General features: G+C 58.2%; 50 protein-coding genes and 2 pseudogenes (2 of these 52 running past the window's edge). 35 read left to right on the top strand and 17 right to left on the bottom strand.

Translation table 11 applies throughout. The annotated features are described in order from the left end of the window. From AC3IUF_RS13695 to AC3IUF_RS13660, 8 genes are all read left to right on the top strand, one after another. Positions 1 to 51 carry the end of an ABC transporter substrate-binding protein gene (locus AC3IUF_RS13695; protein ID WP_007914967.1) on the top strand. Its footprint begins 1,260 nt before the window's first position, so 51 of the gene's 1,311 nt are visible here — the last part of the coding sequence; the start codon falls outside the window, past its left edge; it ends in the stop codon at positions 49 to 51. 173 nt (positions 52 to 224) lie between these two features. After that, positions 225 to 1,151, top strand: a complete 927-nt coding sequence (locus tag AC3IUF_RS13690; RefSeq protein ID WP_007914969.1) for a carbohydrate ABC transporter permease — start codon at positions 225 to 227, stop codon at positions 1,149 to 1,151. A gap of 8 nt (positions 1,152 to 1,159) precedes the next feature. After that, positions 1,160 to 1,990: a carbohydrate ABC transporter permease gene (locus AC3IUF_RS13685; RefSeq protein ID WP_034154211.1), complete on the top strand. Its 831-nt coding sequence runs from the start codon at positions 1,160 to 1,162 to the stop codon at positions 1,988 to 1,990. Between the two features lie 126 nt (positions 1,991 to 2,116). Then, positions 2,117 to 3,220 carry an ABC transporter ATP-binding protein gene (locus AC3IUF_RS13680; protein WP_489281319.1) on the top strand — a complete coding sequence of 368 codons (1,104 nt, stop codon included), beginning with the start codon at positions 2,117 to 2,119 and terminating at the stop codon, positions 3,218 to 3,220. A gap of 15 nt (positions 3,221 to 3,235) precedes the next feature. Further along, positions 3,236 to 4,708, top strand: a complete 1,473-nt coding sequence (locus AC3IUF_RS13675; protein WP_489281317.1) for a mannitol dehydrogenase family protein — start codon at positions 3,236 to 3,238, stop codon at positions 4,706 to 4,708. Between the two features lie 290 nt (positions 4,709 to 4,998). Continuing rightward, a complete protein-coding gene (gene xylB, locus AC3IUF_RS13670; protein WP_489281315.1) occupies positions 4,999 to 6,495 on the top strand; it encodes a xylulokinase in 1,497 nt (498 codons plus the stop codon). 13 nt (positions 6,496 to 6,508) lie between these two features. Beyond that, entirely contained in the window at positions 6,509 to 7,447 is a 939-nt protein-coding gene (locus AC3IUF_RS13665; RefSeq protein WP_489281313.1) for a carbohydrate kinase family protein, read from the top strand. A gap of 45 nt (positions 7,448 to 7,492) precedes the next feature. Next, positions 7,493 to 8,113 carry a transglycosylase SLT domain-containing protein gene (locus AC3IUF_RS13660; protein ID WP_007912129.1) on the top strand — a complete coding sequence of 207 codons (621 nt, stop codon included), beginning with the start codon at positions 7,493 to 7,495 and terminating at the stop codon, positions 8,111 to 8,113. Positions 8,114 to 8,224: 111 nt separating this feature from the next. Here AC3IUF_RS13660 and AC3IUF_RS13655 read toward each other — a convergent pair whose 3' ends face one another. Further along, positions 8,225 to 9,526, bottom strand: a complete 1,302-nt coding sequence (locus AC3IUF_RS13655; protein ID WP_007912132.1) for an OprD family porin — start codon at positions 9,524 to 9,526, stop codon at positions 8,225 to 8,227. A gap of 374 nt (positions 9,527 to 9,900) precedes the next feature. Between AC3IUF_RS13655 and AC3IUF_RS13650 the strand changes: the two genes are divergently transcribed. The 5 genes from AC3IUF_RS13650 to AC3IUF_RS13630 all read left to right on the top strand — a co-directional run bounded on the left by AC3IUF_RS13650 (position 9,901) and on the right by AC3IUF_RS13630 (position 16,836). Beyond that, complete coding sequence (locus AC3IUF_RS13650; RefSeq protein ID WP_489281310.1) at positions 9,901 to 11,955, top strand: type VI secretion system Vgr family protein; 2,055 nt, start codon at positions 9,901 to 9,903, stop codon at positions 11,953 to 11,955. Continuing rightward, entirely contained in the window at positions 11,952 to 12,524 is a 573-nt protein-coding gene (locus AC3IUF_RS13645; RefSeq protein ID WP_123375134.1) for a DUF4123 domain-containing protein, read from the top strand. The genes AC3IUF_RS13650 and AC3IUF_RS13645 overlap by 4 nt, the downstream gene beginning before the upstream one ends. After that, the gene (locus tag AC3IUF_RS13640) at positions 12,524 to 15,238 is read left to right on the top strand and encodes a toxin VasX (protein ID WP_489281308.1); all 2,715 of its coding nucleotides are present in this window, start codon (positions 12,524 to 12,526) and stop codon (positions 15,236 to 15,238) included. Before AC3IUF_RS13645 ends, AC3IUF_RS13640 begins: the two co-directional genes overlap by 1 nt. Then, a complete protein-coding gene (locus AC3IUF_RS13635) occupies positions 15,229 to 16,185 on the top strand; it encodes a hypothetical protein (protein WP_489281307.1) in 957 nt (318 codons plus the stop codon). The genes AC3IUF_RS13640 and AC3IUF_RS13635 overlap by 10 nt, the downstream gene beginning before the upstream one ends. A gap of 324 nt (positions 16,186 to 16,509) precedes the next feature. After that, positions 16,510 to 16,836: a DUF3304 domain-containing protein gene (locus tag AC3IUF_RS13630; RefSeq protein WP_489281640.1), complete on the top strand. Its 327-nt coding sequence runs from the start codon at positions 16,510 to 16,512 to the stop codon at positions 16,834 to 16,836. A 90-nt stretch (positions 16,837 to 16,926) separates the two neighbouring features. Here the strand turns inward: AC3IUF_RS13630 and AC3IUF_RS13625 are convergent, their stop codons facing one another. Then, a complete protein-coding gene (locus AC3IUF_RS13625; protein ID WP_489281305.1) occupies positions 16,927 to 17,223 on the bottom strand; it encodes a hypothetical protein in 297 nt (98 codons plus the stop codon). A gap of 78 nt (positions 17,224 to 17,301) precedes the next feature. Further along, positions 17,302 to 17,700: a hypothetical protein gene (locus tag AC3IUF_RS13620; protein WP_489281303.1), complete on the bottom strand. Its 399-nt coding sequence runs from the start codon at positions 17,698 to 17,700 to the stop codon at positions 17,302 to 17,304. A 14-nt stretch (positions 17,701 to 17,714) separates the two neighbouring features. Here AC3IUF_RS13620 and AC3IUF_RS13615 point away from each other — a divergent pair, with 14 nt between their 5' ends. Next, complete coding sequence (locus tag AC3IUF_RS13615; RefSeq protein ID WP_489281302.1) at positions 17,715 to 17,984, top strand: DUF2790 domain-containing protein; 270 nt, start codon at positions 17,715 to 17,717, stop codon at positions 17,982 to 17,984. Positions 17,985 to 18,073: 89 nt separating this feature from the next. After that, on the top strand, positions 18,074 to 18,472 hold the full coding sequence (locus tag AC3IUF_RS13610) for a hypothetical protein (RefSeq protein WP_007912156.1): 399 nt from the start codon (positions 18,074 to 18,076) through the stop codon (positions 18,470 to 18,472). Here the strand turns inward: AC3IUF_RS13610 and AC3IUF_RS13605 are convergent. Then, positions 18,469 to 18,738 carry a DUF1652 domain-containing protein gene (locus tag AC3IUF_RS13605; RefSeq protein WP_007912157.1) on the bottom strand — a complete coding sequence of 90 codons (270 nt, stop codon included), beginning with the start codon at positions 18,736 to 18,738 and terminating at the stop codon, positions 18,469 to 18,471. The two genes, AC3IUF_RS13610 and AC3IUF_RS13605, sit on opposite strands and share 4 nt — an antisense overlap. Before the next feature lie 367 nt (positions 18,739 to 19,105). Between AC3IUF_RS13605 and eco the strand changes: the two genes are divergently transcribed. Beyond that, on the top strand, positions 19,106 to 19,591 hold the full coding sequence (gene eco, locus AC3IUF_RS13600) for a serine protease inhibitor ecotin (RefSeq protein ID WP_007912158.1): 486 nt from the start codon (positions 19,106 to 19,108) through the stop codon (positions 19,589 to 19,591). Positions 19,592 to 19,612: 21 nt separating this feature from the next. Then, positions 19,613 to 19,918 carry an NIPSNAP family protein gene (locus AC3IUF_RS13595; protein ID WP_064362707.1) on the top strand — a complete coding sequence of 102 codons (306 nt, stop codon included), beginning with the start codon at positions 19,613 to 19,615 and terminating at the stop codon, positions 19,916 to 19,918. 24 nt (positions 19,919 to 19,942) lie between these two features. Here the strand turns inward: AC3IUF_RS13595 and ilvA are convergent. After that, a pseudogene (gene ilvA, locus AC3IUF_RS13590) lies at positions 19,943 to 20,938 on the bottom strand (threonine ammonia-lyase, biosynthetic); the annotation flags it as partial. A 249-nt stretch (positions 20,939 to 21,187) separates the two neighbouring features. Here ilvA and AC3IUF_RS13585 point away from each other — a divergent pair. Continuing rightward, positions 21,188 to 21,526 (top strand): DUF2834 domain-containing protein, encoded by a 339-nt coding sequence (locus AC3IUF_RS13585; RefSeq protein ID WP_489281299.1) that lies wholly within the window; start codon positions 21,188 to 21,190, stop codon positions 21,524 to 21,526. 125 nt (positions 21,527 to 21,651) lie between these two features. On the opposite strand, the gene AC3IUF_RS13580 is transcribed toward AC3IUF_RS13585, so the two are convergent. Further along, a complete protein-coding gene (locus AC3IUF_RS13580; RefSeq protein WP_489281297.1) occupies positions 21,652 to 22,425 on the bottom strand; it encodes a class I SAM-dependent methyltransferase in 774 nt (257 codons plus the stop codon). A gap of 159 nt (positions 22,426 to 22,584) precedes the next feature. Here AC3IUF_RS13580 and AC3IUF_RS13575 point away from each other — a divergent pair, with 159 nt between their 5' ends. From AC3IUF_RS13575 to AC3IUF_RS13565, 3 genes are all read left to right on the top strand, one after another. Continuing rightward, on the top strand, positions 22,585 to 23,115 hold the full coding sequence (locus AC3IUF_RS13575) for a tetratricopeptide repeat protein (RefSeq protein WP_489281295.1): 531 nt from the start codon (positions 22,585 to 22,587) through the stop codon (positions 23,113 to 23,115). Between the two features lie 63 nt (positions 23,116 to 23,178). After that, the gene (locus AC3IUF_RS13570; RefSeq protein WP_414915229.1) at positions 23,179 to 23,664 is read left to right on the top strand and encodes a sigma-70 family RNA polymerase sigma factor; all 486 of its coding nucleotides are present in this window, start codon (positions 23,179 to 23,181) and stop codon (positions 23,662 to 23,664) included. After that, complete coding sequence (locus tag AC3IUF_RS13565; RefSeq protein WP_414915162.1) at positions 23,661 to 24,419, top strand: anti-sigma factor family protein; 759 nt, start codon at positions 23,661 to 23,663, stop codon at positions 24,417 to 24,419. The genes AC3IUF_RS13570 and AC3IUF_RS13565 overlap by 4 nt, the downstream gene beginning before the upstream one ends. A 44-nt stretch (positions 24,420 to 24,463) precedes the next feature. Here the strand turns inward: AC3IUF_RS13565 and AC3IUF_RS13560 are convergent, their stop codons facing one another. Next, positions 24,464 to 26,731 carry a hypothetical protein gene (locus tag AC3IUF_RS13560; RefSeq protein WP_489281293.1) on the bottom strand — a complete coding sequence of 756 codons (2,268 nt, stop codon included), beginning with the start codon at positions 26,729 to 26,731 and terminating at the stop codon, positions 24,464 to 24,466. Between the two features lie 298 nt (positions 26,732 to 27,029). Between AC3IUF_RS13560 and pncA the strand changes: the two genes are divergently transcribed. Next, the gene (pncA, locus tag AC3IUF_RS13555; RefSeq protein ID WP_489281291.1) at positions 27,030 to 27,656 is read left to right on the top strand and encodes a bifunctional nicotinamidase/pyrazinamidase; all 627 of its coding nucleotides are present in this window, start codon (positions 27,030 to 27,032) and stop codon (positions 27,654 to 27,656) included. A 128-nt stretch (positions 27,657 to 27,784) separates the two neighbouring features. On the opposite strand, the gene AC3IUF_RS13550 is transcribed toward pncA, so the two are convergent. Beyond that, positions 27,785 to 29,086, bottom strand: a complete 1,302-nt coding sequence (locus AC3IUF_RS13550; RefSeq protein ID WP_489281289.1) for an ATP-binding protein — start codon at positions 29,084 to 29,086, stop codon at positions 27,785 to 27,787. A 4-nt stretch (positions 29,087 to 29,090) separates the two neighbouring features. Beyond that, entirely contained in the window at positions 29,091 to 29,792 is a 702-nt protein-coding gene (locus AC3IUF_RS13545) for a response regulator (protein ID WP_007912171.1), read from the bottom strand. Between the two features lie 265 nt (positions 29,793 to 30,057). On the opposite strand from AC3IUF_RS13545, the gene AC3IUF_RS13540 reads away from it, so the two are divergent. From AC3IUF_RS13540 to AC3IUF_RS13505, 8 genes are all read left to right on the top strand, one after another. Further along, positions 30,058 to 31,215 (top strand): efflux RND transporter periplasmic adaptor subunit, encoded by a 1,158-nt coding sequence (locus tag AC3IUF_RS13540; protein ID WP_489281287.1) that lies wholly within the window; start codon positions 30,058 to 30,060, stop codon positions 31,213 to 31,215. Positions 31,216 to 31,230: 15 nt separating this feature from the next. After that, positions 31,231 to 34,329, top strand: coding sequence for an efflux RND transporter permease subunit (locus AC3IUF_RS13535; RefSeq protein ID WP_007912175.1), 3,099 nt, complete (start codon positions 31,231 to 31,233; stop codon positions 34,327 to 34,329). Between the two features lie 141 nt (positions 34,330 to 34,470). Then, the gene (locus tag AC3IUF_RS13530) at positions 34,471 to 35,112 is read left to right on the top strand and encodes a DUF1345 domain-containing protein (protein ID WP_007912177.1); all 642 of its coding nucleotides are present in this window, start codon (positions 34,471 to 34,473) and stop codon (positions 35,110 to 35,112) included. A gap of 141 nt (positions 35,113 to 35,253) precedes the next feature. Next, complete coding sequence (locus AC3IUF_RS13525) at positions 35,254 to 36,282, top strand: LacI family DNA-binding transcriptional regulator (RefSeq protein ID WP_489281284.1); 1,029 nt, start codon at positions 35,254 to 35,256, stop codon at positions 36,280 to 36,282. A gap of 174 nt (positions 36,283 to 36,456) precedes the next feature. After that, positions 36,457 to 37,239, top strand: a complete 783-nt coding sequence (locus tag AC3IUF_RS13520) for a sugar phosphate isomerase/epimerase family protein (RefSeq protein ID WP_007912182.1) — start codon at positions 36,457 to 36,459, stop codon at positions 37,237 to 37,239. Next, positions 37,232 to 38,275: a sugar kinase gene (locus AC3IUF_RS13515; protein ID WP_489281282.1), complete on the top strand. Its 1,044-nt coding sequence runs from the start codon at positions 37,232 to 37,234 to the stop codon at positions 38,273 to 38,275. The genes AC3IUF_RS13520 and AC3IUF_RS13515 overlap by 8 nt, the downstream gene beginning before the upstream one ends. A gap of 59 nt (positions 38,276 to 38,334) precedes the next feature. Continuing rightward, positions 38,335 to 39,633: an MFS transporter gene (locus AC3IUF_RS13510; protein ID WP_447785210.1), complete on the top strand. Its 1,299-nt coding sequence runs from the start codon at positions 38,335 to 38,337 to the stop codon at positions 39,631 to 39,633. A gap of 13 nt (positions 39,634 to 39,646) precedes the next feature. Then, complete coding sequence (locus tag AC3IUF_RS13505; protein WP_489281280.1) at positions 39,647 to 40,624, top strand: 2-hydroxyacid dehydrogenase; 978 nt, start codon at positions 39,647 to 39,649, stop codon at positions 40,622 to 40,624. Between the two features lie 143 nt (positions 40,625 to 40,767). Here AC3IUF_RS13505 and AC3IUF_RS13500 read toward each other — a convergent pair whose 3' ends face one another. The 4 genes from AC3IUF_RS13500 to AC3IUF_RS13485 all read right to left on the bottom strand — a co-directional run bounded on the left by AC3IUF_RS13500 (position 40,768) and on the right by AC3IUF_RS13485 (position 46,420). Further along, a complete protein-coding gene (locus AC3IUF_RS13500; protein ID WP_489281278.1) occupies positions 40,768 to 41,955 on the bottom strand; it encodes a pyridoxal phosphate-dependent aminotransferase in 1,188 nt (395 codons plus the stop codon). A gap of 41 nt (positions 41,956 to 41,996) precedes the next feature. Next, positions 41,997 to 43,622, bottom strand: a complete 1,626-nt coding sequence (locus tag AC3IUF_RS13495) for a methyl-accepting chemotaxis protein (protein WP_489281276.1) — start codon at positions 43,620 to 43,622, stop codon at positions 41,997 to 41,999. A 290-nt stretch (positions 43,623 to 43,912) separates the two neighbouring features. Then, on the bottom strand, positions 43,913 to 45,052 hold the full coding sequence (locus AC3IUF_RS13490) for a glycerate kinase (RefSeq protein ID WP_489281274.1): 1,140 nt from the start codon (positions 45,050 to 45,052) through the stop codon (positions 43,913 to 43,915). 246 nt (positions 45,053 to 45,298) lie between these two features. Further along, positions 45,299 to 46,420: a sugar diacid recognition domain-containing protein gene (locus tag AC3IUF_RS13485; protein WP_007912197.1), complete on the bottom strand. Its 1,122-nt coding sequence runs from the start codon at positions 46,418 to 46,420 to the stop codon at positions 45,299 to 45,301. A gap of 171 nt (positions 46,421 to 46,591) precedes the next feature. On the opposite strand from AC3IUF_RS13485, the gene AC3IUF_RS13480 reads away from it, so the two are divergent. Beyond that, positions 46,592 to 47,902 (top strand): MFS transporter, encoded by a 1,311-nt coding sequence (locus AC3IUF_RS13480; RefSeq protein ID WP_007912199.1) that lies wholly within the window; start codon positions 46,592 to 46,594, stop codon positions 47,900 to 47,902. Between the two features lie 259 nt (positions 47,903 to 48,161). Here AC3IUF_RS13480 and AC3IUF_RS13475 read toward each other — a convergent pair whose 3' ends face one another. Next, positions 48,162 to 48,584, bottom strand: a complete 423-nt coding sequence (locus tag AC3IUF_RS13475) for a VOC family protein (RefSeq protein WP_489281271.1) — start codon at positions 48,582 to 48,584, stop codon at positions 48,162 to 48,164. A gap of 98 nt (positions 48,585 to 48,682) precedes the next feature. Between AC3IUF_RS13475 and AC3IUF_RS13470 the strand changes: the two genes are divergently transcribed. After that, the gene (locus AC3IUF_RS13470; protein ID WP_489281269.1) at positions 48,683 to 49,582 is read left to right on the top strand and encodes a LysR family transcriptional regulator; all 900 of its coding nucleotides are present in this window, start codon (positions 48,683 to 48,685) and stop codon (positions 49,580 to 49,582) included. A 78-nt stretch (positions 49,583 to 49,660) separates the two neighbouring features. On the opposite strand, the gene AC3IUF_RS13465 is transcribed toward AC3IUF_RS13470, so the two are convergent. After that, positions 49,661 to 51,616: an Ig-like domain-containing protein gene (locus AC3IUF_RS13465; protein ID WP_489281267.1), complete on the bottom strand. Its 1,956-nt coding sequence runs from the start codon at positions 51,614 to 51,616 to the stop codon at positions 49,661 to 49,663. A 229-nt stretch (positions 51,617 to 51,845) separates the two neighbouring features. On the opposite strand from AC3IUF_RS13465, the pseudogene AC3IUF_RS13460 reads away from it, so the two are divergent. The 3 genes and pseudogenes from AC3IUF_RS13460 to rarD form a co-directional block, all read left to right on the top strand. Then, a pseudogene (locus tag AC3IUF_RS13460) lies at positions 51,846 to 52,247 on the top strand (aldo/keto reductase); the annotation flags it as partial. A 112-nt stretch (positions 52,248 to 52,359) separates the two neighbouring features. Further along, a complete protein-coding gene (locus AC3IUF_RS13455; protein ID WP_489281265.1) occupies positions 52,360 to 54,465 on the top strand; it encodes an acyltransferase family protein in 2,106 nt (701 codons plus the stop codon). A gap of 205 nt (positions 54,466 to 54,670) precedes the next feature. Continuing rightward, positions 54,671 to 55,552 (top strand): EamA family transporter RarD, encoded by an 882-nt coding sequence (gene rarD / locus AC3IUF_RS13450; protein WP_414915178.1) that lies wholly within the window; start codon positions 54,671 to 54,673, stop codon positions 55,550 to 55,552. A 151-nt stretch (positions 55,553 to 55,703) separates the two neighbouring features. Here the strand turns inward: rarD and hppD are convergent, their stop codons facing one another. Next, positions 55,704 to 56,780 (bottom strand): 4-hydroxyphenylpyruvate dioxygenase, encoded by a 1,077-nt coding sequence (gene hppD / locus AC3IUF_RS13445; protein ID WP_007912211.1) that lies wholly within the window; start codon positions 56,778 to 56,780, stop codon positions 55,704 to 55,706. Between the two features lie 245 nt (positions 56,781 to 57,025). Then, positions 57,026 to 57,671, bottom strand: the 3' portion of a protein-coding gene (locus tag AC3IUF_RS13440) for a DMT family transporter (protein ID WP_489281262.1). Its footprint extends 302 nt past the window's final position; the window shows 646 of its 948 coding nt (coding positions 303-948); its start codon lies off the right edge, out of view — the gene reads right to left on this strand; its stop codon occupies positions 57,026 to 57,028.

Raw genomic sequence — 57,671 nt, 5'->3', positions numbered from 1 at the left:
GCGCAGCAAACCACTGAACGCGAGATGAAGCGCGCCGGTTATCCCAAGTAACCGCCTCTAAACCTGTGGGAACTGGCTTGCCAGCGATGAGGCCGGCACATTCGACATTGCTGTCGGCTGACCTATTGCTATCGCTGGCAAGCCAGCTCCCACAGGGTCCGCGCCGATGTCAGGAATGTTGTCTTTCCTGAACATGTTTCTGCACCCAATTGGTTGTGATCACCATGAATACTTCAACTGCCAAAGCCCACATCGACCTGTCGCAGCCTGCGCGCAAAGTCCGCGTACGCAATCCCGGCTGGTTTCTGGTCAGCCCTTCGGTGGCCCTGTTGCTGCTGTGGATGATCGTGCCGCTGGGCATGACCATCTACTTCTCGATGATCCGCTACAACCTGCTCTACCCCGGTGAAAACCAGTTCGTCGGGTTGGAGAACTTCACATACTTCCTGACGGATTCGGGTTTCATGCCCGGTGCGACCAACACCTTGCTGCTGGTCGGCAGCGTGTTGTTGATCAGCGTGGTGCTCGGCGTACTCATCAGTGCGTTGCTTGAAGCGAGTGAATTCCTCGGTCGCGGCATCGTGCGGGTCATGCTGATCTCGCCGTTCTTCATCATGCCCACGGTCGGTGCGCTGATCTGGAAGAACCTGATTTTCCATCCAGTCTCGGGGATCCTCGCTTACCTCTGGAAGTTGTTCGGCGCGCAACCGGTGGACTGGCTCGCCCACTACCCGCTGCTGTCGATCATCATCATTGTTTCGTGGCAATGGCTGCCCTTCGCGATCCTGATTCTGATGACCGCGATGCAGTCCCTCGATCAGGAACAGAAAGAGGCCGCGCGTCTCGACGGCGCCGGGCCGATCGCAATCTTCTGGCACCTGACCCTGCCGCATCTGGCACGGCCGATTGCCGTGGTGGTGATGATCGAAACGATCTTCCTGCTGTCGGTGTTCGCCGAGATTTTCACCACCACCAACGGTGGCCCCGGCTACGCCTCGACCAACCTCGCCTACCTGATCTACAACCAGGCGCTGGTGCAGTTCGACGTCGGCATGGCCTCGGCGGGCGGCTTGATTGCCGTGGTCATCGCCAACATCGCCGCGATCATTCTGGTGCGGATGATCGGCAAAAACCTGACTGACAAAGCCTGAGGCCTGCCATGACTCTTCAACAATCCCGCCGGCTGCAAAGCCTGCTGCTCGGCACCCTGGCCTGGGCCATCGCGATCGTGATTTTCTTCCCGATCTTCTGGATGGTGATGACCAGTTTCAAAACCGAAATCGACGCGTTCGCCACGCCGCCGCAGTTCATCTTCACGCCGACGCTGGAGAACTACCTGCACATCAATGAGCGCAGCGATTACTTCAGTTTCGCCTGGAACTCGGTGGTGATTTCCTTCAGTGCCACGGCCCTGTGCCTGTTGATCGCGGTGCCGGCAGCGTACTCGATGGCCTTCTACGAAACCCAGCGCACCAAAGGCACGTTGCTGTGGATGCTCTCGACCAAAATGCTGCCGCCGGTGGGCGTGCTGATGCCGATCTACCTGCTGGCGAAGAGTTTCGGCCTGCTCGATACGCGCATCGCGCTGATCGTGATCTACACGCTGATCAACCTGCCGATCGTGGTCTGGATGGTTTACACCTACTTCAAGGACATCCCCAAAGACATCCTCGAAGCCGCCCGTCTCGACGGCGCCACGCTGTGGCAGGAAATGGTCCGCGTGCTGTTGCCGATTGCCAAGGGCGGCCTTGCCTCGACCGTGCTGCTGTCGCTGATTCTGTGCTGGAACGAGGCGTTCTGGTCGCTGAACCTGACCTCGTCGAAAGCCGCGCCACTGACCGCGTTGATCGCCTCGTATTCGAGCCCGGAAGGCTTGTTCTGGGCCAAGTTGTCGGCGGTGTCGACCCTGGCGTGTGCGCCGATTCTGATCTTCGGCTGGATCAGCCAGAAACAACTGGTGCGCGGCCTCTCGTTCGGCGCCGTGAAATGAAGATTGAAAAGCAAAAGATCGCAGCCTTCGGCAGCTCCTACATAAAGCATGCCGTCCCCCTGTAGGAGCTGCCGCAGGCTGCGATCTTTTGATCTTAAAAAAACAACATTGCGGAGGCCCATCCTCATGGCCAACCTGAAAATCAAGAATCTGCAAAAAGGCTTCGAAGGTTTCTCCATCATCAAAGGCATTGACCTGGAAGTGAACGACAAGGAATTCGTGGTCTTCGTCGGCCCGTCGGGCTGCGGCAAATCCACCCTGCTGCGGCTGATCGCGGGTCTGGAAGAAGTCAGCGACGGCACCATCGAACTCGATGGTCGCGACATCACCGAAGTCAGCCCGGCCAAGCGCGATCTGGCGATGGTGTTCCAGACCTACGCGCTGTACCCGCACATGACCGTGAAAAAGAACATGTCCTTCGCCCTCGATCTGGCCGGCGTACCGAAAGCCGAAGTCGAGAAGAAGGTCGGTGAAGCAGCGCGCATTCTCGAACTCGGGCCGATGCTTGAGCGCAAGCCGAAACAGCTCTCCGGCGGCCAGCGCCAGCGTGTTGCGATCGGCCGCGCCATCGTGCGCAATCCGAAAATCTTCCTGTTCGATGAACCGCTGTCCAACCTCGACGCCGCGCTGCGCGTGCAGATGCGTCTGGAACTGCTGCGCCTGCACAAAGACCTGCAAGCGACGATGATCTACGTGACCCACGATCAGGTCGAAGCGATGACCATGGCCGACAAAGTCGTGGTGCTCAATGGCGGCAAGATCGAACAGGTCGGCTCGCCGCTGGACCTGTATCACAACCCGGCAAATCTCTTCGTTGCCGGTTTCCTCGGCACGCCGAAAATGGGCTTCCTCAAAGGCAAGATCGCCCGCGTCGACGGCCAGAGCTGCGAAGTCTCGCTGGACGCCGGCACGCGCATCACCCTGCCCTTCAATGCTGCCAACCTCAGTGTCGGCAGCGCCGTGACCCTCGGCATTCGCCCGGAACATCTGGAACTGGCGCAACCCGGTGATTGCAGCCTGCAAGTCACCGCCGACGTCAGCGAACGTCTGGGCAGCGACACTTTCTGCCACGTCACCACCAACGCCGGCGAAGCCCTGACCATGCGCGTGCGCGGTGATCTGGCCAGCCGTTACGGCGAACAACTGAGCCTGCACCTCGACCCGGCGCACTACCACTTATTCGATGCCGAAGGTATCGCGTTGACCCGTCCGCTGCGCGCTGCGGCCTGATTTCGAGAACTCCCGATGAAACTCAACCAACAGAACCTCCATCGTCTGGCCGCCGAAGTGCAACTGCCGGCCTACAACCTTAGCGACACGCGCCAAGGCATCGCCCACATTGGCGTCGGCGGCTTCCACCGCGCGCATCAGGCGTATTACACCGACGCCTTGATGAACACCGGCGAAGCCCTCGACTGGGCCATTTGTGGTGTCGGCCTGCGCGCCGAAGACCGCCGTGCTCGCGATGACCTCAAGGAGCAGGATTACCTGTTCACCCTGTTCGAACTCGGTGACAGCGACGACACCGAAGTCCGCGTGATCGGCGCGATTCGCGACATGCTACTGGCCGAGGACGGCGCTCAGGCGTTGATCGACAAACTCGCCGACCCACAGATTCGCATCGTCTCGCTGACCATCACCGAGGGCGGTTACTGCATCGACGACAGCAACGGCGAGTTCATGGCGCACCTGCCGCAAATTCAGCATGATCTGGCCCACCCAGAGGACCCGAAAACCGTGTTCGGTTTCTTGTGTGCGGCCCTGGAAAAACGTCGGGCGGCGGGCATTCCGGCGTTTACCGTGATGTCCTGCGATAACCTGCCGCACAATGGCGCCGTGACGCGCAAGGCGCTGCTGGCGTTTGCCACCCTGCGTAACAGCAATCTGTGCAGCTGGATCGACGCCAACGTCAGTTTCCCCAACGCCATGGTCGACCGCATCACGCCAATGACCAGCACCACGCATCGCCTGCAACTGGCGGACAAACACGACGTCGACGATGCCTGGCCGGTGGTCTGCGAGCCGTTCGTGCAGTGGGTGCTGGAAGACAAATTCGGCAACGGTCGCCCGGCCTGGGAGAAGGTCGGCGTGCAGTTCACCGACGATGTTTCGCCGTATGAAGAGATGAAGATCAAACTGCTCAACGGCAGCCACCTCGCGCTGACGTATCTGGGCTTTTTGAAGGGTTACCGGTTTGTGCACGAAACCATGAATGACCCGCTGTTCGTGCGTTATATGCGCGCCTACATGGATCTGGACGTGACCCCGCAACTGGCGCCGGTGCCAGGTATTGATCTGACGGATTACAAAAACACATTGGTGGCGCGGTTTTCCAATCAGGCGATTGCCGATCAGCTTGAGCGGGTGTGCTCGGACGGTTCGTCGAAGTTTCCCAAGTTCACCATTCCTACCATCAACCGGTTGATTGCCGATGGGCAGGAGACCAAGCGTGCGGCGTTGGTGGTGGCGGCGTGGGCGTTGTATTTGAAGGGTGTGGATGAGAATGGTGATACCTATTCAATCCCGGATCCGCGCGCGGCGTTTTGTCAGGCGTTGGTGGCGGACGATGCTTTAATTACGCAGCGGTTGTTGGCGGTCGAGGAGATTTTCGGCACGGCGATACCGCGTTCGGCGGAGTTTGTCGCGGCGTTCGAGTGGTGCTGCAACAGCTTGCGCGAAGAAGGTGTGACGCGGACTTTGCAGCGGATTCTGGATTGAAAAGCCCCTCACCCTAGCCCTCTCCCCGAGGGAGAGGGGACTGACCGAGTGGTTTGTGCAAGTTACATCGACCTGAACGTCCGGAGTCGAACTCAGGTATTGAACAGCACCTGATTGAGAGAACCGCAGTCGAACTCAGGTTTTGAACAGCCCCGGTTTGAGAGAACCGGAGTCGAACTCAGCTTTTGAACAGCCCCCCGATCAGCTCCCTTCCCCCTCGCCCCCTTGGGGGAGAGGGCTGGGGTGAGGGGGTAAGCTCTTGATCTTCACCACACCCGAGTGGTTCACACATGACAACACAACAACTGTTCCTAGGCATCGACTGCGGCACACAAGGCACCAAAGCCATCATCCTTGACGCCGTCAGCGGTCAGGTCCTCGGCCAAGGCGCCGCCGCCCACACAATGATCAGCGGCGCCAACGGCCGCCGCGAACAAGACACCCAGCAATGGCTCGAAGCCTTCGCCCTCGCCACTCGCCGCGCATTGTTGGCGGCGAATGTCGATGGCCAGTCGATCCTCGGCATCGGCGTCTCCGGCCAGCAGCACGGTCTGGTCCTGCTCGATGATCAAGGTGAAGTGCTGCGCCCCGCCAAGCTCTGGTGCGACACCGAAACCAGCGCCGAAAACGACCGTCTGCTGGTGCATCTAGGCGGTGAAAAAGGCTCACTGGAACGCCTCGGTGTGGTCATCGCACCGGGCTACACGGTGTCGAAACTGCTCTGGACCAAAGAACAACACCCCGTGGTCTTTTCGCGCATCGCACGCATTCTGTTGCCCCACGACTACCTGAATTTCTGGCTGACCGGTCGCGCCTGCAGCGAATACGGCGATGCCTCGGGCACTGGCTATTTCAACGTGCGCACCCGCCAATGGGACTTGCAACTGCTGCGCGACATCGACGCCAGCGGACGCCTGCAAGCCGCACTGCCTGAGCTGATAGACGCGCATCAATCTGTCGGCACCATCCTCCCGGCGATCGCCGAACACCTCGGCATCAACCCCAATGCGTTGGTATCGAGCGGCGGCGGCGACAACATGATGGGCGCCATCGGCACCGGCAATATTCAGCCCGGCGCGATCACCATGAGCCTCGGCTCTTCCGGCACGGTTTACGCCTATTCCGAAGTACCAAAAGTCAGCCCGGACGCTTCGGTCGCGACGTTCTGCTCTTCCAGCGGCGGTTGGCTGCCGCTGATCTGCACCATGAACCTGACCAACGCCACCGGCGCAATTCGCGAGTTGTTCGACCTCGATCTGCAGCAGTTCAACGACCTCGTCGCCCAAGCGCCCATCGGCGCCGACGGCGTGAGCATGCTGCCGTTCCTCAACGGCGAGCGCGTTCCCGCCCTGCCCCACGCCACCGGCAGCCTGCACGGCTTGACGCTGGATAACCTGACCCAGGCCAACCTGTGCCGCGCCGCTGTCGAAGGCACCACCTTCGGTTTGCGTTACGGGCTGGATTTGCTCCGCCACAATGGTTTACAAAGCCGCAGCATTTGCCTGATCGGCGGCGGTTCGAAAAGCGCGGTTTGGCGGCAGATCGTTGCCGACATCATGAACACCCCGGTGATCTGCACCGAACAAAGCGAAGCCGCGGCACTTGGCGCAGCGATTCAAGCGGCGTGGTGCAAATCCTGGTCGAATGGCCACGAAGACAGCCTCGCCGACCTGTGCCAGCGCTGCGTGAAACTCGATTCAAGCAGCGAAACCCTGCCGATTGCCGCCAACGTTGCGGCGTTTCAGCAGGCCTATGAACGCTATCAACAGCATGTCGCAACCCTATAAAGAGCAAACAATTATGTATTTGGTGTGTGGCGAAGCCCTGTTTGATTTTTTCAGTGAAGACGACGCCAGCGGTCTGGCCTCGAAAGTCAATTTCAAGGCGATTGCCGGCGGCTCGCCGTTCAACGTCGCCGTCGGTTTGCGCCGTCTGGGCGTGGACTCGGCCTTGTTCGGCGGGCTGTCCACTGACTACCTCGGCCGCCGCTTGCAGCAAGTGCTGCAGGATGAAGGTGTGCGCCCGGACTATCTGGTGGATTTCGCCGCGCCGACCACGCTGGCCATGGTCGCCGTCGGTGCCAATGGCTCGCCGCACTACAGCTTTCGCGGTGAAGGCTGTGCCGATCGGCAACTGAGTCTTGCGCATCTGCCAGCGCTGGGGCCGGATGTTCGCGGCTTGCACATTGGCTCATTCTCGCTGGTGGTGCAGCCGATCGGCGACACCTTGCTGACGCTGGTACAGCGCGAGAGCGGCAAACGCCTGATCACCCTCGACCCGAACGTACGCCTCAATCCCGAGCCGAACATCGACCTGTGGCGCGAACGCATCGCGACGCTGGTGCCACTGGCCGATCTGATCAAGGTCAGCGACGAAGACTTGAGCCTGCTCTACCCCGAACAGGATCCGCAACGCGTGATCGAAGGCTGGCTCGAACACCGCTGTCAGATTGTCTTCCTCACCCGTGGCGGCGACGGCGCCAGTGTGTTCAGCCGCCAGCATGGCAACTGGTCGGTGCCGGCGGCCTCGGTGAAAATCGCCGACACCGTTGGCGCGGGTGACACCTTCCAGGCCGCGCTGATCACCTGGCTGACCGAGCACGGTCTGGATTCGGTCGAAGGCGTGCAGCAACTCGCCCGCGAGCAGATCGACGCCATGCTCAAGTTCGCCGTACAAGCCGCCGCACTGACCTGCAGCAAGACCGGCCCGGATCTGCCCTATCGTCACCAATTGAGTTGAACGCGTAGACTGTCGGCCTTTTTGCGCACGACGGGATAACGGCTTTTGAATTACAGGCAGACGCTTGGACTACTGACACTGGCAACGCTACTGAGCGGGTGCGGCACCTCGCCGCCCCGTTCGCCGGAAGACATCTGCGAAATCTTCCGCGAGAAAAGCGACTGGTACGACGCTGCGCAAGTCACGCAAAAACGCTGGGGCGTACCGATTCAGGTGCCCTTCGCGATCATGTATCAGGAATCCGGCTACCGCTACGACGCCAAGACCCCGCGCAAATACCTGCTCTGGGTGATCCCGTGGGGCCGCGTCTCGACCGCCTCGGGTTATGCGCAAGCCAAAGATGAAGTCTGGGCCGACTATCAGAAAAGCACCGGTCGCAGCGGAGCCGATCGCGAAGACTTCGACGATGCCATCGACTTTGTCGGCTGGTACATGGACAAGACCTATTCGATCAACGGCGTGTACAAGTACGACGCCTATAACCAGTACCTCAACTACCACGAAGGCTGGGGCGGCTTCCGCAACAAGACTTACGCGAGCAAAGCCTGGCTAATGCCGACGGCGCGCAAAGTGCAGAACCGCTCGGACGTGTATGCGCGGCAATATGCCGGGTGCAAGGAGGACTTGAATCGGGGGTTCTGGAGCCGGTTCTGGCATTGGTTATAACAGCTTCGGGATCCCGTGTAGGAGCTGCCGAAGGCTGCGATCTTTTGATCTTGTTTTTAACAATCAACGTCAAAAGATCGCAGCCTGCGGCAGCTCCTACAATGGAGGTCTTTACAGGACGGAGAAGCTATAACTCACAATCAACCGGGTCTCATCCACATCCCGGGCAAACTTCTCATAATTGGTGCGATACGTAGCATTCCTCAAACGCAGACTCACATCCTTGAACGTGCCCGTCTGAATCACATACTTCAACTCGCTGTCGCGTTCCCACTCCTTGCCTTCCTGATCACTGCCCAACACCTTGATGTGGTCACCGTTCACATAACGGGTCAGGAAGCTCAAACCATTAATGCCAATGGCCTTGAAGTCATAGTCATAACGCAACTGCCACGAACGTTCCTGCGCGGCGGCGAAGTCGTTGACCTGCACGTAGTTGACCAGATACGGATTGCTGCCATCGAGGTACGGCATCGAGTTGTCGCCGTTCATACGCTGCCAACCGGCGCTGAACGTATGGCCGCTGTGCGCATACGACAACATGCCGCTCAACGCACGGTTATCAATGGAACCGGCCTTGGCATCACCGCTGTCGGCACTCTTCAGCACCCGCAGATCTGCTTTAAGTACACCGCCAGCTAACGGTTGATTACCCAACAGCCCGACAAAGTGCTGACGATAGATGTCTTCCAGTTCAGCGTAGTGATACTGCGCAGTCAGACGATCGTTGATCTTGTAATCGAAGCCGTACATGTCGAAATGGTCGGCGGTGGTGTTGCAGGCGTAGCGCTTGTTCTTGCAGTGCACGCGGATATCTTGCGAATCGGTGGAATCGCGCGCGGTGTACTTGTCCAGGCGCGCGGCCATGAAGGTCAGATCTTTCAGCTCTTTAGAGGTGAGCATGGCGCCGTTGAACATCGTCGGCAACAAACGACCGTCATTGTATTTCAGCAACGGCAGATCCGGCAGTAGCGCGCCGTACTTCAGCACGGTGTCCGAGACTTTGACCTTGGCGGTCAGGCCCATTTTCGCGTACTGGCCTTTCGAGCCGCGTGGATCGTTGCCGCTGGAAGGCAGCAAGCCGCTGTTGCTGCGGTTCGGGCTGGAATCGAGTTGAAAGCCAAGCATGCCCAGCGCATCGATACCAAAACCCACCGTACCTTCGGTGTAGCCCGATTGCAGGTTGAGAATAAAGCCCTGTGCCGACTCTTCACGCTTGGAGGCGCCCTGAGCGTTCGAGGTGCTCCCATCACGGAAATCGCGGTTGAAGTACACCGTGCGCGATTCGATTTTCGCCGTGGTGTCTTCAAAGAATCCGCTGGCCTGAACCTGTGCGGTAAAACCTGCGCACAGCACAAAGGCTCCGAAGCCAAACGACTGGCGCGGGGTGATGAGGGGAAATGGGGGACGCATGAAAAACTCCAACAATGCAGCGTTTGCGCAAGCGCGCAACAAGCCAGAAAAATAGCTCCCGTCCCGGGTCAGATTGAACCAGGAGAAAGTGAACACGCAGGGGTGAGCGGCAATGATGGCAGATGGCTTTGACGTGCTACAGGCGACTTTAGTCTGAATCTGACTGAGGATTCTTCAACCCAGGGTCGTGGGAAAAGTCGCTAACAGCGAACACCAACTCCCGAAAATCCCCCGGTTTCACTGGACGAAACACCCTGACTAAGGGTTTTCCCTATACCGCAAACCTGCCAGACCTACGGCTTTTGTGCCTTGAACGAGGCCGCTTAATCCTCCATCATCCGTCACCTGCTTATTCAACGGACGGAATTCAAGGCATGCTGGACGCCAACGCAACCCACATTACCCTCACGCTTGAAGGCGCCAACGCCGACCTGCAAGTCCTCAGCTTCACCGGTCGCGAAGCCCTCAACCAACCGTTCCGTTTCGACCTCGAACTGGTCAGCGCCCGCCCCGACCTCAAGCTCGAAGAGCTGCTGCACAAGCCCGGCGTCCTGACCTTCGGCGCCACCGGCGAAGGCAAGATCCACGGTCTGGTCTATCGCATCGAGCAAGGCGACTCCGGCAAAACCCTGACCCGTTACAGCCTCAGCCTGGTGCCACAACTGGCCTACCTGCGGCACAACCACGATCAGCAGATTTTCCAGCAACTGACCGTACCGAAGATCATCGCTCAGGTGCTGGAAGATCGCGGCATTCTCGCCGACGCCTACAGCTTCCAGCTCGGCGCCGAATACCCGCAGCGCGAATACTGCGTGCAGTACGACGAATCCGACCTGCACTTCATCCAGCGCCTGTGCGAAGAAGAAGGCATTCACTTCCACTTCCAGCACAGCAGCAGCGGCCACAAACTGGTGTTCGGCGACGACCAGACCGTGTTCCGCAAACTGAAACCGGTGAGCTACCAGCAAGACTCCGGCATGGCCGCCGACAAACCGGTGATCAAACGCTTCAACCTGCGCCTGGAAACCCGCACCACCCGCGTCAGCCGCCGCGACTACGACTTCGAAAAACCAAAGATCCTCCCCGAAGGCGCGGTCAAAACCGAGTTCGCCCCGGACCTCGAGGACTACGACTACCCCGGCCGCTTCACTACTCGAGAGCGCGGCAAGTTCCTCTCCACCCGCGCCCTCGAACGCCATCGCAGCGACTACAAACTCGCCGAAGGCAAAGGTGACGAACCAACCCTCACCAGCGGCCATTTCCTCACCCTCGCCGAACACCCGCGCGCCGAGTGGAACGATCTGTGGCTGCTGCTGGAGGTCTTCCACGAAGGCAAACAACCGCAAGTACTCGGCGAAAACGTCACCAGCGACGTCACCGACAACAAAAGCGATTTCCACCAGGGCTACCGCAACAGCTTCCTCGCCACCCCGTGGGACGCGCACTACCGCCCTGCCCTTGAACACCCGAAACCGAAAGTCCTCGGCAGCCAGACCGCGGTCGTAACCGGCCCGGCAGGAGAAGAGATTCACTGCGACCAATACGGCCGCATCAAGGTGCAATTCCACTGGGACCGCGACGGCCAGTCCAACGACAAAACCACCTGCTGGATGCGCGTCGCCAGCGGCTGGGCCGGCGCGGCGTATGGCGGCATCGCCATCCCGCGCATCGGCATGGAGGTCCTCGTCACCTTCCTCGAAGGCGATCCCGACCAGCCGCTGGTCACCGGTTGCCTGTACCACAAGGAAAACGTCGTCCCCTACGACCTGCCGGCAAACAAAACCCGCAGCACCTTCAAGACCCTGAGCTCACCGGGCGGCAAGGGCTACAACGAATTCCGTATCGAAGACAAAAAAGGCGTCGAGCAGATCTACATCCACGCCCAACGCGACTGGGACGAAAACATCGAGCACGATCAGAAGATTCGCGTCGGCAACGAACGACATGACACCGTTGAAGCCAACACGCTGAGCGAGTTCAAGGTTGAAGAGCACCGAATTACGCATCTGGATCGCATCAGCGAGATGCGTGCGGATGATCACCTGACGGTTGCGGTGACGCAGCATGTGAAGGTGGGGACTGCGCAGTTTGTTGAGGCTGGGACAGAGATTCACTACCACGCCGGCGACAAGGTTGTGGTTGAGGGTGGCATGGAACTCACGGCCAAGGCTGGTGGGAGTTTTGTGAAGGTCGATGCTGGAGGCGTGACCATCAGTGGCGCTGAAGTGAAGATCAATACCGGTGGTGCGCCAGGGGTTGGAACGCCTGCTGCGCCGTTACTGCCGGGGATACTAAAAATAGCTGATGCAGACAAACCCGGGTTACCGCTTCTGGCATTGATAAAACAAAATATCTTGTTCCGCCGCACCCGATCCGGGGTATGCGAAGTTTGTGAGGCAGCTAAAGCAGCCAAAGGAGCGAAGCAATGACCACGCTTCCGAATTCTCAAGGATTCCTTTTGATAGATGGCGCAAGGTTTGATGACGCGTTGAAATGGTTGCCTAAAAATTATCCTGGCCATCGCTTCATGCCACTACTGCAAGCCACTCCTTACGCTCCGATAGCTGAAGCAGGCCCTATCTTGCTCGACGCTCTTAGCGACAGCGCAGCTCGGAACGACTGGTTGCAAGGCGATGCAAACTTAAATGACGCTGTATGGCTACAAACTCAGAAGCCAATGGTTGAAATTTTTAAGCTCCTTCAGCGCCGCACCCGGATCTACTCTCCTGACCGCCAAGAATATTGGTTACGGCTGGCCGACGGTCTACCACTGCGTCAGGCATGGCTATCAGGAGCAAGCTGGCCGGCTGGTTTTTGGTTCGGAGTTGAAAGCGTCTGGTTACGTCATGAAGGAAAAGTGCAGCTCGCATGGACCAACAACTTCCCTGATCTAGATAGCGCTCCAGCTGATACCGGCATTGATGCGCAGATTGTGCTCGACTGGCCTTTGTTACAAGCGCTGGCAACAGATACAGACACTCCGCAGGAGGCGGTGTAATGACTGACAAACCGACTATCAAACCCGCTGCGTGTCCGTTGATTACCGCGGTCGTACCGTTGCGTTATGCTATTGGACCTTCTCACGCCATTGATGTCAGCGCGTTCGACTTGCCACCTGTAAATGGAACATTTCCAGAGTTGGGAGATGACAACGATTCCACCCGCGATAAGGCACTGAACTACACAGCGCGATTACTACGTAATGGTTGGTTGTACGTTTGGCAATCATCTCCTGAAAAGCTGATTGAGTTTAGTGTTGAAGCTGCGATGCTGAAGGAGACCTCTCGCGGCGGCAAAGTAATCGACGCATCCTCCAAACCTTACTTGATGTTGCCCGCAGGGACACCCGCGATGATCTCGTGGTCTCCCGCCAAGTGGAACGACAAACAATTCTCCGCAGCGAAAGATCAAGCCAAAGTCCGCACGAGGGTCATGCGAAGCTTCACTCCCGGTGCCGCACCCGCTAGCGGCAAGGCAGCCAGCATCCATGAGCGCATCGGCGATTACATGGAGCCTATTGGTTTCAAATGGAGTTGCGTGCCGGAAACCAAAAACAAACCTAATTGGTCATCAATGTTGGATGACATGAAGCGGTGCGAGCAGCAAGCTTATGTTATTGCTGATGACCCATGGGGGGTTTGGATTGACTTGGCAGGTTTGATTCGAATTCAACACTTAGAATACGAAAAACGTCGTACAACACGCGCGCATGACTGGTCCGTGGCAGGAGTTCTCAAATCACTTTCTGATAATGACCCACAGATTAAAAGTCTTCTGCCCACGATCACGCGATACAACGATTTGAAAACAGCTTGGGCAGAACTAGACAGCGAAGAAGAAGAATACTCCAAGTCTCGCCGCCTCCTTTCGATTCTATGGAACGATTGGATGACGACATTTCAACGAAAGGGCCCCTCTACGCTGGATACGGCAGCAGGCCATTTTGATATTGAAGAGCGAATCGCTCGCGGCGATCTCGAAGCGCATTTTGCAGCTGCCTGCCTGGGGCCGTCTAGTTGCAGTCTTAGTGCTAAAGCTCTCGCAAACGCACTCGACCCGGACAAACAGGAAGCTGGTCAGCCTTGGCTCCTTTGGGCACTGCTAGGGCTCGGAAAGCGTATGGCTCCAGCAGATATCAAATCACTGATCGACCTCGGTGACGGCATTAAAGATAACGCCGGGCCTCTTAGCAAGGAAGCTGCGAAAATAGGTCGAGCACTCACGTTGGCTGCAATAATAAATCAAACTGCAGATAAATTGACTGCGTTGAGTCCAGAAAAAGCAAGGGAGGCACTCTTTTTAGCATTGTCTCCAGCTATCGCCCCAAACTTACACATAAGCGCTAACGAAGTAGATAATGTCAGCAAAGTATTTGTAGGCGCCGCGCTGGGACGCAGTGGCCAGCGTTTGTTAGTCACGGAGGTGAGCAATCGCCAAATAGGGGAATGGCTAACTGACGCAATGGATAGCGATTCTACAGCTGCCAAACAAAGTCAGATGGCAAGTTCACCAAGCTCCGCATTAAAAGAGTTACCTTTCTTTTCTCTATCGCCAGCATCGGCAGTGGCAAAACCAGCGGAAAAACTAGGCTCCATCTCCCACCTGGTAAGTTCGGATAGAGACCCAAAAATACTATTGAGTATTAGCAAGACCGCACTGAAAACAGCCCCAATAAAGTGCCTTGTGACCCTAACTGCCGCACTTAATTTTGGCTGGGCTGTAAAAGACTTCATCAGTACACCTAGTGCTAAATCTGGACTAAACGCAATTGGCGGCGGGACGGGCGTAATTTCAGCGGCTAATGCTGTAACACAAAAAGTCGCCGAATTGAATTGGGAAGCCGTTTTAAAGGAGGCCGCGCCAAACTCGAACAACTCCCGCCTCCTCCTTACTGAGGCTGTCGGCCAAGCGGCAAAAACAACGCTCCTTCAAGCTATAGTTTCAGCATTTGACATCGCCGTTTATGGCATAGAAGCATTTGAAGCATTTAACTCTACTGATTATGATACTGCAGCCATCAACGCAGGACTCAGCGTCGCTTCTGCTGCCAACCTTTCCATCTATGTAAAAACATTTAGAGTGCTTAGAGCGGCCCGCGCTGCCGTCATCGCAGGAGATGCTGCGACAATTGGACGCGGGGTTAGTCAAGCACCACATTTAGCATTCAAAGCCTTAGGCGTAACAATACTAATCGTTGGCGGCATAATTGCACGCTTATACACCCAAGACACTCCATTAGAAAAATGGGTCAAAGGAACTAGCTTCGGACTCAACCCAGACAGCTGGGCATCCACTTATAAAGATACAATGATCCAATTATATAAAATACTATTTCCAATAACCTTCGATGCTTATCGATTGAGCGAAATGAACCCGTACAAAGGTATGATTGAAAGTACCTACCTCATCTTGAGAATGCCTGGAAAAACCGCCATCGAAGATTCAACTATAAGATTCGAAGGCGAAGAAGTTTGGGGTGGTATTTTTGGCTTGGGAAGCAAGCGCGAAAAAGTTTCTTGGACTGGCAATAGCTTTGACAAACACGCCGGCACACGAGTCAACACTGAGATAGGAGTTGCAACATATAGACGCGTATATCACGTCGACCGTGAAGGCAGGGCGATTAACAATATATATGGACAGCTCTTTTATTCTCCACTTGAAGGCATGACATTACCGCCGATCGAAATCAAGGAACTGGCATGGTTTTAAGAACAGCAATGAAAAAAATCATGGCGAAATATGGTGATATTCCTACCGCAGTTCTTAGTGACGACGAGTCGACGGGGGAGCAACCACTTGAGCTTTTTATAACTGATGAACACACAGAACACTATCTTTCACTAAAAGCTGGCAGTGATCGAAACCGCGGCTTGCTTAGCGGACTTCTCGGGGGAGTTTCAGCTCTGATTGCACTCATCATTGGCGTTTGGATGGCTTTACTGGGCAAGTGGGACGGAGTGGGCTGGATGTTACTTTTCGGGATACCGTTGTTCATTGTTCCAATCATCATCGAAACAAGACGCTCTTTACCGCTTCCCATAATTTTCAACCGACGAACACAGGAAGTCTATTTCGACAACGAAGGAGAGCTCTATCATACTCCTTGGAAGGGAATAGAGGCTGTAGCTTGCGAGTTCGACATGGTTGGCCTTTATTCTGGGAGCATCCGGAACGCCTCGCTTGAAGTATTAATGAAGCGCTTGGGAGAACCTGAAAACGAAATTATGGTCAGCATTGGTACGCCGGCGGGAAAGTCTTTAGAAATGCAGAAAGGATTCTGGGAATACCTTCGCTCTTATATGAACAACGGCCCATGGTTCGACCACACTGGAGCTCATAGCGAATCGGATGACTTTGTAAAAAGCCAGTTAGACCTAAACTTAAAACAATCTGAATACTTAGGCGCATGGAGAAAAATCATTCGTGAAAAAAAAGAAGCAGGAGATGGAAGCAATTACTTAACTGGCACTGATTTTTTAATGCTACTAAACAATATACTCTTCTACCCATCAAACAAGATTCAAGACTTTGTTTATGAAAGAGCAAAGCGTCGTTCGCGAAACCGTTGGCCCACTGTCGTGACTGAGCGACTGGAAGCGGATGGTCCAACGACAAGATTAATTGATTTAGAGCGCGAGCGTGGTCTCACTGTTTGATTAAATGTTGGAGATCCTCAGCTTGGTAGCGGCATGTGCAGCCTCCTCATAAGCTTACTGCATCCAAGTTAAAACAACCCTCTTGATTCTAATCCAGGAAAAATTGAAGTGTGACTTATCGGTTCGCGATCGGTGAAGTCCTCTCCAGGCATAAAGCCGGAATGTAACCTCTTACCTTGGAATTTTAGTCATTTGATAGATATTGCTGCGGACGTACGTCGAAAACGAACATGGCGAAGAAGGCGAATAGCCCTGGCTGTACTGGCTTTGCTGCTTAGCTACGCCACCCCAAAAATCATTGATCTATTTCGTACGCCCGGCGCCATGCTGACGTCAGAAAACTATACAGATCGTCCAATTTTAAGCTTTTGGATAAATGACTTTTGGGGAGGCAACCTGTTCGCAATGGGTGGCGGAGGGGTTATGTGCTGCCAACGAATTGAAGGAGAAACCGTTCGTGTTTCTTGGATTCTCAGTAGGACTGGCGAACAGTTTCGGCAAGGCGTCCAGAAGGAGAACCATGAGGTAATTTTACCGCTACCTCGCCGAAAACGTGGTGATGTGTATTTGCACGTGCGCTTTTTACCCAAAAATATTGTTGAGTTGAAATGGAGTCCAGACTTGGTCAGCCCGTTTGCTCCTGCTCCTTAGGCAGAGCCTCTTCTCTAACTAGCTGTTGTAAACATCAATCACGGGCAGAAAATGCCTCTGCCCGTGAGTGCTAGACAATTCAAACAGAGATCAAACCGGCGCCTTCCAACTCAACATCTGCTGCTGCGCGACCTGCAGCAAATCATTGCCATCCTGCGTCAGCAGGTACAGCGCATGGGTGATGTGTGGAATGTCTTGCACGTCGGAGTGCTTGAAGCACAGGCAATGCAGGGTTTCGAGCAGGTCGGCGGCGGCGCGGATGCGCTGGACGGCGGCTTCGAGGATGTCTTTCGGGTTGGCCTGGGTGTCGATGAGCAGTGTCGGGGTTTCGGTGACGTTGCTGCTGAGGGGGAGATAGCGGTTTTGTAGCAGTTTGATTATTGGCATATTGATTACTCGATTGTTTCAAAAGTAACCGCCGACACCGTGACCAAACGATGGGAGGCGGACCGTGTACAGGCTTGGTCAACCGAGAACAATCAACTCAGCTCGCCCGAAGGCGTCCTGCACACGGCCGCCACAGCTATGCACTTCACGGTCAAAGAACTCCGCGGTGCAAATGATGGCACATATGCAATCGATTATTCCCGGGTGACCAAACCCGAACCACTGATTTTGCAGCGGCAACCGACAATAACCGCCCTGCTCCAACCGCCGAAAGCAGACAAGGCACCAGCCTTTGTAGGAATTCGCCAAACCTTCCAAAGAAAACCGCCGCACTCCCTGACAGCCGGCGTTCAGCCCCGTTAACCATCTCTTAACGCCGTGGTCAAAAACTCTACTGAACCGCACGCCCTCAGCCATTTTGGCTGTTGCCCAGTGCGGCAGGTTCGGGTGCATCACGCCGAACTCTAGAACCGCCACACGGGAGTCCTTTCATGAACATTCGTCCTTTATTGCTCACCGCCGCCCTCGCCTGCACTGCGTTTGCCGGGCTGGCCCAGGCTAATGACACCTCTGCCACGTCCAAAGCCGTGCCGTATGAGTACGGCATGCCGCTGCATGTGGCCAAAGTGGTGTCGTTGACCGAGCCGCCAACACAAACGTGCAAAGTGGTCACGGCCGACATGAAGTACATCGACAATGCCGGTAAGCCTGAGGAAATCAGCTATCGGAAATTGTCTGACGCGTGCAACTTCCAGAACTGACAGAAACGTCTGATTTGCGGGTTTGCGGTAGGCGTGGGGAGTTTCGGCGGTTATGCTCGGAGCCCTCCTCACTGCCGCAAGGATTCGCCATGCAGTTGTCGTTTCGCACGTTGTCGGGTCTCACTTCTTCGTTGTGTTTTCTGTTGGCGCTGGCCTGGGGCTTTGTCCCGGACATGCTGCTGGCGATCTGGAGCATTGAATATTCCGAAGGGGCCGGATTTGTCGCGCGGCGCAGTGCGGTGCTGTTTGCGGCGTTGGGAGTGATGTTTTATCTGGTGCGCAACGCACCGCCGTCGCTGGGGCGCAATGCGCTGAGCAACGGGTTTATCGTCGGTTGTTTTGGTTTGGCGGTGCTGGGTTTTGCGGAATGGCTAAACGGCCATGCCGGCCCCGGGATTTTGCTCGCGGTGCTGGTCGAGTTCGCGCTGGGCCTTGGTTTTGTGCAGGCCCGGCGCGTGACGGTCGAACTGGGTGAAACGGTGCGTTAGACGACTCTGGAGCGTGGGCTGTAGTGATGTTGCACAGTTTGCTGGTTCAGATCCGATCGCAGCCCGGCGATCAGTTCGTTGATTTCACGACAGCCATTGAGATGGCTGGCGTCGATGCCACTGACCAGCAGATCGACCTGATCGGTCTGATGATCGCCGAAAACCTTGACGGTCATCGACAAGTCCGGCGACAGCGTGCACTGGCAGCGTTTCGGCAGAAAACTGCTTTCAATGATATTGCGTAGTTCCAAGGCAGACAGAAACATGGCGAAACCCTCTCCTTACTGTGAGATGCCAATCAAGTATTCACGCTGACCGTTGCTGCCCCTGCACGGGTGTGTCCCCGCTGTTTCCCTGGTGCGACAAGCGGTGGTACTGCGAAATGCCCATTGGAGTGTAGGCGCCCAAGTCCGGTGCGCCGCACTGAAAAGACGCATAAAGCGTGCCTTTCATCGATTCATTTTCACCCTCATGAAATCAAGCACTTGGCGGCGGTGCCAGCATTTGGCTACTTGCAAATTGCAAGAATGGCCCCTGCCGGCACTGCATTTTGCAACTCGACGCTGGTTTGCAATCACGGCCCATGACGGTAAGAATGCCCGTCATCCACCCTACACCCGCACGGAGGCTTCCATGGGTTCTTTACGCGTTTACGCGACCACCGGTTTGTTCATCGCCAGCCTGTCCACCCTCGCCCACGCCGCCAAGCTTGAAGACGTCGCGCCGTTCCCGAAGGCTGAAGCCGGGTTCACCCGCCAGGTCATTCACTTGCCCAAGCAAGAGCAGGAAGAAAACTTCCAGGTGGAAATTCTCGCCGGCAAAACCCTGGAAGTGGACTGCAATCGCCAGCGTTTGGGCGGCGTTCTCGATGAGAAGAATCTTGAGGGCTGGGGTTATCCGTTCTATCGCCTGGAAAAAGTCATCGGGCCGATGAGCACGATGATGGCCTGCCCACCCGGCAGCCAGAAGAAGCGCGCGTTCGTGCCGGTCGTTGGTGACGGTTTCATGCTGCGTTACAACAGCAAGTTGCCGGTCGTGGTGTATGCGCCGTCTGACGTCGAAGTGCGTTATCGCATCTGGTCGGCGTCGGACAAAGTCGGTACAGCCCTGCAGGAATAACCGGAACAAGGAGTGCTTCGTTTGATTACCTGCCACGTCCGATATGTCATTGATCCCTACCAATTGCCTGAGTTCGAGGCCTACGCCAAAGCCTGGCTCGGCATCGTCGAGCGCTTGGGCGGCACGCATCACGGCTACTTTTTGCCGTCCGAAGGCGCGAGCAACATCGCTTATTGCCTGTTCAGTTTTCCGTCGCTGGCGGATTACGAAAGCTATCGGCACATCGCGATGACCGATCCGGAAAGCACTGCACTGGTGGCCAGCCTGGTCGAGAAGAAGTTCATCGTCAGCTACGAGCGCAGCTTCCTGCGCCCGTTGCTGCCGTAAACCTCATCATGCCGAGACGCCGCACATCGCGGCGCGCTCGGCGACATGGCGCAGGCTGTCGAAGTTGATATTGGCGCCCGAGTCGATCGCCACGAATGTCTGCTCGCGCACCCCGGTTCGCGCTACGTACTGCTTGATCCCGGCCACGGCCAAGGCGCCGGACGGTTCGGTGATCGAGCGGGTATCGTCGTAGATATTCTTGATCGCCGCGCAGAGATCGTCGTTGCTGACGGTGATGACTTCGTCGACGCAAAAGCGGCAAACCTCAAACCCGAACGCGCCAATCTGCGCTACCGCCACGCCATCGGCGAAGGTGCCGACATTGGGCAGCACCACGCGCTGATCCGCCTCCAATGCAGCCTTCAGGCACGCGGAGTGTTCAGATTCGACGCCGATGATCCGCACTTCTGGACGCAGGTATTTGATGTAGGCCGCGATGCCGGCGATCAGACCGCCGCCGCCCACCGGGATAAAAATCGCATCCAGTGTGCCTTGATGCTGGCGGAGGATTTCCATTGCCACGGTGCCCTGCCCGGCGATCACTTCCGGGTCGTCGAACGGAGACACGAAGGTGCGCCCAGTCTGTTGCGCCAGTTGCAGCGCATGGGCCAGCGCGAACGGGAAACTCTCGCCGTGCAGCAATGCTTCAGCGTCACGACTGCGTACACCCAGCACTTTCAATTCCGGCGTTGTCGCTGGCATGACGATGGTCGCTGCAATCCCCAGTTCGCGTGCTGCCAATGCCACGCCTTGCGCGTGATTGCCAGCCGATGCGGTGATTACCCCCCGCGCCCTCTGTTCGTCGCTCAATTGCACCAATTTGTTGTAGGCGCCACGGATCTTGAAGGAGAACGTCGGTTGCAGGTCTTCGCGCTTGAGCAGAATCCGGTTGCCCAGCGCCTCCGACAGCGCCGGCGCCGCTTGCAACGGCGTGCGCACCGCGAGGTCGTACACCGGCGCGGCGAGGATCTTTTTCACGTAGTGCTCAAGCAGGGTTTGCTGATCGGGGCTGTGCGGCATGGTCGTCTCCTGACATTTTTCAAAACCCAAGAGACAGAAAGTAAAAACCCGCCTCTAGGGCGGGTTGGGTGCTGCAGTCGTGAGCTAGCCCGCCAAATGAGGAATGGCGGTAATAATCATTGGCTGGCAACGCGATACAGTCGAAGTCATGGGCTGGAAATTAGCCTGCGCGGTGCTGGCAAGTCAATGGCCAATTTTGCGTGGCGACGTTAGTCTGGCGACTCTCTCATCACACCAAGGAAGGCTTGCATGTTGGCTATCGCCCTGCCCCTCACGGCTTTACTCGCGTTCAGCGCTTACACCGTTTCAGTGATGCTGCAGGCTGAACAGTCGTTGATCGACTTTGGCATCGGCCTGATGTCGCGGCCCGATACCGCGCAGGTGGTGATTGATCTGTATCTGCTGGCGACTCTGGCCGGCGTATGGATGGTCAAGGATGCGCGGTCGCGTGGGCAGTCGGTCTGGTCGGTGGTGCCTTATTTGTTGCTGACGGCGGTTTTTGTCTCGGTTGGGCCGTTGTTGTATCTCGTGATGCGCGGGGTTCGCGAACGGCGGAAGGCGGTGGCAAAATGCAGCCAGATACTATGAACACCTGAAACCCCTGTAGGAGTGAGCCTGCTCGCGATAGCGGAGTGTCATGTCAGCCAAAGATGAGGTGACTGACACTCCGCTATCGCGAGCAGGCTCACTCCTACACTGGAATGTCGTAGCATTCAGCCCTTTTTTACGGCGACGAACGCGGCGGTTTCGTAAGGCACCGTCACCACATCCCTACCACGCAGTTCCGGCTCGGCGGCAATCAACGCGCGAATCTGCTCATCAACCTTCGCCCGCTGCGCCTCCGGCAGCGCGGCGATGAAACTGGTCGAGCGCACGCGGTTGAAAATCACGTCCTCCGGCGAGCCGGTATGGCCATGGTGAAACCGTTCGACCTGCAGAGGCGCGAACGCCGGGTGCGGAAACACTGTGCGCCAGGTGCCGGTGTAATAGCGCGGCGTGTCACCTTCCAGTGCGTTGACGATGGCGTCCAGTTTCGGCACCCAGCTGACCTCGGTGTCGCGCAGATTCCAGATCAACCCCAACTGGCCACCGGGCTTGAGTACCCGGGCGATTTCGGTCAGTGCTTCGGTGCTGGCGAACCAGTGAAACGCTTGCGCGCAAATCACCACATCGACTGAAGCGTCCGGCAACGGCAGATCAGTCGCCGTGCCGTTCACGGCCAGCACATCGGGCCAGGCGTCAGACAGCTTTTCCAACATCTGCGGCACCGGTTCAACCGCGATCACTTGTGCGCCGGTCGCCACCAGCCGCCCGGTGAACTTGCCAGTACCGGCGCCCAGATCGATCACGGTTTTATGCCCATCCAGGCCCAGCGTCGCGGTCAACCATTGACTGACTTGCGGCGGATAGTCCGGCCGCCCTTTGACGTAGGTGTCGGCGGCGGTTTTGTAGCCGGCAGCGGCTGAGTGATGGATTTGGTCGGTCATGGCAACGCTCCTTACGGCAAAACATCGGATCGACGGCAGACGCTCCCGAGCATAGCGCTTGAATTTACGCTGAACTTGAACAGTCACTGATAAAGCGATGAATAAAAATTCACCCTGTGGTGTTCAAAGTGAAACATAACCCCCTGTGGAGCCTTGCCCATGACTATCCGTTCCGTTATGTTCGCCGCCCCGTTGCTGCTGGTCGCGGCGATGGCCAGCCAGTTGGCCTTGGCCAATGGTGATGAAGAAGAAGTGCAGAAGCCCGAATGCCCGAAAGGCCAGGTCTGGGACAGCAAAACGCAGAAGTGTGTGATGCAAGTCAGCAAAGCACTTTCGGATGCCGACCGTACCGATTATGCCTATCGCCTCGCCAAGGTCGGTCGCTACGAAGAGGCCCTAGCGCTGCTCGACACACTGAAGCAACCGAACACTGCCAAGGCCCTCAACTATCGCGGATACGCCACACGCAAACTGGGGCGCACCGACGAAGGCATCGGTTATTACCTGCAATCGGTGAAACTCGATCCGCAGTACGCGCAAGTGCGCGAATACCTCGGCGAGGCCTATGTGATCAAAGGTCGCGTCGATCTGGCGCAGGAACAGTTGCAGCAGATCAAATCGATTTGCGGTATGTCCTGCGAGGAATACCAGGATCTGGCCGAAGCCATCAACGATTCATCGAAAACCTGAGCACATATAAGGGCCGTCATCATCGTCAACGATCAGGCATTCAGAGCAGAACTCGGACAGCATCTGGCGCGACTGTGGCGCTACGGTTTGTTGCTGTCGCGCAATCGGCATTTGGCCGAGGATCTGGTGCAGGCCACGTGTGTGCGGGCGCTGGAGCGCGCTAGTCAATACAACGCCGGCACGCGCATGGATCGCTGGTTATTGAGCATTCTGCATTCGATCTGGCTCAACGAAGTGCGCGCCAGGCGCGTGCGTCAGGGGACGGGACAGGTCGATGCCGATGGCCAACTGGCGTTCGATGGTGAGTACGCCGCGCAGACTCACGTGATGGCCGCGCAAGTGATCCGCCGCGTCGATGCGCTGCCCGAAACCCAGCGCGAAACCGTGTATCTGGCCTATGTCGAGGGTTTGTCCTACCGCGAAGTCGCTGAAATCCTGCAAGTGCCGATCGGCACTGTGATGAGCCGTCTGGCCACCGCCCGCCTCAAACTCGCCGAATACCCGCCGTTGCAGGCAGTGCCGAAATCCACCGAAGGAGACCGTTCATGAACACACCTTCGGATGAGCAACTGGTCGCCTACCTCGATGGCGAACTCGACCGTGAGTACCGCGATCAGCTCGACAATGCCATTGCCGAAGACTCGCTGCTGAGTCTGCGCGTGCAATGGCTGAGCCGCAGTAATCTGCCGTACAAGAACGCCTATGACGAGCTGGCGCAACAGGCGCCGCTGGATCGACTGCAAGCGCGGCTGGATGCCATTCCTTCGCCAGAAAAGCCTGGGCTGAGTCGCCGCTGGTTTATCGGTGGCGCGGCCGCAGCGCTGTTGGCCGGAGGCGGGTTGGCCGACCGGTTATTCCTCGGCTGGCACGCCGCGCAATCGAACAACTGGCGCGCATTGGTGGCCGATTACATGGCGCTGTATGTGCCGCAAACGCTTGATCACCTGCCCACCGACGAAGCCTCCCAACGCGCGCAACTGCGCACGGTTGATGCGCGTCTGGGCCTGAATCTCTCACCCGCCACGTTGAAACTGCCGGGTGCCGAATTCAAACGCGCACAAGTGCTCGAATACGACGGTGTGCCGATCGCACAGATCATGTACCTCGATGCCAGGCATGGGCCTCTGGCGTTATGCGTCACGCGCTCGAACCAGGGTAGCCGAGCGCTTGAGCATGAACGTCGACACGAGATGAACGTAGTGTTCTGGACAGAGCATGAACATGCCTGGATGTTGATCGGACACGTTCCGGCGGCTGCACTTGAGCAGAGCGCAACGCTGTTGAAATCGCGATCCATCGGCTAGTGCCTTGACCGCAAGTTCAAGTTGGCGGAACTGGTCTGACGGCACTAGGCATCCACTTTAAAGGAGTCAAGGGAAAACCAGTCAGGTTTCGGACTATGGAACTCAAGTCGTGCGATCCCCGGTGCATCAAAGGCAACATTGACCGGTGTGCCGTAGGACGAACCTAACGCCTGACGCCCCAAGAGCTCCCCGTTGCTGGTGTAGTAAGCCACGGTGCTGTCCTCATAGTTAACGCTTAAATGAAAAAAACTGATTCGCGAGCAGGCATTCTTCAGTTTTATTTCCACTACCTGCGCGGCCTCGCCAAAGGCGTCGCGGCCGATGCTCAGTACCTGACCATCGATTCGACCGGGAAAGGATTGACCGATGTCGGAACGAGGCATGATCGCGCATTCGCCGTCACCGGATTTGAACGTGATCTGCATAGTGGGCGTTTCCATGATTGCGCCTTGTCGTGCCGTCTGATTCGGCACGCCGGTGAAATCTTCCATTAACGTCGCGGGAGAATTCAGCACGGTGAATGTCGGCGAATTGAACACCACTGCAGTGGTTTCGTCATTGAGCCCGTCATAGGCAACTTTCAACTCCATGCGCACGGACGTACCCGGTTTGAGTTTCCGGAGTTCGCTGCGAGGCAACGCATTATCCAGCCCGCTGTGTTTTTCCGGCGCTGTCACTGGAGCAGCCTCGGCGAGGACAATCGTGTAACTGTCACCGTTGATATCTGTGCCGTGCAAACGAAACCAACGCAATTGCCCCTCCGCCATCAATGGCCATACCGCACATTGCGCCTGCGCACCACCGGTAAAATCACCCAGATCAAGTATCCCGTTGCTCGCCTGAGGGATATCGGGTGTGGGCAGCCGTCGATCCCGATCCTCGATCCGCTTGATCACCACGTCACGGTGCGCGGAGGGTTGAGGGGCCGCACCTCGCAGCAACTCCCATGACAGCTGGATTGTCTTGCCATGACTGGCCGACAGCACTGAAGACTCGATCAGAAAGTTGGCCCGGTGGTTCTTGTTGAAGGCGCTTGGAACAAAGACTGGCGAGCCCGGCCCGGTTATGCCTTGGACCAACAGCCGCGCTTTGTCACCGGGTTGATCCTCCAGGTATTCGACTCGGGCTGTCACACCGTTGGGCAAATCCAGAGGATCGATCAGGTAACCGGAGCCCACCAGTGCAGGTGGTAAAAGGGTCGCAGCGGGCTCGCCGGTGATACTGGTTTTCAGGACATAGGAGCGGTCGAGTTCGACCCCCTGGCTGACGCGCTGATACGAAAACACTGCATGTCCCTTCGCGGCGGCAGCAAACGCAGCGTAAGGCACAGGGATCGAGTAGGAAAACGGTGCATTCTTCACTTTTTCGGTCAGCGTCAAATGTTCCAGTAACGCTCCATCCTTAGCATAGAAGCGCCCCGTCAAACGGATTTCATCGTCTCTGAGCCAACTGCGCGATACATAGATTTGTGCAATTGCCGGTTCGCCAGCCAGTTTTTCCAGTTCGACGCTGCTGGCGTCATCGTCAGGATCATCGGGGTCCTCGCTGAGGATCGGCGGGTCATACCAGGTGCCATTCAGGTTGACGTACAGATACTGGCTGGCCGAGTTCGGACTGTTGACATCCGGACTGTTACCCACACGATCAAATACCGTGTAACGCACTTCAAAGTGCGCACTGTCCCCGGCCGTGCGAAAGGTCGCCTCATCGATGGTCATCTGGATGGGCCGCTGCTGATCCGCCGCTTCCTCACTGACCACATGACTGAAGGTTTTACCATTGCAATACAATACGATGGTGTCGAACGCTCTCATTATCGGGTAGGTAACGCTGATGCTTACGCCTGTACGCGCACGCTCGGCGTCTACACCTTCATCCAGCGCATCCGGAGCCACATCAAACACCAGTTCGGAATGGCCTTCCTCCTCAGGAAAACGGTCCACGTTACCCGGACGCTTGTCGTGATAAATAACCGTCAACGGCGCCGAAGCTTCGAGCTCCACGCCATCTCGCTCTATCCCGTAATCAAGAACATTCAGCGGACTCTTCCATTTGTCCGCAGCCACATAGACGATTACCCGTTGAGAGGCCTCGCCGGTGGCGATGGGTTTCTCCGCAACCCGTTCTCCGTTGAAACGCACGGCATAGACGTCATTGTCCTGCGCGGTAGTGGCGGGTTCGATGAACACCTTCACCCCTTCCGGGTACAGATAAGTCAGTGCCAGAGGCAGCCCTGCATCTGCATTTTCTGGCCCCGGGACCGGCTGACTCATGCCGGCAATTCGCGGTTTTTCAAGGGTCTTGACGTCCATAGTGATCATCCTTCGGGAACAGGGTCCGATACGATCGGAAGCAGGGGTTCTTGTCCTGCGCATGAAACACCCATCGCCCGCGGTTGCCTACTGTCAGATCTGACAGGTGAACCCTGTAAAACCGGTAAAAACGCTACCATTGGTCGGAGTGATCGCAAAAGGCGAACGAAAGCCGGCGCCATTCGCAGCAATCGTAGAGCGGCTTATCCCACGCCTGAATTCGTTGAGCAGTCGTTTTGTGCCAAGAGAAACGTTACTTCCACGCCGAAGAAAGTCATATTCCAGGAGTACTCCCCCGATGGCGATTTCGTCTCGCACTGCCTTACTGGTGATCGACGTTCAAAACGACTTCACACCCGGCGGCCAATTAGCGATACCGGAAGGTGATCTGATCGTGCCGTTGATCAACCGGCTCGCCCGTCAGTTCACCCAGGTCGTCGTTGCACAGGATTGGCACCCCACCGGCCATGCTTCATTCGCCTCCAGTCATCCCGGTCACCAGCCCTACGATGTCATCCAGTTGCCTTATGGCGAGCAGACACTCTGGCCCGACCACTGTGTGCAATCGACAGCAGGGGCCGAGTTTCACCGGGGACTCGACTTGCCTCATGCCCAGTTGATCATTCGCAAGGGCTGCAATCCTGATATCGACAGCTATTCGGCCTTTCTGGAAGCCGATCGCCGAACCACCACTGGGCTGGCCGGCTACCTCAAAGAGCGCGGGATCGATACGGTCTACATGGTGGGGCTGGCATTGGATTTCTGCGTGATGTTTTCGGCGCTGGATGCACGGGCGGCGGGGTTCAATGCCTACGTGGTGCTGGATGCGTGCCGGGCGATCGATCTGAATGGATCACTGGCGGCAGCAATTGAACGGATGCAAAGTGCCGGGGTCGGGTTGATTCAATCCACAGAGCTGGTCTGAACAACGCAATCCCCATGGGGGAGCGAGCCTGCTCGCGAAGGCGTCGGGTCAGTCAACGCATATTTGGCTGACATACCGCCTTCGCGAGCAGGCTCGCTCCCACAGGGATATTTTCAGCGTCATGTAGCTCAGGCGTTATTGGGCAACCACAACCGGAAGCGTGCCCCGCCCAACGGTGAAGACTCTACGGTCAACGTGCCGCCCTGCGCTTCCAATGCGCGACGACTGATCGCCAGGCCCAGGCCAAACCCACCGGTCGCCCGATCACGACTGCGATCCAGTCGATAGAACGGCTCGAAAATCCGCTCCCGCTCGTCATCGGGAATACCGATGCCGTCATCATCGACCCAGATCTCACAGCCCTCGGCATTGACCTGCACACCAATCTGAATGCGCTTTTCGCAATAGCGCATGGCGTTGCGCAGCAGGTTCTGGATCGCCCGCGCGGTCAGGCGTGGGTCGAGGGAGAAGCGTTCGAGCTGGCCGTGCAGCAACACGTCAATGACGATTTCCGGTGATTCCAGCTCTTCATCGACACTGCCCAGAATGCTGTCGATGAACTCATCCAGCGACACCTCGACCTGCTCCGGCAGTTGCGCCGGATTCTGCAAGCGGCTGTAAGAGAGCAACTCCAGCACCAGTTCATCCAGCTCGCGAATGTGCGCGACCAGTCCCAGCAAGCGCTCGCGGCTGGCGGTCGGCAAGTCATCGGACAAAGCCAGCGCCAAGCCGAAATCCAGACGCGTCAGCGGTGTACGCAATTCATGGGACACGGCATTGAGCAGATCGCGTTGCTGATTGAGCAGGTTTTCGATATCGCCGGCCATGGTGTCGAAAACATTGGCGAGGCTGCCGATGTTGGAACTCTGGGCGATCTTCGTGCGCTCACTCAAATGACCCTTGCCGAAGCGTTCGGCGGTGCCTTTGAGGCGTTCCAGATCACGCCAGTGTGGGCGCAACCACATCAGCAGGCAGGCGAGCAGGCTCGCGCCGATCAGCACGTTGATGCTCCAGTACAACAGATTGACGTCCATCGGATCCGGCGGCACGACCATTTGCACGGCGGTGGTGTCATCCAGCGGCGTCACCGCCAGCGTGCGCCAGCCCCAGTCGCCGATACGCACAACGTTTTCGCCACGGCGCAGACGCTCCTGCTCGATGGCGGTGAACTCGGCATCGTCGATGCGCGCCAGGACGATGTGCAGCGGCTGGAAATCCTTGTCCATCGACGCCGCCAGCGCCGGCCACTGCTCATGCGGCACTGCATGAAACTGGCGGGTAATCAGCGATTGCAGGCCGCGCGAATAGTCGAGGTTGTAGGTGACGAAGCGATCGCGGAACGCCATGACCACCAGATCCGGCACCAGATAGATCGCCGCGCTGTACGAGACGATCGTCACCAGATACAGGCGAAACAGGATGCGAAACATCAGCTCAGCATTCCCACTCGGAACGGCTGAACAAATAGCCCTTGCCCCACACGGTCTTGATCTTGCGCGCTTCGCCGGCGTGGTCGTCGAACTTGCGGCGCAGCTTGGAAATCGCCACGTCCACCGAACGGTCAGTGCCGTTGAATTCGATACCGCGCAGGCGTTGCAGGATCTGATCGCGGCTTAACACTTCGCCGGCGTGACGGGCCAGGACCACGAGCAGGTTGTACTCACCGCTGGACAACTCGACCGGTTGATCACGCCAGGTCACGGTGCGCTCGGACAGGTCGATGCACAGATTGCCCATGAGGATGCGGTCATTGGCGGTCAGCGGTTCGCCGAGGCTGCTGCGGCGCAGCAAGGTGCGCACCCGCGCCAGCAGCACGCGCGGTTCGCACGGTTTGGTGACGTAATCGTCGGCGCCCATTTCCAGGCCCAGAACCTGATCGTGGCTGTCGTCGCGGGCGGTGAGCATCAGGATCGGCAATGTCGCTGAATCGGCACGCAGTAAACGGCAGACTTGCAGGCCGTCGAGGCCGGGCAGCATCAGGTCGAGAATCACCAGATCCGGCGGATTGACCCGCGCCCGTTCGCGCACGTGGTCACCACGGCCGATCACGCTGACGGAATAACCGTTGCGCTCCAGGTAGCTGGAAATCAGTTCGGCGAGGGCGGTGTCGTCTTCGACCAGGAGGATGTTGGGCATGGGTGATCCAGAAAGTGCTGTGGCGACTGATAAGGCCCATTCGCGAGCAGGCTCGCTCCCACACTTGGAATGCGATTCCTTGTGGGAGCGAGCCTGCTCGCGAAAGCTATCTATCTGTCGCAATAAATTTCAAGACCTGAAGGATATACGCCCTCGCCCATCCCTGAGCAAAACCCTTACACAATTTCACACAGCGCCTACAAAGCTTCACCGCTAATCTCGGCGTCTGCCCGTAGGATGCGGACATCAATATTGGGGGTTGTACATGTCGAACAAACTGCTGGCCGGGCTCGGCCTGATCGCGATGGCGCTGGCACTGAGCGCCTGTGATTCGTCCTCGAAGGCAGAGGATCAGACGCCACCGGCCACGGTGCGCATCGAGACGATCGAAGCGCATCCCCTGACGCTCAGCAGCGAACTCAGCGGCCGCATCGCCGCGCCGCGAATTGCCGAAGTGCGCGCACGGGTGGCCGGAGTGGTCTTGCAGCGCACCTTCCGCGAAGGCAGCGACGTGAAAAAGGGCGACGTGCTGTTCCGCATCGACCCGGCACCGTTCAAGGCTGACCTCGACAGCGCCGAAGCCGCGCTGCGCAAGGCCGAGGCCAATGCGTTCCAGGCCAAACTGCAAGAGCAGCGCTATGCCCAGTTGATCGACGACCACGCCATTAGCGGCCAGGACTACGACAACGCCCGCGCCAATGCCCGGCAAACCGCCGCTGACGTTGCGGCCAACAAGGCTGCCGTCGAACGCGCAAAACTGAACCTCGGTTACGCCACCGTCACCGCGCCGATTTCCGGGCGTGTCGGTCGTGCACTGGTCACCGAAGGCGCACTGGTCGGGCAGAACGAAACCACACCACTGGCGCTGATCCAGCAGCTCAACCCGATTCACGCCGACCTCACCCAGTCGACCCGTGAACTCAACGAATTGCGCCGCGCGTTCCGCTCCGGGCAGTTGCAGGAAGTCGGCCAGGATCAGGTCAAAGCCACGCTGATTCAGGATGACGGCAGCCTTTATCCGCTGCCGGGCAAATTACTGTTCAGCGACATCACGGTCGACCCGGGCACTGGCCAGATCATCCTGCGCAGCGAATTCCCCAACCCGGACCTGGATTTGCTGCCGGGCAGTTTCATTCGCGTGCCTCTCGAGCAGGCAACCATTCAGAACGGCATCACCGTGCCGCAACGCGCCGTGCAGCGCGACAGCGCCGGGATTGCCCAAGTGCTGACCGTCGATGAGCAAATGCGCGTCGCCGAGCAACCGGTGCAACTGGGCGCGGTGCAGAACAATCGCTGGATCGTCACCGGCGGCCTCAAGCCCGGCGACCGCATCGTCATCGAAGGCCTGCAACATGCCCGTCCCGGCGAAACCGTGCAGATCGACGACACCCCTCTTCCACTTGCCCAGACCTCTGGTCAGTAAGCAGGACGCTTTTCTATGCCGCAGTTCTTTATCGACCGCCCGGTGTTTGCCTGGGTCGTCGCATTGTTCATCCTGTTGGCCGGTGCGCTGGCCATCCCGCAGTTGCCGGTGGCGCAGTATCCCGATGTCGCCCCGCCGCAGATCGAAATCTACGCCGTGTATCCCGGCGCCTCGGCGCAGACCGTCGATGAAAGTGTGGTCAGCCTGATCGAGGAAGAGCTCAACGGCGCCGATCACCTGCTGTACTTCGAATCGCAGAGCAGCCTCGGCAGCGCGACGATCAAAGCCACGTTCCAGCCGGGCACCAACCCGGAGCTGGCGCAGGTCGATGTGCAGAACCGCCTCAAGGTCGTCGAGTCGCGTCTGCCGCAAGCGGTCAATCAACAGGGCTTGCAGGTCGAAAAAGTCTCGTCCGGTTTTCTCCTGCTGATCACCCTGACGTCCAGCGACGGCAAGCTCGATGACGTGGCGCTCAGTGATTATCTGGCGCGCAACGTGATGAACGAGATCAAGCGTCTGGAGGGCGTCGGCAAGGCGCAGTTGTATGGCGCCGAGCGGGCCATGCGCATCTGGATCGATCCGCAGAAGCTGATCGCTTTCAACCTGACGCCGGCTGACGTCAATGAAGCCATCGTCGCGCAAAACGCTCAGGTCTCCGCCGGCAGCATCGGCGACCTGCCCAATCCGTCGAACCAGGAAATCACCGCGACCATTCTGGTAAAGGGTCAGTTGTCGACGCCGCAAGAGTTCGCCGACATCGTGCTGAAAGCCAATCGCGACGGCTCGACCGTGCGCATCGGTGACGTCGCGCGGGTCGAAATTGGCAGCCAGGAATATCAGTTCGGCACGCGCCTCAATGGCAAGCCGTCCACCGCTGTCGGCGTTCAACTGTCGCCGGGCGCCAATGCGCTGAACACTGCAACGCTGGTGCGGGCGAAGATGGATGAGCTGGCGCGCTACTTCCCGGCGGGCGTGGAATACAAGATTCCGTACGACACCTCGCCGTTCGTCAAAGTCTCGATCACCAAAGTGGTTTACACCTTGGGCGAAGCGATGTTGCTGGTGTTCGCGGTGATGTTCCTGTTCCTGCAGAACGTGCGTTACACGCTGATCCCGACACTGGTGGTGCCAGTGGCGTTGATGGGTACATTCGCGACCATGCTCGCGCTGGGCTTCTCGATCAACGTGCTGACCATGTTCGGCATGGTGCTGGCCATCGGCATTCTGGTGGACGACGCGATTGTCGTGGTGGAGAACGTCGAACGGATCATGGCCACCGAGGGCCTGTCGCCCAAGGAAGCCACGCGCAAGGCGATGACGCAGATCACCGGCGCAATCATCGGCATCACCCTGGTGCTGGTCGCGGTGTTTATTCCGATGGCGTTCATGCAAGGTTCGGTCGGGGTGATTTACCAGCAGTTCTCGCTATCGATGGCGACGTCGATTCTGTTCTCGGCGTTCCTCGCCCTGACCCTCACGCCGGCACTGTGCGCGACGCTGCTCAAGCCGATTGCCAAGGGTGAGCATCATGAAAAGTCCGGGTTCTTCGGCTGGTTCAACCGCCGCTTCGAGCGCCTGACCGATCGTTATCAGGGCTGGGTCGGCTATGCGCTGAAACGCAGCGGTCGTTATCTGCTGATCTACGTGGTGCTGCTGATCGGGTTGGGTCTGTGCTTCGCGCGCCTGCCCTCTTCGTTCCTGCCGGTGGAAGATCAGGGTTACACCATCACCGACATTCAACTGCCGCCCGGCGCCACCAAGAATCGTACGGTGGCGGTGGCTGAACAGCTTGAGGCGCATAACGCCGGCGAGCCAGGGATCAGTGACAGTGTGGTGATTCTCGGTTTCAGCTTCTCCGGTAGTGGCCAGAACGCGGCTTTGGCATTCTCGACGCTGAAGGACTGGTCACAGCGTGGCAGTGATGATTCCGCCAGCTCGATTGCCGATCGCGCCAACATCGCGCTGAGTGAAATCAAGGACGCCATGGCGTTCTCGGTACTGCCACCGCCAGTGGATGGCCTCGGCACGTCCAGCGGGTTCGAGTTCCGCTTGCAGGATCGCGGTGGTCTTGGCCATGCGACCTTGATGCAGGCGCGAACTGAACTGCTCGCGGCCGCCGAGAAGAGCAAAGTGCTGATGAACGTGCGTGAAAGCGCACTGGCCGAAGCGCCGCAGGTGCAATTGGTCGTGGATCGTAAACAGGCCAATGCCCTGGGCGTCTCGTTCGCCGACATTGGCAACGTGCTGTCCACTGCCGTCGGTTCCAGCTACATCAACGACTTCCCCAATCAGGGGCGCATGCAGCGCGTCGTCGTGCAAGCCGAAGGTGATCAACGTAGCCAGGTGGCCGATCTGCTGAAAATGCACGTGCGCAACAACGCCGGGCACATGGTGCCGCTGTCGGCGTTCGTACAGGCCAACTGGATTCAGGGCCCGGCGCAGTTGACCCGTTACAACGGCTATCCGGCGATTGCGATTTCCGGTGAACCGTCACCGGGGCACAGTACCGGCGAAGCCATGGCGGAAATCGAACGTCTCGTTGCACAGGGGCCGAAAGGTCTGGGTCAGGAATGGACCGGCCTGTCGTTGCAGGAACGCTTGTCTGGCAATCAGGCGCCGATCCTGCTCGGTCTTTCGCTGCTGGTGGTGTTCCTGTGTCTGGCGGCGCTGTACGAGAGCTGGTCGATTCCGACTTCGGTGTTGCTGGTGGTGCCGCTGGGTGTGCTCGGCGCGGTGCTGGCGGTGACGTTGCGCGGGATGCCCAATGATGTGTTCTTCAAGGTTGGCCTGATCACCATCATCGGTCTGTCGGCGAAGAACGCGATCCTGATCATCGAGTTCGCCAAGAGCCTGTATGACGAAGGTCACGACCTGATCGATGCAACGTTGCAGGCGGCGCGTTTGCGTCTGCGGCCGATCGTGATGACGTCGCTGGCGTTCATTCTTGGCGTGGTGCCATTGGCCATTGCCACCGGCGCCAGCTCGGCGAGCCAACAGGCGATCGGTACTGGCGTGATCGGCGGGATGATTACCGCAACGCTGGCGGTGATCTTCGTGCCGGTCTTCTTCGTCGTGGTCATGAAACTCGTACAACGATTCACCAAACCCCACTGATCCAAACTGTGGGAGCTGCCGCAGGCTGCGATCTTTTGACTTTGCTTTTAGAAGATCAAAAGATCGCAGCCTTCGGCAGTTCCTACAAAAGCAGGGTTGCGTACGCTATGGTGCAGAGACAGTTCACCAACGTGAGTCCCCATGCGCTTCCTCGCCCGCACCCACCCTCGTCTGTCTGCCGCCGCCCTCCTCGGCCTCGCTACCGGTCTGTTGGTCCCCGCCGATTCCATCGTCAGCAAAATCCTCATCGGCTGGAACGCTGGCGTCTGGACTTACCTGATCCTGATGTTCTGGCTGACCGTGCGCGCCAAGGCTCCGGACGTGAAACGCATCGCTGAAGTCGAAGACGAAAACGCCGGGCTGGTGCTGTTCGTGGTGTGCATCGCCGCGCTGGCGAGTTTGGCGACCATCACCTTCGAGCTGGCTGGCAGCAAGGACCTCGAAACCACGCGCAAACTGCTGCACTACGGTTTCACCGCGCTGACGGTGATCGGCTCGTGGCTGCTGATCGGGGTGATTTTCTGCGTGCACTACGCCAGGTTGTATTACACCTGGAATGGCAAAGAGCCGGCGTTGCGCTTCGCCGAGGGGCTGACTACCCCCAACTATTGGGACTTCTTGTACTTCTCCTTCACCATCGGCGTCGCCGTGCAAACTGCAGATGTCGGCGTGGCCACCCGCGATATCCGCAAAATCGTACTGGCGCAATCGTTGATCGGCTTCGTGTTCAACACCGCGATTCTGGGATTTTCGATCAATATCGCCGCGGGTTTGTTCGGCTGACGTGATCCCGCCCGTCGGCGACACAAAGACCGCTGGCGATCATTCACTTGACGGAAGATTTGTTTTTGGTGTTTCCTGAAACCGGTTTCAGCGCTGCATGCAGACGTTGAGCCTATAAATCCAATAACAAGGTTTCAGACCGTGAACGACTTCTCCGCCGCCCAGCGCAGCCGCGTGACCATGCTTGATGTCGCCGAACGCGCTGGCGTGTCCAAAGCCAGCGTCTCGCGCTTCATCGGCGAGGACCGCGCCCTGCTCTCCGATACCATTGCCCTGCGCATCGAGCAGGCAATTGGCGAACTCGGCTACCGCCCCAACCAAATGGCTCGCGGCCTGAAACGTGGGCGTACCCGCCTGATCGGCATGCTGGTGGCCGATATCCGCAACCCTTATTCGATCGCCGTAATGCACGGGGTGGAAACCGCGTGCCGTGCGCACGGCTACAGCCTGGTGGTGTGCAACACCGACCGCGATGACGAGCAGGAACGCCAGCATCTGGCGCTGTTGCGCTCGTACAACATCGAAGGGCTGATCGTGAACACGCTGGGGCATCATCGCGACGAGTTGCACGAGTTGCGCCGCGAGATGCCGCTGGTGCTGGTGGATCGCAAGGTCGACGGGCTCGACAGCGACATGGTCGGACTGAACAACCCGCAAGCTGTGGAAATGGCGCTTACGCATCTGCAGCAACGTGGTTATCGGGATCTGGTGCTGGTGACTGAACCCTTTGACGGCACCAGTTCGCGAATCGAACGGGTCAGCAGTTTTCAGGCGCAGATTGCCCAACGGTCGGCCCTGACCGGGGCGGTGCTGGAAACCGGCGACGCTCTGAACGCGCAACTTCAAACCTTTTTAAACACACCCGGTAATGGTCCGAAAGCGCTGTTTTGCGCCAATGGCGTAGCGGCGCTGGCTGCGACGACTGCGTTACGCCAAATGGGTTGCCGATTGTTCGAGGATGTCGGGCTGATTGCCCTGGATGATCTGGATTGGTATCCGTTGGTGGGCAGCGGGATTACCGCGCTGGCTCAGCCGACGGCAGAGATTGGTGCGCGGGCGTTTGAGTGTCTGCTCAAACGCTTGCGTGGGGATGAGGAGGTGGCACAGGTGGTGGATTTTGCGCCGGTGCTGGTGGAGCGTGGGTCAACCCGTGAGGTTGGCGGTGTCTGAGCTGACGCTATCGCTGGCAAGCCAGCTCCCACAGGTTTAGAGGTGTACCAAGCCTTGTGTACGACCCGAACACTGTGGGAGTTGGCTTGCCAGCGATGAGGCCCAAAAGGACAACACAGAAACACCTGATATTTTTTTGAACAAAAATGAAACCGGTTTCAGAGGTCAATAACAATGAATAAACCCGCCGTTTCCATCAGTCTGTCCAGCTACGGCGCCGAGCTTGTGCGCCAGCGCGGGCAGGATGCTTTCATCGCTGTTCTGGCTGCGGCCGGGGCCAATCGCATCGAGTGGCGCGAAGAGCTGCTGACGCGTGAAGACCCTGCGCAACTGGCTCAGGCCTCCGAGGCGCAGGGCCTGCAAAGCATCTATTCCTCCCCCACCGAACTGTGGCTCGCCGGGCAGGCGCAGCCTAATCCCGAGTTGATCACCGCGCTGCAACAGGCCGAAGCATTCGGCTCAAAGTGGCTCAAGGTTTCTCTCGGCTACTTCACCGACACCAACGATCTGCAAACTTTGGCCGAGCGTTTGAAACGCAGCCCAGTGCAGTTGCTGGTGGAAAACGACCAGACTTTACACGGCGGGCGCATCGAGCCATTTCAGCGTTTCTTCGCTGCCGTCGAGCAGCACAACCTGCCAATCAAAATGACTTTCGACATCGGCAACTGGCAGTGGCAAGACCAGTCCGCCGCCAGCGCCGCCCGCCTGCTCGGCCGATATGTCGGTTATGTGCATTGCAAAGCCGTGGCCCGTCGCGCTGACGGCAAACTGGTCGCGGTGCCGCCCGCCATCAGCGACTTACACCTGTGGGAACAACTGTTGCGGCACATGGCCCAAGGCGTTATGCGCGCCGCCGAATACCCATTGCAGGGCGAAGATCTGGTGCAACTGACCAGCGAGCACGTAGCCGCCCTCGCCCGCCTCGGCCAATCCCGCCTGGAGCCTGCTCATGTCTGAGATCGATATTCTCTCGTTCGGTGAAACCATGGCGATGCTGGTCGCTGAGCAGACCGGTGATCTGGCCGCCGTCGAGCACTTCCACAAGCGCATCGCCGGGGCTGACAGCAATGTCGCCATCGGGCTTTCGCGTCTGGGTTTCAACGTCGCATGGCTGAGCCGCGTCGGTAACGATTCGCTCGGGCGCTTTGTGGTGCAGACCTTGATCAAGGAAGGCCTGGATTGCAGCCATGTCGATGTCGATAAACAACACCCGACCGGTTTCCAGTTCAAGTCCCGCAATGACGATGGCAGCGATCCGCAGGTCGAGTATTTCCGGCGCGGTTCGGCGGCCAGTCATTTGTCGCCGCAGTCGATTACGACCAATCTGCTAAGCGCTCGTCATCTGCATGCCACGGGCATCCCACCGGCGCTCTCAGCCTCGACGCGGGAGATGTCCTTTGAACTGATGACACGCATGCGCAATGCCGGGCGCAGCGTGTCCTTCGACCCCAATCTGCGCCCGAGCCTGTGGGCCAGCGAGCGCGAAATGATCACCGAGATCAACCGCCTCGCCGCCCTCGCCCATTGGGTGCTGCCGGGTTTGAGTGAAGGCCGTTTGCTGACCGGTTTCGAAGACCCGGCGGACATTGCTGCATTTTATCTCGATCAAGGTGCCGAAGCGGTGGCGATCAAACTTGGCCCGCAGGGTGCGTATTACCGAACGCATCTGGATCAGGGTTTTGTCGCGGGTGTGCCGGTGACCAATGTCGTCGACACGGTCGGTGCCGGTGACGGCTTTGCGGTGGGGATGATCAGCGCCCTGCTGGAGCATCAGGGTTTTGCCGAGGCGGCGCAGCGCGCGAACTGGATTGGCAGTCGGGCGGTGCAGAGTCGCGGGGATATGGAGGGCCTTCCGACCCGGGCCGAACTCTTCAGCGAATTTGAGGCCGCCATCGCTGGCAAGCCAGCTCCCACAAGGGTTGGTGGTGGAAATGCAATCTTTGACATACCCGAGATCCCTGTGGGAGCTGGCTTGCCAGCGATGAGGCCCTGACAGGCAACCGATTTATTGAACCTGCTGCGACAAAAACAACAAGCTCAGGAGCAAGACCCATGAAAACCGCAACCCTCGCCACCCGCCGCTGGTGGTACATCATGCCGATCGTGTTCATCACCTACAGCCTGGCGTATCTCGATCGCGCCAACTACGGTTTTGCCGCCGCCTCGGGCATGGCCGAAGACCTGATGATTACCCCGGGCCTGTCATCGCTGCTCGGTGCACTGTTCTTCCTCGGTTACTTTTTTTTCCAGGTGCCCGGTGCGATCTACGCGCAAAAGCACAGCGTGAAGAAACTGATTTTCGTCAGCCTGATTCTCTGGGGCGGTCTCGCCACGTTGACCGGCGTGGTCTCCAATGCCTATTGGCTGATCGTCATCCGCTTCATGCTCGGTGTCGTCGAAGCCGCTGTCATGCCGGCAATGCTGGTGTATCTGTGCCATTGGTTCACCCGTGCCGAACGCTCGCGGGCCAACACTTTTCTGATCCTCGGCAACCCGGTGACCATGCTGTGGATGTCAGTGGTTTCGGGTTATCTGGTGCAGCATTTCAGTTGGCGCTGGATGTTCATCATCGAAGGCCTGCCGGCGGTGCTGTGGGCGTTTATCTGGTGGCGTCTGGCCGATGATCGTCCGGCTCAGGCGAAGTGGCTCAATGATCAGGAAAAGCACGATCTGGAAAGCGCACTCGCTGCCGAACAGGTCGGCATCAAAGCGGTGAAGAACTACGCCGAGGCGTTCCGTTCGCCGAAGGTGATCATTCTCGCGCTGCAGTTTTTCTGCTGGAGCATCGGCGTTTACGGCTTTGTACTGTGGCTGCCGTCGATCCTCAAGGCTGGCGCGCAAATGGACATGATCGAGGCCGGCTGGTTGTCGGCGCTGCCGTACCTGGCGGCGGTGATCGGCATGCTTTTGGTGTCGTGGGGTTCGGACAAGTTGCAGAAGCGCAAACGTTTTGTCTGGCCGCCGCTGCTGATCGCGTCTATTGCGTTCTACGGTTCTTATGCACTGGGCGCTGAACATTTCTGGTGGTCGTACACGCTGCTGGTGATTGCCGGCGCTTGCATGTACGCACCTTACGGGCCGTTCTTTGCCATCGTCCCGGAGATTCTCCCGGCCAACGTTGCCGGTGGCGCGATGGCGCTGATCAACAGCATGGGCGCGCTCGGTTCGTTCGGCGGCTCGTATCTGGTCGGTTATTTGAACAGCTCCACCGGTTCGCCCGGCGCTTCGTACCTGCTGATGAGCGGCGCGCTGCTGCTGTCGGTGGTGCTGACTATTTTTCTCAAGCCCGGCGCCAGTGATCGCGTCGTTGCCAAAGCCGTTGCCACGCGTGCCGTGCCAGCGCATTCCTGAAGAGACTTTTGCCATGAAAAAACAGGTCGTGTTGTACAAGAAACTTTCGCCCGCGCTGATGGCGCGTCTGCAAGAGCAGTGCGAAGTGACGCTGATCGACAGCCTCGACGCCGACGGTGTCATGCAACTGCGCGACGCCCTGCCCCGTGCCCACGGTTTGCTCGGCGCCAGCCTGAAACTTGATGCGGCGTTATTGGATCTGGCGCCGCAGCTGCAAGCCATCGCCAGCGTCTCGGTGGGCGTCGACAACTACGACATCGATTACCTGAACCAACGCCAGATCCTCCTGAGCAACACCCCGGACGTACTTACCGAAACCACCGCCGACACCGGTTTCGCGCTGATCCTCGCGGCTGCCCGGCGTGTGGTGGAACTGGCGAACATGGTGCGCAGCGGCCAATGGAGCCGCAACATCGGTCCGACGCATTTCGGCACCGATGTACATGGCAAGACGCTGGGGATTATCGGCATGGGCCGCATCGGCGAAGCGCTGGCGCAGCGTGGGCATTTCGGTTTCGGCATGCCGGTGATCTACCACAGCCAGTCGCGCAAACCCGCGGTCGAGGCGCGATTTGATGCGCAATACCGCAGCCTCGAAGATCTGCTCCAGCAAGCCGATTTCATTTGCCTGACCTTGCCGTTGACGGCGCAGACCGAAGGCTTGATCGGCGCCGAGCAGTTCGCACTGATGCGCCCGGAAAGCATCTTTATCAATATCTCGCGGGGCAAGGTGGTCGATGAGGCGGCGATGATTGAGGCGCTGCGTCATCAACGGATTCGTGCGGCGGGGCTGGATGTGTTTGAGCGTGAGCCGCTGAACCATGATTCGCCGCTGTTGCAGCTGAATAATGTGGTGGCGACACCGCACATGGGCTCGGCGACGCATGAGACGCGCGAAGCGATGGCGCGCTGTGCGGTGGAGAATCTGTTGGCGGCGTTGAAGGGAGAGAAGCCGGCGAATCTGGTGAATCCATCGGCCTGGCAGGGCTGAGATCTTCAGTGCCTGTTCTGGCCCAATCGCTGGCAAGCCAGCTCCCACAGGGTTCTCGAGCGGACACAAATATCATGTCCACCTCAAATCACTGTGGGAGCTGGCTTGCCAGCGATGGGGCCAGTGCAGGCAACGCAAAACCATCAGGCACTGCGCGCCTGCAACAGCTGCGCCGCACACAACGCAATCCGCGCACAAGCATCCGCCAGTTTCACCCGATCCAGCACCAGCCCAATACGAATATGCCCCGCAGCACTCGGCCCGAACGCCTCACCGGCCAGCACCGACACGCCATAACCCTCCAGCAACCGCTCGGCAAACGCCTGGGCGCCCAGCCCGGTCTGGCGCACATCGACCATCACAAACATGCCGCCATCCGGGCGAATCGGGTACAACCCCGGACAACCGCTCAAACGTTCACACACCAGATCCCGGCGCAGGCGATATTCCTCGCGCATTTGCGTCACTTCCGGCAGGTCTGACTGCAACGCAATCTCTGCGGCTTTCTGCACAAAATCCGGCAACCCGAACAACATGCTCAGCGACAAATTGACTAAATGCTCGGCCAGCGATGTCGGCCCGATCATCCAGCCGATGCGCCAGCCGGTCATGGCGTGGGATTTCGACAGGCTGTTGATTGTCGCCGTGCGCTCGGCCATGCCCGGCAAACTCGCCGGGCTGACGTGCTGACCTTCATAGAGCAGTTCGCTGTAGACCTCGTCGCTGATCAGCCACAAGTCATGCTGCACGCAGAGCGCCGCCAGTTCCTGCCAGATCAGCAGTGACAGGCTCGCGCCGCTGGGATTGTTCGGACTGTTGAGCAGCATGGCGCGGGTTTTCGGCGTGATCCGCGCAGCGACATCGAACGGGTCTACGCGAAAGCCGTTTTCCGGGCGCACCGGCACCGGCACCACTGTCGCGCCGCAAGCGCCAAACACGCCTTCGTAGGTGACGTACATCGGTTCGGCGACAATCACTTCATCGCCTGGATCCAGCAGACATTGCGCCACCGAATACACCGCGCATTGCGCGCCGGGCATAACGATTACGTGGTCGGCTTCGACCGCTTGCCCGCTGCGCTGACGATGCCGTTCGGCAATCAGCTTGCGCAGTGCCAAACGACCGCGTACTTCGGAATAATGGGTATCGCCGGCCAACAAGCTATCGATCGCGCCGTGAACAATTGGCAGAGGTGTATCGAAATCCGGATCGCCGATGCTCAGCAGCAGGATATCGACACCCTCGGCGCGCAACTCCAGCGCTCGGTCGTGAATCTGCCAGGCGGCGGCTCCTTCTCCGGCGATTCGTTGGGTCAAGGCTGAATAGCGCATGTACGTCTCCTGATTGCGCGGTCTCCAGCCTTCACCGTATCTCAAATCACGAAACGCGCCACCATGGCGTTCAAATCCACCGCCAGACGCGACAATTCGTGGGTCGCGGCGCTGGTCTGGTTGGCCCCGGCGGCCGATTGCGTGGCCAGATCGCGGATGTTGACCAGGTTGCGGTCGACCTCGCGCGACACTTGCGCCTGTTCTTCCGAGGCGCTGGCGATGACCAGGTTGCGCTCGTTGATCTGATGGATCGACTGGGTGATCTGCTCCAACGCCACACCGGCGGCGCGGGCCATTTCCAGAGTGGTCTGGGTGCGCTGGTTGCTTTGCTGCATCGACGAAACCGCTTCGCCCGTGCCGTTCTGAATGCCGGCGACCATTTTTTCAATCTCTTGGGTCGACTGCGCCGTGCGATGAGCCAGTGCGCGCACTTCGTCCGCCACCACTGCAAACCCCCGCCCGGCCTCACCGGCGCGGGCCGCTTCGATGGCCGCGTTGAGCGCCAGCAGGTTGGTCTGTTCGGCGATGGCGCGGATCACATCGAGCACTTTGCCGATGTCACGGCCCTGCGCGGCGAGACCTTCGATCATGTGCGCGGTGTTCTGCACGTCGTGGGTCATGGTCTGGATGGCGTCGACGGTTTTCACTACTTGATCGCGGCCTTCGCGGGCGGCGTGGGTCGACTGGTTCGAGGCTTCCGAGGTCGACACGGCGTTGCGCGCAACTTCCTCGACGGCGGCGGTCATCTCGTTGACAGCGGTGGCAGCTTGCTCGATTTCGTTGTTCTGCTGCTGCAGGCCACGGGAGGCTTCTTCAGTCACCGCGCTGAGTTCTTCGGCTGCGGCGCCCAGTTGCGTGGCGGAGCCGGCGATCTGCTCGATGGTTTTGCGCAGGTTGCTCTGCATGGTGGCCAGCGCCTGCAGCAACTGCGTCGCTTCGTCCTTGCCGTCGATTTCGATGACTTTGGTGAGGTTGCCGTCAGCAATGGTTTGCGCGGCCTGCACGGCACGGTTCAGCGGCGTGACGATGCTGCGGGTCAGCAGCCAGGCCAGTAGCACCGTGGCAACGGCTGCGAAAACAGCGACGATAATGATGCCGGTGATGGCGCTGTCATAATATTGGCCGGCCTGAATCGAAGCGGTCTTTGCATCGGCGGCGTTCATCGCTATCAGCTGGTTGAGCTGTTCGCCCATCTGGTCGGTGCCGTCCTTGATCCGCGTGTTGATCAGGGTGCGCATCTCGTCGAGTTTGTCCTGGCGCGACAGCTCCATCATCTGATTCTGCGCTTGCAGGTAGTTGTCCAGCGTGGTCGCGAAGGTCTGGTACAACGCCCGCTCTTCCGGACTTGCCGGTAGTGCGGCGTAACTGGCCTGGGCGGCGCGAACCTTGTCGACCAGAACGCCGATGCGGGTCTGCGCTTCCTGCAACCCGGCCGCTTCGCGGTTGACCAGCACGCGGAACGACAGAATCCGCAGACGCAGAACGTTTTCTGTCACTACGGCAAGTTGCGTCACGCTGGGAAGTTGCGTCGAATCCATCTCGACGGACGCCTGACGGATGATCGACATGCGGTTGACGGCGAACACGCCGAGGACGATCACCAGCAAGGCGATAAAGGCAAAACCGAGGAAGGCACGGGGCGCGATATTCAGGTTACGCAGGGACATAGTTGAGCTCTCGAAAGATAGAAACTACGAGCGTCCATGCGTCATCACTGGCCCGAGGGGGGCGGGTCCAGTCCGGCGTCACTGTTTTAGGAAGTTATGTGCGCGCCTGTTAGCTGTATCGGCCAGGCTTTAGGAAGATTGCGGGTCAAGAGCAACTATTTTTCAGGGTGTTACAGCAATGAAACACAGTTGGTTGTTTTGTGTAGGAGCTGTCGAGTGGAACGAGGCTGCGATCTTTTGACGTTTAAAAGCAGTATCAAAAGATCACAGCCTTCGGCAGCTGATCAGGCTCAGCGTTTGACAGCGAGCTGCCAGACACGGGCGATGTCCGTCGCGCGTTCGCGCAACAGGCGCGGTGCTTCGGCGCAGGCCTGCTCCAGCGTCATCGGGCCGCTGGTCACGGCGAATGCTGCATCGATGCCGTGATCGTAGAGTTCTTGGTAACCCTCGCCCAACGTTCCGGCGATGACGATCACCGGCACGGCGTGCTGTTTGGCAATCCGTGCGACACCGAACGGCGTCTTGCCACGCAAGGTCTGGGCATCGAAGCGCCCTTCCCCGGTGATCACCAGATCGGCACCTTTGACCGCTTCGGAGAGGCCGACGAGTTCGGCAACCACTTCAACCCCGGCTTGAAATTGCGCGCCGAGGAATGCCTTGGCGGCAAACCCCAGACCACCTGCCGCGCCGCTGCCCGGCTCATCACGAACGTCTTTGCCCAACGCTTGTGCGCACAGTTCGGCGAAGTGCCCCAAGGCCTGATCGAGTTGCTGCACTTGCGCCGGTGAGGCACCTTTCTGCGGGCCGAAAATCACGGAAGCTCCGTGCGGACCGCAGAGTGGGTTATTGACGTCCGCTGCGATATCGAAGCGCACGTGCGCCAGTCGCGGGTCAAGTTCGCTCAAATCGACACGCGCCAGTTGCGCCAAGGCCAAGCCGCCGGGTACCAACGTCTGTCCTTGCGCATCGAGCAACTTCACGCCCAACGCTTGCACCGCCCCGGCGCCGCCGTCATTGGTCGCGCTGCCACCAATCGCCAGAATCACCCGTTGCGCGCCGGCATCCAGCGCTGCGCGAATCAGTTCGCCGGTACCGAAAGTGCTGCTGATGCAGGCATCACGCTGCCCCAGCGGTACCAATTGCAAGCCGCTGGCCTCGGCCATTTCAATGATTGCGGTGTGGTTGTGCGGCAACCAGCCCCATGCAGCGTCGACGGCTGTGCCCAAAGGGCCGCGCACGCGGGTGCGGCGCAGCTCGCCTTCGCACGCGGCAAGGATCGATTCGACCGTACCTTCGCCACCGTCAGCCATTGGGCATTTGACCAAGGTCGCGTGCGGCCAGACCTGAGCAAGGCCGAGGGCAATGGCTTCGGCGACGCCTTGGGCACTGAGGCTGTCCTTGAACGAATCGGGGGCGATGACGATCTTCATGCGAATTCTCCGGTTGCAATGCCCCTCATGCTGCCAGTCTGCCTGAGCGTTGACGCCGGTCCGCTGCACAAGTGGCGGGGGCGTTTATTGTTCATTTTCACAAAGACAGGGAAAGTGGCGGTGAATGTTCGGCCGCCATCGCTGGCAAGCCAGCTCCCACAGGGATTGTCGGTGAACACAAATGCAGTGAACACCATCAACCCTTGTGGGAGCTGGCTTACCAGCGATGGCGGCCTCAAAATCACCTCATGCCGACAGATCTGTCTGGGGTAATAGCTGCACCCCAAGATACAGCGCCAACATCCCGTCCAGCCGCAACGGATCAACCCCACTCAGTTCAGCAATCCGCTCCATCCGATAACGCAAACTGTTGCGATGAATCCCCAACGCATCGGCACACGCCTGACTCTGACCATCGTGCTCGCACCAACTGCGCAGCGTCGCCAGCAACTGGCCGTTGCCGTCCTTGGCGATCACCTTGCGCAGCGGCTTGAGCAATTCGTCCAGCGCATCGTCATTGCGATGCCGCCACAACATCACCGGCAAGCGATAGCGGTTCAGCGTCAGCAATCGCGAGTGCGGCAACACTTCCCGGCCATAGGCGAGCAAATCACCAACCCGCCGATAACACCGACGTAACCCGGCCAGTCCATCGGCCTGCCCGCCCACGGCGATGCGCAGAATCTTCCAGCCGAGGCCGTCGAGTTTTTCCAGTAAGCGGTCGTGCTCGACGGTCTGATTCGCCGGGCGACACCACAGCAGCGATGACTTCGCCGAACTCACGCACCAGCTATCGGGATAACGCGACATCAGCCAGGCACTCAACGCCTCGACGGTTTGCCCCGGCCCATGTTCAAGGCCCAGCTCGAACAGATACGGCACCCGCGTCAGTTGCGGTTTAAGCCCGAGCTGCTGCGCTTCATCGACCAGACGCGGCGAGTCACCCGCCTCGCTCAACAGCAGCGCGAGCAAATCATCACAACGCTGGCGCCGCCATTGCTGTTCGGCCTGCTGATTGCGCTGGCCAACGAGCATTTCGGCGGTCATGCGCACCAGTTCCGCATACGTGCGCAGTTGCTCCGGTTCGCCGGTAATGCCGAGCACGCCGATCAAGCGCTGATCGAGTAACAGCGGCAGGTTGATGCCCGGTTGTACGCCCTTCAAATGCACGGCCGTCTGCGCGTCGATCTCGACCACGCGACCGTTGGCCAGCACCAGTTGCGCGCCTTCGTGACGAGTGTTGATGCGCTCCGGTTCGCCGCTGCCGAGGATCAGCCCCTGGCTGTCCATGACGTTGACGTTGTAGGGCAAAATGGCCATGGCCCGGTCGACGATGTCCTGGGCGAGGTCGTGATCGAGTTCGAACATAACGGCGGCAATCCTTAAATTTCGGCACTGGCAGTTGTTCACCCGCACAGGGTCTGGCGGCAAACCCTGTGCTCAGGCACAAAGACAATCCGGCCAAAGGTGGCCGAGACTCTCGGGGCGATCAACGTTACCCTTTGCATCGCAAAAAATCATAATAAAGAGAGAGCCGCTATGTCGCACAGCGCCGCAGCTACCCAGACCATCGATGACGATAAAAACGCCGTCTACAAACGCATCACCCTGCGTTTGATCCCCTTCATTTTCATCTGCTACTTGTTCAACTACCTCGACCGGGTCAACGTTGGATTTGCCAAACTGCAGATGCTCGACGCGCTGAAATTCAGCGAAACCGTGTACGGCCTCGGGGCCGGTATCTTCTTTATCGGCTACGTGTTGTGCGGCGTACCGAGCAATCTGGCGTTGACCAAATTCGGCCCACGGCGCTGGATCGCGGTAATGATGATCACTTGGGGCACGCTGTCGACCTGCCTGTTGTTCGTCACCACCCCGACCGAGTTCTACACGCTGCGCCTGTTCACCGGTGCGGCCGAAGCCGGGTTCTTCCCGGGCGTCGTGTTGTACCTCTCGCAGTGGTTCCCGACCTTCCGCCGTGGCCGGATCATGGCGTTGTTCATGTCGGCGATCCCGGTGTCGGGTTTGCTTGGCAGCCCATTCTCGGGCTGGATTCTCAATCACTTCGCGGCGGGCCAGGGCGGTCTGGCCGGCTGGCAGTGGATGTTTCTGCTGCAAGGCATTCCTACAGTCATTCTCGGCGCCCTCGCCTATTTCCTGCTGAGCGACAGCTTCGCCAACGCCAAATGGCTGAGCCCGCATGAGCGCGCCGTGCTCGAAGCGGATCAGGCGGAAGATTTGGCGAACAAGCCGAAGACTACGTCCGACTCGCTGCTGGCGGTGTTCAAGAACCCGGCGATCTGGGCGTTTGGCCTGATCTATTTCTGCATCCAGAGTGGCGTGTACGCGATCAACTTCTGGCTGCCATCGATCATCAAGAATCTCGGCTTTAGCGATAACCTGGTGATCGGCTGGCTGAGTGCGATTCCGTATCTGCTGGCGGCGGTGTTCATGCTGGTGGTCGGGCGTTCGGCGGACTTGCGCAAGGAGCGTCGCTGGCACTTGGTGGTGCCGATGCTGATGGGCGCGATCGGTCTGGTGATTGCGGTTAACTTCGCGGCTAACCCGGCGATTGCGATTCTCGGTCTGACCATTGCCACCATGGGTGCGCTGACTGGCCTGCCGATGTTCTGGCCGGTGCCGACGGCGATGTTGAGTGCGGGTGCTGCGGCCGGTGGGCTGGCGTTGATCAACTCGATGGGGCAGATGGCCGGGTTCCTCAGTCCGTACCTGGTGGGTTGGGTCAAGGACAGCACGGGGTCGACCGATGCCGCGCTGTATCTGCTGGCGGGGGTGATTGTTGGCGGGAGTTTGCTGGCGCTGCGCATGACGCGGACGTTGCGGGCTTGAGGTTTTGATGCCAGAAGAACGGCCCTTTTCAGGGTCGTTTTTTATTGGGGTTTCGGCTGGGCTTTTGTGGTGTTCTGGAGATCTTTTCCCCCTCACCCCAGCCCTCCCGAAACGTCGGACCGCCCCCAACGGGGCGAGGGGGAAAGGGAGCCGATCTGTGGGCTTTTCAAGACCTGAGTTCGACTCGGGGAAAGGGAGCCGATTTTGGTGCTTTTCAAGATTTGAGTTCGACTCGGTATTGCACGTCGGCGCACCTAGTTCAAGCACCTCGGTCAGTCCCCTCTCCCTTCGGGCGGTCCGACATTTCGAGAGGGTTAGGGTGAGGGGCTTCTAATGCGTCCAGCTCAATCACCAGACCACCCGGCATTTGCACAAAAATCTGTGCAATCCCATCGCCCGGTACCTGCGCCAATTGATACGGCAATCCACTCTCACGCACCCGCTGCAACACCGTTTCCGCCGGCTCATCAGTACGAAACGCGATGTGGCTCAATTCCGTGTCATCCGGCAACGGCCGCTCAATCACATGCACCACGGCATGCCCATCCTGATACAGCCAACGCCCGGGAAACGGAAACGGCGGTCGCCGGCCCGGCTTGAGCCCGAGCAACTTGGCGAAATCGTCCTGCAAGCTCTGCCCGTCAGCGGTATTGAACGCCAGATGATCGAATGTCCAGCTCATGCGCCTCTCCTGCGATTATTGATTGATTGCAGTATCCATCCTTGCCAATCACGAAAAAATCCCGCAAAAACGCAAAGATCTTTAAAGGATTTTTAGCAATGAGCTCGATTCTCGATCTGGAGATCTTCGTCCGTGTCGCCGATGCCGGCAGCATTTCCGCTGCCGCTCGCTCGCTCGAACTGACGCCGGCAGCCGCCAGTATCGCGTTGAAACGTCTGGAAACCCGCCTCGGTATCCGTTTGTTCGCACGCTCCACGCGTAGCATTCGTCTGACTGAAGAAGGTCGGCGTTATCTTGAAAGCGTGCGCCTGGCACTGGCGGCGCTGGCCGAGGGCGAACAGGCAATCAAGCAGCAAAACGAAGGCCTGAGCGGCGTGTTGCAACTGGCCGCACCGTCGGACTTCGGGCGCAACGTGTTGTTGCCGTGGCTCGACGATTTCAAGCGTGAACATCCGAATGTTCAGCTGCAACTGCTGCTCAACGACCGCCACGCCGATCTGTTCCGCGAGACCGTCGATGTCGCCCTGCGTTTTGGCACGCCGAGCGATTCGACGCTGGTGGCGTTGCCAATTCTGCCGCAACACCGGCGCGTCGCTTGCGCCAGCACTGACTATCTGGCGCGCCGTGGCACCCCGCAACATCCCGGCGAACTAAGCGAGCACAGCGCCCTGCTCTATCTACGCAATGGCCGGCCATATAACAGCTGGCGTTTCAGCCGCGGCGATGAAACGCTGGAAGTCGAGGTCCATGGTGACTACCTCAGCGACGACGGCGAAGTCGCCCGCCGCTGGGCGCTGGCCGGGCATGGCATCGCGTACAAGGCTTGGCTCGACATTGCCGAAGATGTCCGCGCAGGGCGGTTGGTGACGTTGTTTGATGATTGGCAAGGTGAAAGCGTGCCATTCAATTTGCTGTGTCCGCATCGGGTGCAGGTGTCGGAACGAGTCAAGGTGCTACAGGCATTTTTACGCGAACGCTGCGCAGCGCTGAGTCGATAACTTACTTTGCACGTCCCAATTAGAGCGTAAAGCAGAGCATTCCCACGCAGAACGTGGGAATCCAATCCTGAAGAAAGCCTAAATGGAGATCAAGCACCACGAAATGTATTTAGCCCCAAGTAGCTGTAGTGTTTGGATGTTTTCTGGGGTAATCACGCCTCCAATCCTTCTATTTTCCTCCGGAACCCTACAGGTCCAGATAGAATCATGCGCTGGCACTACGTAGCACCGAAGAAGGTCTCGTAAAAACACAGAGTTAAATGTCGAATGCGCAGCCAGAGAAAACATCCAATCTTCGGCTTCTATATGGCCAAGTTCTTTATCACTTATCAGTAATCTAAAAACATTCGTAACCGCGACCAAGTAATCAACTGTCTCACCTTCCCGATCCGTAACGTATATCCTCGCCACACCCTGCTTGAGTCCCGTTACCTTACCGGCCGCAGTCACCGGCGCAGTCAACGGATCCGAAGACGCAAAGTCATAAGGCGGAACCCCACCCGTCGGTACGCGAATACCCGTATTACCAAGCGAATCCTCACCGGTTTTCGGCCATTGCGGCACCTTCACCGAGAAACCGTCCAGCTTCATCTGCGTCCGGTCGATGTTGAGCGCCAAACGTTGAAACCGCCATGGATCCGATTCAAATTGATTCCCGGTTTTTTCCTTCACGGTAAAGCTGTGCAGCCCCACCGCAATCGGCAGCAACTTGCTCTGCCACTTATAATTCGATCCGGTTTGAACCTCCTCAATAAACGCCTCACCATCAAAAACCCGCAACACCATCCCCGCCAGCGCAGAACCCGACAACACCACTTTATTGTCCGAAACCGTGCCGCCGTTCTGCACGTCCGCTCCGGACGAGTTCTTAACTCCCAAAATAACCGGTTTCACAATCCCCCGTGCCCGCGCAACTTTTGATGTCGCAATAACGATTCCCCCACGTATTTGCTCATACAACACAGCGACCACACTGTCGCCGATGACCTTGGCATTGGGAATCATCAACCGGTGCACAAAAGGAAGCCTGCCGACCAACTGGTCAACCGTATGTGCGACAACGGGTCCGCTGCCTGGCGTCGCGGTGTATTTCACGCGGACAGTGTCGTTGGTGGCCCAGAGAGGTTCCAGGACATGCACCTGGATGGTCAGATCCTTGTTGCCCAGTTTGTTCAGGTCAATGGTATCTGGCGCGTCGTGCGGGTCATCCGGGTCTTCGGCAATATCGGGAGCGGCCATCCGTGTGCCCTTGAGATCGACAACAACGCGGATCGCCGCCGACCACGGCGAATTCAGATCGGCTCCGTTGCCAATCTGGTCGAACACCGTATAGGTGAAAGAGAACTGGGGATGATCACCTGCCGCCTCCAGATCGGCTTTTTCCAATAGACGCCCAATGCGAGTGGGTGTACTGGTCGGTGTCGCCGGAGCCTCGTCCGGATGCACCTCCCACTCAACATCATGACCGTTACAGTTGAGTACAATCCGGTCGTACGGCCGGCAATAGGGATAGGAGAACCAGACCTGCACGCCCTGTGCTGCACGATCGGCATCGATACCGTCTTCCAGCACATCCCGAGGCAGTCCTAACTCGAGTTCGGAGTGTCCTTCATCGCCGTTCTTGTCCTCCATCCCGGGGCGAATGGCGTTGTACAGAATCGTCAATGGCGGCTCGTAGGTTTCTTCAGCACCGGTGGTGCGTGTGACGGTATAGCTCAGTTCATTGACGAAACCCGGATCGGATCTCAGCAAATTTTTGGGAATATGCAGGGTCACTGCGTCGTCCGTGGATTGGGCCTGCTGGCTGTCGACGCGCATTGCTCCGTTCACGTGAATTGAAAATGTATCCAGCGGCCGCTGCGCCAGCACCGGATTGATAATGACGGTTGCGCCATTCGGCCGCAGCTCGTAGAACGCCTTGGCGATACCGCAATCGGCACCGGCCACGGAGGTATTGCTGTCCGGAAGTTGCGGCGCGTAAAGGTTGATCTCGGCGTCGGCGGGTAACGCCACATCCAAAGTCTTGGTATCCATCAACGAGCTCCTGATTTCAAGAATAGGCCTGGACTTTTCAACGAGGCCACCCTCCAGAATCAGGCCAGAACATCTACCGCCGTGCCTACTGTCAGATCTGACAGTCACGACGAACGGCTCCCGTCGGGTGGGGTTTGAAAAGTAATTCCTGGACAAATTTGTTTGCCGGCTCCAGCGGTTCTGGTATTTGATTAAACCTTTCCCACCGACAAAAGGATTTCGGCATGACAGTCCGCTGGCCCGTGGCGTGCTCAGCGGCAAATACGCGCCGGATGTGCAGCCGGACGCCAATAGCCGCGCCGGGCGTCAGGACAAACGCATTCTGGAAACCGAGTGGCGCGTGGAATCACTGCGCATTGCCCAGCAGATTCAGCAGTACACCGAGCAGCGCGGCGTCGGGATGGTGGAGTTTGCGATTGCCTGGGTGCTGAACAACAGTGCCGTGACGTCGGCGATTGTCGGGCCGCGCACCGAAGCGCAATGGGATGCGTATTCCAAGGCACAGGCCGTGAAGATCACCGCAGCCGATGAGGCTTTCATCGATTCGCTGGTGACGCCGGGCCACGCATCGACGCCGGGATTCAACGATGTCAGTCATTTTGTGTCGGGGCGTAAACCGCATCTGGTTTAAGCGTTTTCCCTTGTCCAGCAACAGCCGATACAATCGGCTGTTTTTCGTTGAAGCAAGCGCGATCAAACGGATGATTTGATTGAGCGTTCAGAAATAACCAGGGATTTAATACATGCTCAATCGCCCCGTTGAGGTAACCAGGAAGCCTTTGCGCGGGCTGCTGTTCAAACTGTTTGCCGATAAGCTTCCTGCGCCGGCAGCGACCGCAACTGCGGTGGATCGCAAACCTTCGATTGATTACCGTGCGGATATCGATGGGCTGCGCGCAATCGCAGTGTTGTTGGTGCTGATTTTTCACGGCGGCCTGGCGTTCTTCCCGTCCGGGTTTATTGGCGTCGATATCTTCTTCGTGATCTCGGGTTATCTGACCACCGCAATCATCATGAAGTCGCTGAACAACGGCACGTTCACTTTCTCGGGGTTCTACACGCGGCGCATCTGGCGCTTGCAACCGGCCGTGATTGCGTTGCTGGTCGTAACGCTGATTGTCACAACGTTGCTGTACTTGCCCGATGACTATGTGGACTTTCTCAAAAGCGAGAAATACACGTCGCTGATCATCTCCAACCAGTACTTTTCCAAAGTCACCACGGGTTACGCCACGCCCGATGCGGCCAGTCTGCCGCTCTTGCACACCTGGTCGCTGGCCATCGAATGGCAGTGGTACCTGGCGCTGCCACTGGGCCTCTGGTTGCTCTACCGTTATCTGGCGAAAAGCCTTTTCAAAGCAGCGGTGCTCGGCTTGACCCTGGCGGCAATGGCGCTCGCCCTGTACCTGTCTTACACGGCTCCTGAAAAAAACTATTACTTCTTCACCGCGCGAATTTTCGAATTGATGATTGGCTCTTGTGCGGTCATCTTCAGCACGGACACGTTCAGGCTCAATCGCCTGAGCGCCACGCTGGTCTGCGCGCTTTCGCTGGCGACGATCATCTACTGCGCCACCCTGGAAGATATCCTGCCGGGCTTTCCGCGATATCACGCCATTGCCGTCTGCCTCGCTACGGCAGCCCTACTGTTCCAGGGTGTTGGCGATGCGAGCATCACTTCAAAACTGCTGGCGTTCAAACCCCTGGTGTTTATCGGCACGCTCTCGTACTCCTTGTACTTGTGGCACTGGCCGATCCTGGCGGTGATGAGTTACATGGGCATCGCGCTCACCCCGCCGATGACGATCGTTTACTTCGTCTCCACGTTCGTCACGGCCTGGCTCTGCTATGTGTTGATCGAAAACCGCTTTCGAAAGGCCAGGCTCGGCTTTGCCAAAACCCTGGTCGTGCTAATGATCGTGCCGGCAATCGGCCTGTCGCTGCTCCACGCGGCCAGCGTCAGACAAGAAGGCTGGCCGAACCGCTTCAACCAAGGCTACAACGACGTGTTCAACGGTTTGAAAGCGTCTGTTCCGGCCACTCGCGAGGGATGCTTGGGTGTCAGCGATGGCGCCGATCCTGGCTGCATATCGGGCGCCGCACAGGCTGCACCGAAAATATTGCTGATGGGCGATTCGTTTTCGAATCATTACTGGGGCTTTGTTGAAACATTGGCCAAGGATGCCAATCTTGCCGTGCTCACACAGGGCTATCCGGCGTGCCTGGCCTTGCCCGGGATCTACCTCTATGACGAGAGTAAATACACCAACGGACTGTATCAAAAATGCCACAACGCCGCTCAACGCTATTACGACATGATCGCGAAGCGGCATTTCAAGTATGTGATCGTGGGTCAGTTCTGGGAGGCCTATCTCGACGATGACATCGTCACCAAACTCGATGACCCGCGCAGCCCGGAACTGTCAAGACAACGTCTCGGCACAGCGATCCGCAAGGCTCTGGATATCATTGTCGAATCCGGTGCTACTCCAGTCCTTCTCGAGAACACGCTGCCTATGCCTGAGGGGATCAACACCTGCCTGCTGCAACAGGTCAAGTTGCGCGGTTTGATGGGCAGTGTCGAGCAAAGCAGCCTCTGCGCCACGGCGCCATGGTCAGGTGCCAAAGAGCCGGTACTGGAAAAACTCTTCAATGATCTGAAGGCTGAATATCCCGACTTGATCGTCATTGACCCGAAAATCGTGCAGTGCAAAGACGCCGCCTGCATGACCACCGTCGACGGTTTGCCGGTCTATCGTGATATTGGTCACGTCACCGATTATGCCTCTTACAAGTTCGGCGAGATGTACCTCAAGCGCTTCGGTAATCCGTTGAAGGTTGCTCAGTGATGTTTTCCTGCCACTGACTACGCTTGTGGAGGAACGCCCGCAGGTTGCGATCTTTCGACTTTCAAAGGCGAGATCAAAGATCGCAGCCTGCGGCAACTCATACAGGGGAATGTGTGTGAAGAATATTGAGCATTTGCCCAATATTCAGCACAAAAACCACGTATCCTTCGCGCCCCGTTTGACCATCAACCCCCGCGAGGACAGTTTGTCTAAAGGTATCGCTCTATCGGTTTCAGCCTCGGTGCTGTTTGCCGTCATGTATTACTACACCTCGTTGCTCACACCGTTGAGTGGCGTAGAGATTTTCGGCTGGCGGATGCTGCTGACCGTGCCGTGCATGACCGTGTTCATGCTGGTGTCCGGGGAATGGCGGCGGGTGCTGGAGCTGGTTCGTGTGGTCGCGGCAAAGCCAAAACTGATCGCCGGGTTGAGCGTCTCGGCTGCCCTGCTCGGTGTGCAACTGTGGCTGTTTATGTGGGCGCCGCTCAACGGCTACAGCCTCGACGTGTCGCTGGGCTACTTTCTGCTGCCGCTGGCGATGGTGCTGACCGGACGGATTGCCTACGGAGAAAGTCTGTCTTATTTGCAGAAAATTGCAGTGTTCTTCGCCAGTTTAGGCGTGCTCAATGAGCTATATCAGGTCGGCGGTTTTTCCTGGGCGACACTGGTGGTCGTGGTCGGCTATCCACTGTATTTCGTCCTGCGCAAATACCTGAAAACCGACCACCTCGGCGGATTGTGGGTGGATATGACGCTGATGCTGCCGGTCGCCTGGTGGTTTGTGCAGGGCGGCGAGCAAGGCTTGGGCGTGTTTGATCAATACCCGGGGCTGATGTGGCTGATCCCGCTGCTCGGCCTGATCAGTGCATCGGCGCTGGTGGTGTACATCATTGCCAGCCGATTGCTGCCGTTCAGTCTGTTTGGCCTGTTGAGTTATGTTGAGCCGGTGTTGTTGCTTGGCGTGGCGTTGTTGCTCGGTGAGAGCATCAAGTCCGGGGAATGGCTGACGTATATTCCGATCTGGCTGGCGGTTGTGGTGCTGATCTTCGAAGGCTTCAAACACCTGACGCGGCAACGCCGTCCTTAAAAGCAAAAGATCGCAGCCTGCGGCAGCTTCTACATTTGGAATGCATTTTCCCTGTAGGAGCTGCCGCAGGCTCGGGCCGCGATCTTTTGATCTTCAAAAAAATCCCGGCCCTGCATCGCTGCAGGCCGGGATTTTTCATTTCAGTGGCCGATTACTCGGTGGCTAGCACACCACGACGCACCTGATCGCGTTCGATCGACTCGAACAGAGCCTTGAAGTTGCCTTCGCCGAAACCATCATCGCCTTTGCGCTGGATGAATTCGAAGAACACCGGGCCCATCAGGGTTTCCGAGAAGATTTGCAGCAGCAGACGCTTGTCGCCCTGCTCCGAGGCGCCGTCGAGCAGGATGCCACGCGATTGCAGTTGATCAACCGGCTCGCCATGGTTCGGCAGACGGCCTTCGAGCATTTCGTAGTAGGTGTCCGGCGGCGCGGTCATGAAGCGCATGCCGATCTTCTTCAACTGATCCCAGGTCTTGATCAGGTCGTCGGTGAGGAACGCGACGTGCTGGATGCCCTCGCCGTTGAACTGCATCAGAAACTCTTCGATCTGGCCCGCGCCTTTGGACGACTCTTCGTTCAGCGGGATGCGGATCATGCCGTCCGGTGCGGTCATCGCTTTCGAAGTCAGGCCGGTGTATTCGCCTTTGATGTCGAAGTAACGGATCTCGCGGAAGTTGAACAGCTTCTCGTAGAAGTTCGCCCAGTAGGCCATGCGACCGCGATACACGTTGTGGGTCAGGTGGTCGATGATTTTCAGGCCGGCACCGACCGGGTTGCGATCAACGCCTTCGATAAACACGAAGTCGATGTCGTAGATCGAGCTGCCTTCGCCGAAACGGTCGATCAGGTACAGCGGCGCGCCGCCAATGCCTTTGATCGCCGGCAGGTTCAGCTCCATCGGACCGGTTTCGATGTGGATCGGCTGAGCGCCAAGTTCCAGTGCGCGGTTGTAGGCTTTTTGCGAATCCTTGACGCGGAACGCCATGCCGCAAACGGACGGACCGTGCTCGGCGGCGAAGTACGACGCAACGCTGTTGGGTTCGTTGTTGAGGATCAGATTGATCGCGCCCTGACGGTACAGGTGCACGTTCTTGGAGCGGTGGGTGGCGACTTTGGTGAAGCCCATGATCTCGAAGATCGGCTCCAGAGTGCCCGGCACCGGCGATGCAAGCTCGATGAATTCAAAGCCCATCAGGCCCATTGGGTTTTCGTATAAATCTGCCATGGTGGCACCTCATCATTTCTTATCAATTAACCAGGGTTATTTGTCAGTCATGTGAGGTCGGTGGGTGGCGCGCAGGAGATGCCACGCACACTGCGGGCGAGAAAGTCACCGTAGATCAGTTGAAACCCGAATATCTTCATTGTCGACCCAAGGCTCTTGCGGGCGAGGCTTCTGCTGCCAGAAGACGATTATTATTGTATGCGTAACCCGATTCTACACAGCGTAAATAGGCTTGTCTGCTCTCTCTATAAAATCCACTTTCTGGCGCCCGGTGCAAGGGGTTTGTTGCACAGGTAAATGCCCGTCAGGATCAGTGCGCCACCTCCATACATGGCCAATGTCAGGTGTTCGTCCAGCAACACTGCGCCGAAGACCACGGCCGTCAACGGGTTCAGCGCGATAAACACCCCGCTGCGCGTCGCGCCGATTTTGCGGATACCGTGGTAATAGCCGATGTAGGCCAGCGCCGAGCCGAGGACGCCGAGGTAGGTCAGGCTCAGCCATTGCGGCAGCCCCAGATCATCCAGCGCCTCCCAGCTCAGTTCGCCGCGCACAGCCGCCACAACCCACAACATGAGCGTGCCGATCAGGATCGAATACGTCACGGTCTGCACCGGCCCCAGCGTCTGATTCAGTTCACGGGAAAACAACGAGTAAACACCCCAGCCCAGCACACAGCCGAGAATCAACAGATCGCCGATCCATGCATCAGGCGCTGCCGCCAGCAATTGCAGATTGCGACTGACGATCACCAGAGCGGCGCCGACAATACAAGTGGCGATACCGGCGACTTTGATCCGGCCGAGGCGCTCTTTGAACAACCACCATGAGGCGAGACCGATCACCGCCGGGTTCAACGCGACAATCAACGAGGCGCGCGAGGCGTTGATG

This window comes from Pseudomonas sp. KH_040, from assembly GCF_057839305.1.
The sequence above is the reverse complement of the archived record's forward strand: the minus strand, read 5'-3'. Positions and strand labels throughout refer to the sequence as shown.

Excerpts from the sequence above, each read along its gene's own strand:
- AC3IUF_RS13565 (WP_414915162.1), top strand. The coding sequence starts at position 23,661 with ATGAACACACCTTCGGATGAGCAACTGGTCGCCTACCTCGATGGCGAA.
- AC3IUF_RS13540 (WP_489281287.1), top strand. The coding sequence starts at position 30,058 with ATGTCGAACAAACTGCTGGCCGGGCTCGGCCTGATCGCGATGGCGCTG.
- AC3IUF_RS13655 (WP_007912132.1), bottom strand. The coding sequence starts at position 9,526 with ATGCGTCCCCCATTTCCCCTCATCACCCCGCGCCAGTCGTTTGGCTTC.
- AC3IUF_RS13480 (WP_007912199.1), top strand. The coding sequence starts at position 46,592 with ATGTCGCACAGCGCCGCAGCTACCCAGACCATCGATGACGATAAAAAC.
- AC3IUF_RS13630 (WP_489281640.1), top strand. The coding sequence starts at position 16,510 with ATGCTGACGTCAGAAAACTATACAGATCGTCCAATTTTAAGCTTTTGG.
- AC3IUF_RS13650 (WP_489281310.1), top strand. The coding sequence starts at position 9,901 with ATGCTGGACGCCAACGCAACCCACATTACCCTCACGCTTGAAGGCGCC.
- xylB (WP_489281315.1), top strand. The coding sequence starts at position 4,999 with ATGACAACACAACAACTGTTCCTAGGCATCGACTGCGGCACACAAGGC.
- AC3IUF_RS13495 (WP_489281276.1), bottom strand. The coding sequence starts at position 43,622 with ATGTCCCTGCGTAACCTGAATATCGCGCCCCGTGCCTTCCTCGGTTTT.
- AC3IUF_RS13465 (WP_489281267.1), bottom strand. The coding sequence starts at position 51,616 with ATGGATACCAAGACTTTGGATGTGGCGTTACCCGCCGACGCCGAGATC.
- AC3IUF_RS13615 (WP_489281302.1), top strand. The coding sequence starts at position 17,715 with ATGAACATTCGTCCTTTATTGCTCACCGCCGCCCTCGCCTGCACTGCG.
- AC3IUF_RS13475 (WP_489281271.1), bottom strand. The coding sequence starts at position 48,584 with ATGAGCTGGACATTCGATCATCTGGCGTTCAATACCGCTGACGGGCAG.
- AC3IUF_RS13530 (WP_007912177.1), top strand. The coding sequence starts at position 34,471 with ATGCGCTTCCTCGCCCGCACCCACCCTCGTCTGTCTGCCGCCGCCCTC.
- AC3IUF_RS13645 (WP_123375134.1), top strand. The coding sequence starts at position 11,952 with ATGACCACGCTTCCGAATTCTCAAGGATTCCTTTTGATAGATGGCGCA.
- AC3IUF_RS13545 (WP_007912171.1), bottom strand. The coding sequence starts at position 29,792 with ATGCCCAACATCCTCCTGGTCGAAGACGACACCGCCCTCGCCGAACTG.
- AC3IUF_RS13575 (WP_489281295.1), top strand. The coding sequence starts at position 22,585 with ATGACTATCCGTTCCGTTATGTTCGCCGCCCCGTTGCTGCTGGTCGCG.
- AC3IUF_RS13515 (WP_489281282.1), top strand. The coding sequence starts at position 37,232 with ATGTCTGAGATCGATATTCTCTCGTTCGGTGAAACCATGGCGATGCTG.
- AC3IUF_RS13490 (WP_489281274.1), bottom strand. The coding sequence starts at position 45,052 with ATGAAGATCGTCATCGCCCCCGATTCGTTCAAGGACAGCCTCAGTGCC.
- AC3IUF_RS13455 (WP_489281265.1), top strand. The coding sequence starts at position 52,360 with ATGCTCAATCGCCCCGTTGAGGTAACCAGGAAGCCTTTGCGCGGGCTG.
- AC3IUF_RS13520 (WP_007912182.1), top strand. The coding sequence starts at position 36,457 with ATGAATAAACCCGCCGTTTCCATCAGTCTGTCCAGCTACGGCGCCGAG.
- AC3IUF_RS13470 (WP_489281269.1), top strand. The coding sequence starts at position 48,683 with ATGAGCTCGATTCTCGATCTGGAGATCTTCGTCCGTGTCGCCGATGCC.
- AC3IUF_RS13665 (WP_489281313.1), top strand. The coding sequence starts at position 6,509 with ATGTATTTGGTGTGTGGCGAAGCCCTGTTTGATTTTTTCAGTGAAGAC.
- AC3IUF_RS13550 (WP_489281289.1), bottom strand. The coding sequence starts at position 29,086 with ATGTTTCGCATCCTGTTTCGCCTGTATCTGGTGACGATCGTCTCGTAC.
- AC3IUF_RS13510 (WP_447785210.1), top strand. The coding sequence starts at position 38,335 with ATGAAAACCGCAACCCTCGCCACCCGCCGCTGGTGGTACATCATGCCG.
- AC3IUF_RS13580 (WP_489281297.1), bottom strand. The coding sequence starts at position 22,425 with ATGACCGACCAAATCCATCACTCAGCCGCTGCCGGCTACAAAACCGCC.
- AC3IUF_RS13560 (WP_489281293.1), bottom strand. The coding sequence starts at position 26,731 with ATGGACGTCAAGACCCTTGAAAAACCGCGAATTGCCGGCATGAGTCAG.
- pncA (WP_489281291.1), top strand. The coding sequence starts at position 27,030 with ATGGCGATTTCGTCTCGCACTGCCTTACTGGTGATCGACGTTCAAAAC.
- AC3IUF_RS13675 (WP_489281317.1), top strand. The coding sequence starts at position 3,236 with ATGAAACTCAACCAACAGAACCTCCATCGTCTGGCCGCCGAAGTGCAA.
- AC3IUF_RS13625 (WP_489281305.1), bottom strand. The coding sequence starts at position 17,223 with ATGCCAATAATCAAACTGCTACAAAACCGCTATCTCCCCCTCAGCAGC.
- AC3IUF_RS13635 (WP_489281307.1), top strand. The coding sequence starts at position 15,229 with ATGGTTTTAAGAACAGCAATGAAAAAAATCATGGCGAAATATGGTGAT.
- AC3IUF_RS13680 (WP_489281319.1), top strand. The coding sequence starts at position 2,117 with ATGGCCAACCTGAAAATCAAGAATCTGCAAAAAGGCTTCGAAGGTTTC.
- AC3IUF_RS13640 (WP_489281308.1), top strand. The coding sequence starts at position 12,524 with ATGACTGACAAACCGACTATCAAACCCGCTGCGTGTCCGTTGATTACC.
- AC3IUF_RS13535 (WP_007912175.1), top strand. The coding sequence starts at position 31,231 with ATGCCGCAGTTCTTTATCGACCGCCCGGTGTTTGCCTGGGTCGTCGCA.
- AC3IUF_RS13605 (WP_007912157.1), bottom strand. The coding sequence starts at position 18,738 with ATGTTTCTGTCTGCCTTGGAACTACGCAATATCATTGAAAGCAGTTTT.
- AC3IUF_RS13505 (WP_489281280.1), top strand. The coding sequence starts at position 39,647 with ATGAAAAAACAGGTCGTGTTGTACAAGAAACTTTCGCCCGCGCTGATG.
- AC3IUF_RS13585 (WP_489281299.1), top strand. The coding sequence starts at position 21,188 with ATGTTGGCTATCGCCCTGCCCCTCACGGCTTTACTCGCGTTCAGCGCT.
- AC3IUF_RS13500 (WP_489281278.1), bottom strand. The coding sequence starts at position 41,955 with ATGCGCTATTCAGCCTTGACCCAACGAATCGCCGGAGAAGGAGCCGCC.
- eco (WP_007912158.1), top strand. The coding sequence starts at position 19,106 with ATGGGTTCTTTACGCGTTTACGCGACCACCGGTTTGTTCATCGCCAGC.
- AC3IUF_RS13690 (WP_007914969.1), top strand. The coding sequence starts at position 225 with ATGAATACTTCAACTGCCAAAGCCCACATCGACCTGTCGCAGCCTGCG.
- hppD (WP_007912211.1), bottom strand. The coding sequence starts at position 56,780 with ATGGCAGATTTATACGAAAACCCAATGGGCCTGATGGGCTTTGAATTC.
- AC3IUF_RS13685 (WP_034154211.1), top strand. The coding sequence starts at position 1,160 with ATGACTCTTCAACAATCCCGCCGGCTGCAAAGCCTGCTGCTCGGCACC.
- AC3IUF_RS13485 (WP_007912197.1), bottom strand. The coding sequence starts at position 46,420 with ATGTTCGAACTCGATCACGACCTCGCCCAGGACATCGTCGACCGGGCC.
- AC3IUF_RS13610 (WP_007912156.1), top strand. The coding sequence starts at position 18,074 with ATGCAGTTGTCGTTTCGCACGTTGTCGGGTCTCACTTCTTCGTTGTGT.